At 61.8% G+C, this 44405-nt stretch carries 35 protein-coding genes and 1 pseudogene; 22 read left to right on the forward strand and 14 right to left on the reverse strand.

The window, feature by feature from the left end:
- Positions 1 to 310: 310 nt before the first annotated feature.
- The 7 genes from GO707_RS09695 to GO707_RS12630 form a co-directional block, all read right to left on the reverse strand.
- The gene (locus GO707_RS09695; protein ID WP_157012911.1) at positions 311 to 991 is read right to left on the reverse strand and encodes a TorD/DmsD family molecular chaperone; all 681 of its coding nucleotides are present in this window, start codon (positions 989 to 991) and stop codon (positions 311 to 313) included.
- Positions 992 to 1105: 114 nt separating this feature from the next.
- Positions 1106 to 1975 (reverse strand): DmsC/YnfH family molybdoenzyme membrane anchor subunit, encoded by an 870-nt coding sequence (locus tag GO707_RS09700; RefSeq protein WP_157012912.1) that lies wholly within the window; start codon positions 1973 to 1975, stop codon positions 1106 to 1108.
- A gap of 2 nt (positions 1976 to 1977) precedes the next feature.
- The gene (locus GO707_RS09705) at positions 1978 to 2565 is read right to left on the reverse strand and encodes a 4Fe-4S dicluster domain-containing protein (protein WP_157012913.1); all 588 of its coding nucleotides are present in this window, start codon (positions 2563 to 2565) and stop codon (positions 1978 to 1980) included.
- The gene (locus GO707_RS09710) at positions 2566 to 5454 is read right to left on the reverse strand and encodes a molybdopterin-containing oxidoreductase family protein (RefSeq protein ID WP_157012914.1); all 2889 of its coding nucleotides are present in this window, start codon (positions 5452 to 5454) and stop codon (positions 2566 to 2568) included.
- Between the two features lie 40 nt (positions 5455 to 5494).
- The gene (locus tag GO707_RS09715) at positions 5495 to 6232 is read right to left on the reverse strand and encodes a hypothetical protein (RefSeq protein ID WP_157012915.1); all 738 of its coding nucleotides are present in this window, start codon (positions 6230 to 6232) and stop codon (positions 5495 to 5497) included.
- The gene (locus tag GO707_RS09720; RefSeq protein WP_198161073.1) at positions 6219 to 7211 is read right to left on the reverse strand and encodes a 4Fe-4S binding protein; all 993 of its coding nucleotides are present in this window, start codon (positions 7209 to 7211) and stop codon (positions 6219 to 6221) included. Before GO707_RS09720 ends, GO707_RS09715 begins: the two co-directional genes overlap by 14 nt.
- Entirely contained in the window at positions 7204 to 7869 is a 666-nt protein-coding gene (locus tag GO707_RS12630; RefSeq protein WP_157012917.1) for a 4Fe-4S dicluster domain-containing protein, read from the reverse strand. Before GO707_RS12630 ends, GO707_RS09720 begins: the two co-directional genes overlap by 8 nt.
- 220 nt (positions 7870 to 8089) lie before the next feature.
- On the opposite strand from GO707_RS12630, the gene GO707_RS09730 reads away from it, so the two are divergent.
- A complete protein-coding gene (locus GO707_RS09730) occupies positions 8090 to 9652 on the forward strand; it encodes a helix-turn-helix transcriptional regulator (protein WP_157012918.1) in 1563 nt (520 codons plus the stop codon).
- Positions 9653 to 9664: 12 nt separating this feature from the next.
- Here the strand turns inward: GO707_RS09730 and GO707_RS09735 are convergent, their stop codons facing one another.
- Positions 9665 to 11104: a helix-turn-helix transcriptional regulator gene (locus tag GO707_RS09735; RefSeq protein WP_157012919.1), complete on the reverse strand. Its 1440-nt coding sequence runs from the start codon at positions 11102 to 11104 to the stop codon at positions 9665 to 9667.
- Between the two features lie 234 nt (positions 11105 to 11338).
- Between GO707_RS09735 and GO707_RS09740 the strand changes: the two genes are divergently transcribed.
- The 8 genes from GO707_RS09740 (at position 11339) to GO707_RS09775 (ending at position 21457) form a co-directional block, all read left to right on the forward strand.
- The gene (locus GO707_RS09740) at positions 11339 to 12019 is read left to right on the forward strand and encodes a hypothetical protein (protein WP_157012920.1); all 681 of its coding nucleotides are present in this window, start codon (positions 11339 to 11341) and stop codon (positions 12017 to 12019) included.
- Complete coding sequence (locus GO707_RS09745; RefSeq protein ID WP_157012921.1) at positions 12019 to 14877, forward strand: molybdopterin-containing oxidoreductase family protein; 2859 nt, start codon at positions 12019 to 12021, stop codon at positions 14875 to 14877. The genes GO707_RS09740 and GO707_RS09745 overlap by 1 nt, the downstream gene beginning before the upstream one ends.
- Positions 14870 to 15460: a 4Fe-4S dicluster domain-containing protein gene (locus GO707_RS09750; protein WP_157012922.1), complete on the forward strand. Its 591-nt coding sequence runs from the start codon at positions 14870 to 14872 to the stop codon at positions 15458 to 15460. The genes GO707_RS09745 and GO707_RS09750 overlap by 8 nt, the downstream gene beginning before the upstream one ends.
- A complete protein-coding gene (locus GO707_RS09755; protein ID WP_157012923.1) occupies positions 15461 to 16321 on the forward strand; it encodes a dimethyl sulfoxide reductase anchor subunit family protein in 861 nt (286 codons plus the stop codon).
- A gap of 63 nt (positions 16322 to 16384) precedes the next feature.
- Positions 16385 to 17308 carry a molecular chaperone TorD family protein gene (locus GO707_RS09760; RefSeq protein WP_157012924.1) on the forward strand — a complete coding sequence of 308 codons (924 nt, stop codon included), beginning with the start codon at positions 16385 to 16387 and terminating at the stop codon, positions 17306 to 17308.
- Between the two features lie 128 nt (positions 17309 to 17436).
- Complete coding sequence (locus GO707_RS09765) at positions 17437 to 18768, forward strand: uracil-xanthine permease family protein (protein WP_157012925.1); 1332 nt, start codon at positions 17437 to 17439, stop codon at positions 18766 to 18768.
- Positions 18769 to 18864: 96 nt separating this feature from the next.
- Positions 18865 to 20211 carry a uracil-xanthine permease family protein gene (locus GO707_RS09770; RefSeq protein ID WP_157012926.1) on the forward strand — a complete coding sequence of 449 codons (1347 nt, stop codon included), beginning with the start codon at positions 18865 to 18867 and terminating at the stop codon, positions 20209 to 20211.
- 16 nt (positions 20212 to 20227) lie between these two features.
- Complete coding sequence (locus tag GO707_RS09775; RefSeq protein ID WP_198161074.1) at positions 20228 to 21457, forward strand: MFS transporter; 1230 nt, start codon at positions 20228 to 20230, stop codon at positions 21455 to 21457.
- Between the two features lie 52 nt (positions 21458 to 21509).
- On the opposite strand, the gene GO707_RS09780 is transcribed toward GO707_RS09775, so the two are convergent.
- Both GO707_RS09780 and GO707_RS09785 read right to left on the reverse strand, forming a co-directional pair.
- Positions 21510 to 21932, reverse strand: a complete 423-nt coding sequence (locus GO707_RS09780; RefSeq protein WP_157012928.1) for a hypothetical protein — start codon at positions 21930 to 21932, stop codon at positions 21510 to 21512.
- Complete coding sequence (locus GO707_RS09785; protein WP_114540341.1) at positions 21925 to 22557, reverse strand: DUF3990 domain-containing protein; 633 nt, start codon at positions 22555 to 22557, stop codon at positions 21925 to 21927. The genes GO707_RS09780 and GO707_RS09785 overlap by 8 nt, the downstream gene beginning before the upstream one ends.
- 213 nt (positions 22558 to 22770) lie before the next feature.
- Between GO707_RS09785 and GO707_RS09790 the strand changes: the two genes are divergently transcribed.
- The 3 genes from GO707_RS09790 (at position 22771) to GO707_RS09800 (ending at position 26400) form a co-directional block, all read left to right on the forward strand.
- Entirely contained in the window at positions 22771 to 24255 is a 1485-nt protein-coding gene (locus tag GO707_RS09790; protein ID WP_157012929.1) for an ATP-binding protein, read from the forward strand.
- Complete coding sequence (locus GO707_RS09795; protein ID WP_157012930.1) at positions 24252 to 24959, forward strand: response regulator transcription factor; 708 nt, start codon at positions 24252 to 24254, stop codon at positions 24957 to 24959. Before GO707_RS09790 ends, GO707_RS09795 begins: the two co-directional genes overlap by 4 nt.
- 133 nt (positions 24960 to 25092) lie before the next feature.
- On the forward strand, positions 25093 to 26400 hold the full coding sequence (locus tag GO707_RS09800; protein ID WP_198161075.1) for an ammonia-forming cytochrome c nitrite reductase subunit c552: 1308 nt from the start codon (positions 25093 to 25095) through the stop codon (positions 26398 to 26400).
- A 103-nt stretch (positions 26401 to 26503) separates the two neighbouring features.
- On the opposite strand, the gene GO707_RS09805 is transcribed toward GO707_RS09800, so the two are convergent.
- Entirely contained in the window at positions 26504 to 27829 is a 1326-nt protein-coding gene (locus GO707_RS09805; protein ID WP_335878782.1) for an ATP-binding protein, read from the reverse strand.
- Between the two features lie 332 nt (positions 27830 to 28161).
- On the opposite strand from GO707_RS09805, the gene GO707_RS09810 reads away from it, so the two are divergent.
- The 3 genes from GO707_RS09810 (at position 28162) to GO707_RS09820 (ending at position 31141) form a co-directional block, all read left to right on the forward strand.
- The gene (locus tag GO707_RS09810) at positions 28162 to 29094 is read left to right on the forward strand and encodes a branched-chain amino acid transaminase (protein WP_227070785.1); all 933 of its coding nucleotides are present in this window, start codon (positions 28162 to 28164) and stop codon (positions 29092 to 29094) included.
- Positions 29094 to 29384 (forward strand): YerC/YecD family TrpR-related protein, encoded by a 291-nt coding sequence (locus tag GO707_RS09815; RefSeq protein WP_157012933.1) that lies wholly within the window; start codon positions 29094 to 29096, stop codon positions 29382 to 29384. The genes GO707_RS09810 and GO707_RS09815 overlap by 1 nt, the downstream gene beginning before the upstream one ends.
- A 917-nt stretch (positions 29385 to 30301) precedes the next feature.
- A complete protein-coding gene (locus GO707_RS09820; protein WP_157012934.1) occupies positions 30302 to 31141 on the forward strand; it encodes a hypothetical protein in 840 nt (279 codons plus the stop codon).
- 264 nt (positions 31142 to 31405) lie between these two features.
- Here GO707_RS09820 and GO707_RS09825 read toward each other — a convergent pair whose 3' ends face one another.
- Together GO707_RS09825 and GO707_RS09830 are read right to left on the reverse strand one after the other, a co-directional pair.
- Entirely contained in the window at positions 31406 to 32806 is a 1401-nt protein-coding gene (locus tag GO707_RS09825) for an ATP-binding protein (protein WP_198161076.1), read from the reverse strand.
- A 335-nt stretch (positions 32807 to 33141) separates the two neighbouring features.
- The gene (locus GO707_RS09830; RefSeq protein ID WP_157012936.1) at positions 33142 to 34947 is read right to left on the reverse strand and encodes an amidohydrolase; all 1806 of its coding nucleotides are present in this window, start codon (positions 34945 to 34947) and stop codon (positions 33142 to 33144) included.
- Between the two features lie 241 nt (positions 34948 to 35188).
- Between GO707_RS09830 and GO707_RS12780 the strand changes: the two genes are divergently transcribed.
- On the forward strand, positions 35189 to 36100 hold the full coding sequence (locus GO707_RS12780) for a helix-turn-helix transcriptional regulator (protein WP_288219429.1): 912 nt from the start codon (positions 35189 to 35191) through the stop codon (positions 36098 to 36100).
- A gap of 88 nt (positions 36101 to 36188) precedes the next feature.
- Here GO707_RS12780 and GO707_RS09840 read toward each other — a convergent pair whose 3' ends face one another.
- Entirely contained in the window at positions 36189 to 37157 is a 969-nt protein-coding gene (locus GO707_RS09840) for a helix-turn-helix transcriptional regulator (RefSeq protein WP_157012937.1), read from the reverse strand.
- Positions 37158 to 37569: 412 nt separating this feature from the next.
- On the opposite strand from GO707_RS09840, the gene ptcA reads away from it, so the two are divergent.
- The 6 genes and pseudogenes from ptcA to GO707_RS09870 form a co-directional block, all read left to right on the forward strand.
- Positions 37570 to 38640: a putrescine carbamoyltransferase gene (ptcA, locus tag GO707_RS09845; protein WP_157012938.1), complete on the forward strand. Its 1071-nt coding sequence runs from the start codon at positions 37570 to 37572 to the stop codon at positions 38638 to 38640.
- A gap of 63 nt (positions 38641 to 38703) precedes the next feature.
- Positions 38704 to 40221: an APC family permease gene (locus GO707_RS09850; protein ID WP_157012939.1), complete on the forward strand. Its 1518-nt coding sequence runs from the start codon at positions 38704 to 38706 to the stop codon at positions 40219 to 40221.
- 43 nt (positions 40222 to 40264) lie between these two features.
- A complete protein-coding gene (locus GO707_RS09855) occupies positions 40265 to 41470 on the forward strand; it encodes an agmatine deiminase family protein (protein ID WP_114540327.1) in 1206 nt (401 codons plus the stop codon).
- Between the two features lie 125 nt (positions 41471 to 41595).
- The gene (locus tag GO707_RS09860) at positions 41596 to 43266 is read left to right on the forward strand and encodes a C45 family autoproteolytic acyltransferase/hydolase (RefSeq protein WP_157012940.1); all 1671 of its coding nucleotides are present in this window, start codon (positions 41596 to 41598) and stop codon (positions 43264 to 43266) included.
- Positions 43267 to 43444: 178 nt separating this feature from the next.
- Positions 43445 to 44005, forward strand: a complete 561-nt coding sequence (locus GO707_RS09865; RefSeq protein WP_157012941.1) for an arginine deiminase family protein — start codon at positions 43445 to 43447, stop codon at positions 44003 to 44005.
- A gap of 264 nt (positions 44006 to 44269) precedes the next feature.
- Positions 44270 to 44405, forward strand: a pseudogene (locus GO707_RS09870) (carbamate kinase); the annotation flags it as partial.

The raw sequence follows: 44405 nt of genomic DNA on the forward strand, positions 1-44405 counted from the left end.
ACTCGACCGTCCGTCTAAAGGCCTTCCGGGAGGGCGGCAGGACCGTCTACGATACGATAGACAACCGCAGGAGGCGGTTGGGGCTGGCGGCGTAGGCCGCTGTCCAAGTAACTGTCCGCACCCCCCAAAATGCCGCCTCGGCACTTTTCGAGGGCAGTCTGGGCGGCGTTTTCCCAGGTCGAGCATTTTGCAGATGGCGAGTTTGCCGCCCGCTGGTCACAAAACCGTGATTTCCAAGCCAAAAACGCGCCCATGCGCTACGCTCTTCCCAGCAGAACGCGACGGGCGCCCCGATTCGGGGCGCCCGTATCTATGCGGCCGCTGATGCCGCCTCTTCGAAGGAGCGTTCCTCTTCGGCGACGAAGGCTTCCGTCAGCGCGAGGACGCCCCGGTAGAATCGGGTTTCCACCATCAGCCGCGCCTGGGCCAGAAAATCCCGTACCCACGAGGCCACATGGGCCCGGAAGAAGGATCGCTGGCGCTCGAGAAGCTCTGCGGCCTGGCCTTCGTTTCCCGCGCGCAGGGCCGCGGCGGCATCGTCGCAAAGACGGCCCAAGTAGGCGCAGATGAACGACAGGTGGTCCTCGGGCAGATCGACGCCCTCGGGAACGCGCAGTTGGTGCGCGCGCAGCTCCCGGTATACCTCGCTGCGAGCCTCGCCCATGAGCTGACCTGGCCCCTGGGTGCGAAACAGCGATTCGAAGGGCTGGGCCGTGCGGCCCTCGCGGGTGCGGATGCCGTAGAAGGCGCTGGTGAAGTCGGCGGCTAGCTCCTCTTTGGTGCCCGTGTGCCGCAGGCGCAGCGCTCCGTGCAAGTCGCGATAGGCCGGCGCGAAGGGCGATTCGCTGTCGCTGGCCAACTTGGCGAGGTCGCTGGCGGCCAGGGCATCGATCTGCTCCTCGGACAGCGGCTGATAGTACAGCGAGGCGAGCAGGCGGTACAGGGAGGCGCGATCTTCGAGAAGGTCGATGGCGCAGGCGAGGTCGGTCATGGCGGTCTCCTTAGGTGACGAGTGGGCGGGCTGGGACGATTCGCTTGACGGACCGTCCCGCAGGGGCCGGGGGAAAGTACCGGGAAGGGGCTTTCCCCCGGCCGGGGAACAGCGCTACAGGTTCAGCATCACGCTGGGGATGCCGTGGGAGAACAGGTTGAGGTAACCGGTGGCGCAGGCCCACATGAGCATGCGCAGGGCCACGCCCCCGATGGCGGCGCAGGCCACGCCGGCCACGGCCAGGGCGGCGGGCGCCTTCGCGGCCAGCGCGGTCATGCCGGCAATGGCGCAGGCTAGCACGCCGACGACGCCGCACGCCACGGCCCCGCCCCAGAACAGGACCCCTTGGGCCGCGACCGCGTCAAGGCCGAGGAACAGCCCGTAGGCGAGAATGCCCACGGCGTCCACGACGGCGCAGACGAGCACGGCCGGCCACAGCTTGCCTCCCAGCTCCTCGGCGCTGGCCGCTTTGCCGGCCGGCGTCTTGGTCGCGGCCGCCACCAGGGCGTAGGCGAAGGCGCCGAGGGCCAAAGACGTGCCCAGGTAGGCCAGGGGCAGCGTTTCGGTGCTCCAGGTGGGTTGGGCGTCGATCACGTAGCCGTGGCCGCAGAAGAATCCGATGGCCACGCCGAAGATCACCGCCAGCACCGCCACAACTCGCACGGCGCCGTCGCGGCCCTCCTCGCGGGTGAGCACCAGGTAGGCGGCGCCTGCGATGAAGCTCGCGCCCAGAAGCATCAGCTCGATGGAGATGCCCGAGAACGACAGCAGGTTCGTCACGGCGCTGATGGCGTTCAGCGGAGAGGCCAGGTGGGCCACCGAACACAAACCGCCGATCACGAACAGGGCCAGTGCGCACCAGGCGGCGCGGCGGCGCACCGTGCGCGAGCCGCCGAGCAGCTGGGAGAGCCCGGCGAAGGCGAGCATGGCGCCGCCGGCTCCGGCCAGCAGGGAGAACAGGACAAGGGGCCATTGAATCGCCATGGTTACACCAGCTCCTTCCAGGAAGCGAACTTGGGGGACAGAATGTAGCGCGTGAGCGGCTTGGCGTCATTGGGATCGGGCAGCGTGTGGATGGCCTCCTCCGGGTACTTCGCCAGCTCGCGGCACACATCGGATTCCGGGTCGTCGTAATCGCCGAAGAAGCGCGCGCCGCAGTTGCAGTTGTGGACGCAGGCCGGCACGCCGTCGCCGTCAGCAGTGATCTGGGCGCACAGCGTGCACTTCTGCACCACGCCGGCGTCCTCGTTGAACTGGCGCACGCCGTAGGGGCAGGCGTAGATGCAGTACTGGCAGCCGATGCACTTCTCCTTGTCGATGAGCACCATGCCGGTTTCGGGGTCGCGGTAGCTGGCGGCCGTGGGGCATACGTGCACGCAGGCCGGGTTCTCGCACTGCTGGCACTGGGAGGGCAGCCAGTACTTCTCCACGTTGGGGAAGGTGCCCGTGGGGCCCACGGCGATCACCTTGTTGTAGAAATGGCCCAGGGGCAGGTCGTTTTCCAGCTTGCACGCCACGATGCAGCTGTCGCAGCCGGAGCAGCGATCCAGGTTGATCAGCAGACCCTTGCGCATTTAGAACACCTCCTCGGTGACAGGTTCGCCCGAAAGCGTGGGCATGAACGGTTGGAACTGCTCGCTCTCGATCCAGATGCGCTCGGGGCGCTCGGTCTTCTCGATCTTCACCGTGAAGGCGCGGTAGCTGTTCGTGGCGAAGCAGGGGTTTTGGAACTCGTCGGCGGACATGATGTTGTAGCCGCACTCCTCGATGCCGGGGGTGATGGTCTCCTGGGTCTCATCAAAGCACTCGGGGTTCCAGAAGCGCTCGGTGATGAGCACACCGGGGGCAATGCCCTGGGTGAGGTAGGCCCGCGCGTTGGACGATCCGCGGCGCGAGGTAATCTTCACCCAGTCCAGATGCTCGATGCCGTATTCCGCCGCCGTCTCGGGGTTGATCTTCAGCTCGGGGGCGGGCATGACCTCGCGGATGAAGGGCGCGTGGCGCATGGTGCCGTGATGGAAGTGGGGCAAGCGTCCCGTGGTGATGACGAGCGGGTACTCCGGATCGTAGCCCGGCTGGCCCTCGACGGGGCTTTCCGTCGGTTCCTTGAAGGTGCAGATGGGGTCGTAGTCGTCGCAGGCCGGCTGGTCGAAGGGATACATGTAGGGGAAGCCGGTGCGGGCCAGGCGCAGCATGGCCTCGGAGTACACGTCCACCTTGCGCGACATCGTGGCGAACCCGCGGGGCAGCCCGTCGCTCACCGGCTCCTTGTACTGGTAGTAGGCCATGTAGTCGTCTATGGGCTCCTCGGTGAAGCGGTGGTCGATGTCGTCGAGCATCTCCTGCCAGCTTCCCTTGCCCATCTGCTCGGCCCAGGCAGCCCGGGCCGCCTCCAGGCTCTCGAAGAACGGTACCTTGTAGGCGTCGGGGTCGAACACGTTCTCGGCGCCGAGCTTCTCCACGGCGGACGCGGCCACCTGGTAGGGCGATACGAAGGGGTTCACGGTCTCGCCGAGGTGCGTCACCTGGCAGCGGGCGTAGTGGCGGTTGAAGTGGGTGCCCGGCGCCTCGTAGGAGTCGTATTCCAGCCACTCGGTGGTGGGCAGGAACAAGTCGACGGTCTGCACAGTGAACGAGGTCATGTTGGGGTACTGCTGGATGACGAAGTCCTGCTCGTCGTAGGCCTTCTTCCACTCGAGGGAGGGCCCCATAACGGCGTACTTGTTGCCCGACATCTCGTACATCACGCGCGGACGGTAGGGCTCGCCGGTGGTGATGGCCTGCCGCAGCTCCTTCGGCGCGCAGGTCTGCCACTGGTGGATGCCCTTGTGCTCGTTGGCGCCCATGGTGTCGCAGCGGGACTGGAAGAAGTAGCGCTGCATCTCCTTGCCGTCGCGGCCCTTGGCGTCCCAGTCGGCCACGATGGCATCCAGCAGGCGGTCGTTCTCGGCCTTGGTGAGACCGGTGGTCCAGCCCAGGCCGTAGCGCTCGAAGGTGGAGGAGAACACGCCCAGGCGCTGAGTCGGGCGATCGGCGGTGCGGCTGGCGGCGCCGTGATTCTGGAAGGCGGAGCAGGGGGACTCCACGTGGCCGAGCAGCGCGTCGATGGCGAGCGCCCCCAAAGGCGCGGTGGAGGAGTTCTCCTGGTGGTCGGAGAACACGCCGTTGGACAAGCCGCCGAAGTCGGCGTTCGCGTACAGCTCGATGGCCTCGCGGATGCGTTCCGGATCGAGCCAGCAGGTCTCGCCGGCCGCCTCCAAGGTCCAGGGCTCGGCCTCTTCCTTGTAAATCTGGCCCGCCGTCTTGGCCTCCTTGCCGTTCACGGTGGCGGTGGCGAAGATAACGGGGTCGACCGCGCAGTTCTCGGGGGCGGTGAAGGGGAAGGGCTGGACGGAGTTGGTTTTCGCATCGAAGCACACGTAGGCCGGGGTATCGTAGACGCCGGCGGGGTCGGCGGCCGGGTTCACGTAGTCGGGCCACACCTCTTCGGCGCGATAGGCCAGGCGCGTGTCGGGGTTGATGAGGAAGGGCAGGTTCGTCCAGTGCTTCACGAACTGCTCGTCGTACAGGTCGTTCTCGATGATGTGGTGAATCCACGACAGCATGAGCGCGCAGTCGGAGCCGGGGCGCACGGGAAGCCACACGTCGGCCTTGGTGGCCTCGGCGGTCATGTAGGGATCCACGACGATGGTCTTCACGCCGAGGTTCGACCGGGCGTCGGTCAGCCCGTGGCCGCCGTGGGCCGCCTTGGAGGAGTGCGGCTGGCTGCCCCACAGCACGAAGACGCGCTCCGTGTCGTCGCGGCGGGTGCCGTCCAGCTCGGCGTTGTCGGTGATGCCCACCCAGCGATCCACGTTGTCCATGTCAACGCAGCAGTTGAAGCCCACCGAGGTGGTGGAGACGAAGTCGCGCGGCATGGCGCACTGGCAGGCGCCGGAGGCCAGGGAGTTGCAGCCGCCGAAGGTGTAGTCGAGGCCGGAGGTCTCCCACTCGATGTAGGCGCCGCCGCCTCCGCGGGCGCTCCAGTAGGCGTAGGGGCCGTACTTCTTCACGGCCGTGGCGATCTGCTCGCCGGCCAAGTCCACAGCCTCCTCCCAGCTGATCGCCTCCCACCGGTTCTCGCCGCGCTCGCCGACGCGCTTCATGGGGTGCAGCACGTGGCGGGGGCTGTAGACGGTCTGAATCTGGGACAGGCACTTCAGGCACACGCCGCCCTTGTTCAGGGGGCCGTCCGGGTCTCCTTCGATCTTCACGACGCGGCCGTCCTCGGTGTACACGCGCACCGGGCAGCAGTTGGTGCAGCCATGGCAGGCGGTCTTGTGCATCACGCGCTCCACGGATCCGGCGGCGAAGGCCTGATCGGTCGTTTCGAGCAGCGGGATCGAGCCGGCGGCCGTAAGGGCCGCGCCCGTGGCCGCTGCGGCCTTCATGAAGCCGCGTCGGCTGATGGTTCCCTTGGTCATGGGGGTCCTCTCTTTCCTCTCTACGGTCAAAATGGCGTTCCTAGCGAAGTTGCTGCAATACCTTCATTCCCCTCTCTGTGATCTTCCATCCATCGTTCCAGGCAAGGCCGCCCGAGCGTTCCAGTGCGTCCACGAAGAAGCTCGGCTGCAGGGGTTGGCTTGAGGTGGTGCTCGCGAAGGCAGCGGCGGGTCGGGTGCGCAACAGCGCCTCGATCTCCTTGAAGGTGCGCTGCTCGCGGCAGAAGTCCATAAGGTCCAGGTAGGTGGTAAGCCGCTGGGGCACGAGATCGAAGAGGCGTTGCAGCCGCTTCTCGGGCGCGAGGTCCTCGGCCACCTGCTCGCCGACCGGCGTGGTTACCACAGCGTAGGCGAAGGTGGCGTCCTCGATCTCGTCGGGAGTGAGCCCCGCCTTGGCCTGGGGCGTCAGGGGCCGGCCCGTCTCGTCCAGCTCCAGCCAGTACAGGCCGCCGGCGTGCACGAGGGTGCGGATGAGCCGGTAGGGGCTTTGGGCCACCGAGGAGAACTCGGGGCAGGCCCGAGCCGCCTCCTCGGCTTCGGCGAGCGTGCGCTGGGTGGTGCAGAAGGCGAGCAGCTTGAGGAAGATCTCGCGGTGCAGGGGCGCCCGGTTCACCGTCTCGGTAAGGGCGGCCACGGCTTCCTCGAAGGTGGCCTCGGCGCTGGCGTCGGCTTCGGGTGTCGATGCGGGCTCGGCGGCCTTGGGCGCGAGGTCGCCGTCGGCAGCGGCGACGTAGGGCGCGGGTGTGCTAGCGGTTTCCACGGGTCAGTCCTTTCTTCGTGAAGCGGATGGCGTCTGCGGGGCAGGCGGCGGCGCACTGGCCGCAGCGGGTGCACTCGGCCAGGGCCCGGTCGCCCAGATCTCCCGCCGGATCGATGAACTCGGGGCAGGCAGCGGCGCATACGGTGCAGGGCGTGCCGTCCTTGCGCAGGCAGAGGTCGGGGTCGATCTTGGGACGCGTGGCCTTGTTGAAGTTGGCCACGAGCCCCATAAGGGCGCTGATGGGGCAGAAGCGGTGGCACCATTTCCGCAGCAGGGTGAGCTCGGCTACGATGATGAGGGGGAACACGATGAGGTCCAAGGTGGGCTCGTTGAACCCGACGAGGCGGTAGAGGGCGATGGCCGTGGCGAAGGTGAGGCCCACCGGGCAGATGAGGCAGAACACGGGGAATCCGCAGATTGCCGCCGACACAAGCGAGCCGCCGAGCACCACGTGGCGCCCGTCCACCTTCGCGAACCGTCGCTTGTCGGTGCCATCGGCGGGGGCAAGGGGCGTCTCGCCGGGTTTCTTCTCGCCGCAGCCCGCACAACCGGCGCACGCGGCCAGGCGCCCGCTCACGTGATGGGCCGCCTCGATGCGCGCCGCCTTGTCGGCCTCGCGGCGCTTCTTGCCCGACAGGAACCGGTCAAGCGGCGGAATGGGGCACACCCAGCTGCAGAAGGCCTTGCCCACGAGCAGCACTGCCGCGGCGGCCACGGCCAGGATGATTACGGCCCGCGCCACGAAGGCCCCGGCGCCGAAGAGCGATTCCAGCGCGCCCAGGGGACATACTGCCGCAATGGACTCGTAGCCCACCGAACACAGGGTGCCCGAGCCGATGCCGGCTACCAGGCCGATGATGAGAAGGGCGAACACGATGCCCGGGACGTACCGACGCACGCGGCTCACCTTCGAGCGGCTGCCCTCCTCCGGCTGCGCGGAAACCTCGGCGCCGTTTTCGGGGGTTGTCGACTTAGCCATGCCACACCTCCACATTGATGCCGCGCTTGTTGCTGGCGTCGTAATTGCGATAGGCGCTCGTGGGGCAAACGTACTCGCAGGCGCCGCAGCCGTTGCAGCGCTTTTCGTCCACCACCAGGCGCCCGTTCTCGTCCAGGGACAGGGCGTCCCACTCGCAGGCATCGATGCAGGGCGCGTTGCACGTGCCCGAGATGCCGTACAGCTGGCACTCGGCCTCGTCTACCACGGCCATGCCGATCTTGTCCACGTAGGGGTCGAAGGCCGTAAGCGCCCCGGTGGGGCAGGCGGCGATGCAGCGGAAGGCGCCGTCGCACATGTCGCAGTAGCCCTCGCGAAAATCCATGATCGGCAGCCGCGCCCCGATAATGCCGGGGGTGAGCCCCTCCACGCCGATGGCGGCAAGCGGGCAGGCCGCCCGGCAACGGTCGCAGCGGATGCACGCGCCCCAGAACCGGTCGGCGTCCTGGCCTCCCGGCGGTCGCAGGCGATCGGTCTCGCCGCCGAAGGCCGCCGTGGCGCCCCCGAAGGCCAGAAGCCCTGCGGCCATCGCGGCGCCGCCGATGAGCGACCGGCGGCTGAGGCCCGGCCTTCGGGGCTCAGCCGCCCCGCCGTCCTCTTGGAGGCTCGCGGCGGAATTCGTTTTCTCCCTCGTCTTCACGCTCTCCCCTCTCCTCGTCTCTTCCCGCGCCCTTATCGGCGCGGGGAATCTGCTACACTTCCGGGAGGCTCATCCACTCGTCAAAGCCGAGCCTCCCGTTGGCATCTAGGTTAGGGGCTGGCATCTGCGCTGAACATTCTCCGAAGCGCTGTAAATTGCCATAAGCGGGCCTCCACCAAAACGCTTAGGGGTTGTGTTTCCGCAGGTGAAAAGAGGGATAATGGTTGGAGAGGGAAAAGATGCATCAAATGAGGGGCGCGTGGGCGGCCCAGCGGGCCAGGCGGCGGAGAGCCTCTTTCCCGTGCGCTTTTTGGGGTTCGGGTTCTATTGGGCGTGGCTCTTTCTGGCGGGGGTGACCCCCTCTCCGCTTATCGGGGCGCCGCTCTGCTTTGCGAATGCCCCCTTCGAGATGGTCGAACTGTCGGTGCGAGCGCTGGTGCTTGTGGTCGTGCTCATCGCCTCGCGGCAGCTGGCTTCCGTCGCCGGGCAGCGCGGGCTGCTCGTGCTCGGGGTTGCGGCAAGTGCGGCGGCGGCTCCGCTTGCCCTCGGCCTCGGAGGCGCCGAGGCGGCTTCGGCCTCGGCGGTGGCGGCCGCCATCGGCGAGGTGTGCATGTTCCTGCTGTGGCTCTGCTTTTTCGGGTACATGAAGGTGGGCGAGACCTTCGTTCTGCTCGTGGGGTCCTACGCTATCGGCTCGGTGCTCTTCCTTCTAACGGCGGCATTGGGCTTCAACGCCATGGCGGCCGCCTCGGTGCTGTTCCCCGCGCTATCGGGAACGGCCTTCGTGCTCTCCCAGCGTCTTATGAAAGCGCGGACGGGAGAGGAGCTATTTGTCGAGGAGCCGGTTTCGGGTGACGGTGCTCGAGAGACGGGCGGGGGCGTGCTGCCGGCCGCTGCCGTTGCGGCCTCTCGCCATGGGGCAGCGGGCGGCGCGGAGAGTCCCGTGCGCCAGAAAGTGCGCATAGGCGTGGCCCTTGCCCTGTACTCGTTCTCCTTCTCCCTCTCGTGCGGCATCGCCCTGTTCAGTGGGGAGGGAGTGATCGGGGCCTTCACGGTGGAGCCGGCGGCCATGATTGTGCTGGGGGTTATCTGCGCGGCCTTCTTCAAGTTCGACCGTCAGCCCGATCGACCCTACAAGCTCTATCGGGCCGTTGCCCCGCTTATCGGGGCTGGGTTCTTGCTGATGGCCGTCTCGCCCCTTCCCGACGAGGTGGGCGGTTTCTGCGTTGCCTTGGGCTACGTGCTCTTCGAGCTGCTGGTCCTCAACGACTGCTGCAATATCGTGAAGGCCAACGACGCGTCGCTCCTGCGCGTGATGGCGGCGGCCCGGCTGGCCATTACGCTGGGAATGTTCTTGGGCTGGCTGGCGGCGTTTGCCGCGGCCTCCTTGGCGGGTGCGGCGGAAAGCGTGTCGAGCTTGGTGGCCCTCGGGCTGTTCGCGGCTCTGGTTTCCGTCTCGCTGGTGTTCACCGAGCGTGATATGATCTCCTTCGCCGCCGTTGCCGACGATCGGGCCCTATCCGAGGGCGCTTTGGAGGGTCCCACCCGCGAGGAGGCCTTCGCCGCCTTCGCCGAGCAGCAGGGGCTTTCCCGGCGCGAAGCCGAGGTGGCGTCCTATCTGCTCGCGGGGCGCACGACGAGCTTCGCCGCAGAGAAGCTGTTCATCGCCGAGTCCACGGTGCGGGCCCATGTGCACAGCATCTACCGGAAGTGCGGCGTGCACTCCCGCATGGAACTGATGGATGCCTTCGACGAATGCTGGATGGAAGGTGTCGATACGTAGTCCCTCGCCCGGTTAAGCTTTCGGATGTTCGGAGCAGAACTGCTCGAAGCGGTCGATAAGCTCCATGCGACCCCGGGTCTCGGTTTTCTGGTATATCTTGTGAACGTGGGAGCGGGCGGTGGACTCGGCGATGAACAGTTTCTCGGCAGTGTACTGCATGGTGCGGCCTTGCAGCAGGTACTCTAGCACCTCGGCTTCGCGTTTCGAGAGGTCGTGCTCGGTGGCGAACAGCGGAATAAGCCACGTCTTGTCGAGACGCGCCTCGGCGGCCTCCTGACGGGCTCGCATGCCGGCGATGGTGCCGAGCTTCCCCATGGCCTTATCCGTGAAGACGAGCGACGCGGCAACGATGACGACAACAAAGCACAGAGCGATTATCAGACGGCTCGATTGATCGGGATCCAGCGCGGCGCTGAGAGGAGCGCCCAGCACCCAGCCGAGGAAAATGCCGAGGGAGCCGGCGATGCGCACGATGAGCATCGAGCGCAAGAGCGAGCCGTCGTTGGTTTTGGTGGCATTGCAGAAATCGTTGAAGGAAAGCGCCTCGAAGAGAAGATAGCCGAACATGACGAAGAAGCCCGCGCACAGGGAGAGTCCGGCGGGCAATACGAGGAAGAGGGCGGCGCCCCCGCCGAATACCAACGGCACGCTGCGGTAGAGCGCGTAAAGGCCGATGCTCACATCGCTGAGGCGTATGGCCGCGATGACGACAGCGGCAAGCACGATGCTGGCGAGGGCTTGTACGAGCGGTCCGCTGGAGAACGTATATTCGGAGACGGCGGTACGGCTCGAGAAGAGGGCGAACACGAAGGCGTACAGGGTAAGACCGATGGCCAGCCGCCTGAGGGCCGCCGGTAGCTTCGGGCGGCGGTCTGCGGCGGGGGAGGCTTGAAACAGCCCTTCGGAAGCGAGGGACGGAGGGTTCTTCACGAAATAGGCGAACAGCGCTCCCGACAAGATAGGACTTGTGATGGCGGCGACGAGCATCGCCGTCTCGCCCGCAGCAACGACGGCCAGGTACAGTATCGAGCCTAAGGCGTAGGAGCAGGCAAGCATGAAGGCGATATCGCCGATTTTCGCATAGCCGAAATAGCAGAGCCACATAATGAGCATGGCCACATCGACGACGGCCGTGATGAAGGCCGCCAAGGTCACGGCCTCAGGGGTGGCGGCAAAGGAAAGGGTGAGGGCGGCGACGGGGCCGCCGACAAGGCAGCAGACGGGGTAGACCCAGCGTCCTCGGCTGGTGGTGAGTAGGCGGGTGGCCGCAAGGGAGAGCGAGAGAAGTAAGAGGCGTGCACCCACTTCCCATACCTCGAAGGGGAGGCTCCCCAATCCTTTAAGCGCTCCGAACAGCGGAGAGGGCGATACGGCCACCAAAAAGAGCCATATCCAGAAAAGGGCGAAGCCGAATGTTCGCATGAAGAACAGTGATCTCGATTCATCCGACATGATTCCCCTTTCGCTTCGCTCGTCCCATTATAGAAAGCGCTATTTTGGGCCGCAACAATTTAGCTTTCGAATTACAAAGCCTTGAACTGGCATTTCTTAAAAATCAACGTTTTGATGGATGGGCCGTTGCGCTCAAAATCAACCACTTCAACGATGGTTCCCCCCTTGGCCGCGCTGGTAGGCTCGGGCCATCAATTATATGCGGGAAACTCAACAAGGAAGGAGAGACGCATCATGGCAGACTCGATTTGCCCGAGCACCGCCGCCCCTGGGGACCAGCCCGACGGGGCCGCCGTGGCGCGCGTCGAGAAGGCGTTGCATCGCCGCGGCGCCTTCACGGAGATTATGGGCAAAGTCCTGGACTTCTGCCGCCAGCGCCGGCTTCTGGCAGAGGTGGAGGACGAAATCGCAAGTTACCCGGAATTCAAGTATGTCGATCAGAGCCAAGCCGCTATCGCCTTCATGCTCGTCGAGGCCGGCGGCCTTGCGCGCATCGATTTGGATCGGGATGGCAACCCCGTGGATCCGGCTCGTCTGGCATCTCTGGATGAGGACGCAGCAGACGAACTCGTGCAGTTCTGCGCTCTGGAGACGACACCGGCCGGGGTCCAGGTTGCCCAAGCCCATCGTCCTGAGGTGCGCTTGGAAGAGCTGTTCGCCCGCACGCCGGAGCGCAACGACGCCTACCGTGCCATTCTGCGCGCGGCCAGCGAGCCCAAAACCTTTGCGGAAATAGAGGCGCTGCTCGGCAAGCAGCTCTCCCTGCCCTCGTTTAACGGGAAGTCCGGGCTGCCTCTGTACCCCAGCGCGTTGGTGGCGCACCTGGAGAAGGCCGGCGGCTTGGTGTGGGACGAGGCCTGGAGTACCACCCCGGCCGGAGCGAGCTTCGCGACCTCAAACGAAAGGAGCAAGTAATGGCGGCACGGAAGTCGAGCTACGGAAAGCTCGCCCACATGGCGCAGAAGGTGCAGGGCATCGACTGGGCCTCGGACGCCTCTCTCGTGGAGGCTGACGAGCAGTTTGCCCGCTCGGCCCCGCTGCGCGAGCGCCATCACAGCTGCTGCCATGGCTGCTACAACTGCTGTCCTTTGTGGGTGTACACCGAAGACGGCGTGGTGGTGAAGATCGAGGGCGACTACGACGGCACCCTGACCCAGGGCTGCCTGTGCACCAAGGCCCTCAACCAGCAGCATCTGGTGTACAGCCCGCGCCATGTACTGCATCCCATGAGGCGCGTAGGATCCCGCGGCGGCAACGACTGGGAAATCGTGTCGTGGGATGAGGCCTACGATATCGTGGGCGAGCAGATGGCCTTGGCTACGAGGAAGTACGGCCCCTATTCCATCATGGTGGGCGCTGGCGGTGGCGGCACCTACGGTAACGTGTTCCAGCGCGTCACCCAAGATGCCATTGGCGCTCCGGTGTGCATTTCCGGCGGTGGCTGCCAGTGCTATCTGCCCGCCGACTGCGCGGGCCAGTGGATGCGTGGTGGCTCCAACAACCGCCACGAGGGCAACAACGCCCGCGAGATGTGGAACGCCTGGCAGCCGGCCATGGAGTGCGTGGTGCTGTGGGGCGCCCAAACGAGCGCTTCCGGCGCAGCCTATGCCGCTCGCGCCAACGCCGAAATGCGAGAGCGCGGCATAAAGACCATTGTCATCGACCCCTACTATACCGAAGAAGCGGCCAAGGCCGACATCTGGCTGCCCATTCGTCCCATGGGCGACATCGCCATGCTTTTAGGCTGGTTCAACTACATTATCGCGAACAAGCTCTACGACGAGCAGTTCTGCAAGTACTGGACCAACTACCCCTTCCTCGTGGATCCCGACACGCGCCTGCCCTTGAAGGCGGAAGAGGTGTGGCCCGACTACGTGAACCCCTCGGCCGACCCCAACGATGTGTACGACACGCCGGCCTACGTGTGCTTCGATGCTCGCACCAACAGCGTGCAGCCCTTCCCCTACACCGCCCCGGAGGACTCTCCGGTCGACCCGGTGGTATTCTGCGAAGCCGAGGTGAACGGGCGTCTGTGCAAGAGCGCCGGTCAAATCCAGTGGGAGGCCTGCGAGGACTTCACCTTGGAGAAAACCGCTGAGCTCACCTGGGTCGATGCCGACACTATCGAGCGTGCGATCAAGCTGTACGCCACCACGCTCTCGGGTATCGGCACTGGCCAGTTCGCCGATATGAGCGAGCTGTCCTCGAACTTCATCTTCGGTACTATGGCCCTGGACATGCTGTGCGGCAAGGTGAACAAGCCGGGCGTGGTGCTCACCGAGCAGAAGCCCGAATCGCGCCACACCGCGCGTCCCACCCACTTCTGGTGCAACCGTCCCTATCAGGAGACCTTCGGCATCGGTTGGACGGTGGGCCTGACCGAGGGCGAGAACCTTCGCCGTTCCCAAGCAGCTGTGGAGCGCTGGAATGCGAAGGGTGTCGATGGCAAGGCCAAGCAGCAGGCTTTTGTGGACTACCAGCTGGCTCGCTTGGGATCGCTGGAGCACAAGGCCGTGCACCAGTGGCAGCTGAACGCCTTGGCGCCGGTGCGCGAGGCGTTGCTGACCGGCGAGCCCTACAAGATCTCGGTGCGCTGGGAGCAGTCCGGCAACAAGTACTGCGTCATGAGCAACGGCGAGCAGTGGAACGAGGCTTACGCCAACATCGACTTCTGCGTGCACCAGCAGCCCCACATGACTTCCACTACCATTGAGGACGCCGACCTGTTCCTGCCCATGCAGGAGTGGTTGGAATTCGAGCACGCCACCGAGACGACCACCCAGTTCAACCAGACTTTCATGCGCAAGCAAATCGTGCATATGGGCGAAACGGAGGATCCGTTCATCTGCGTGACGCGTATCGTCGACAGCTTGTGCGAGAAACTGGGCGGCGATGACGCGGTGCTCTGCCGCGACTTCCAATTCAACGGTACCTATCGCACCAAGGAGGACATCTATCCGGCTTGGGCCGAGATGTTCGGCGTGAAAAGCTGGCCCGAGGCCGTGAAGCACTCCGAGGATCACACGCTCACGGTGCCTATTGACGAGCTGTACCAGTTCTATCAGCACTTGGATATCGTGGACGATGGGCTGCCTGCCGGATTCGCCACGCTGTCTCGCAAATGCGAGCCCTATGTGACCATGGCGGTGCTGAACGGCCGCACCGGTTTTCCCTATCACTTCCCCTACACCCAGGTGGCCGCCGACGGCACGTGGCCGGAGTACGATGCCGTGTGCACCTACAAGGAGCAGAGCGAGAACATGCTCCAGGACGATCCGGATTTCCCCTTCTACCTCACGACGGGGCGCGTGGCCCACTACCACCACACGACGCTGCGCACCGCTCCCTACAGCCGCGAGCTCATTCCCGTCCCCGATATGCGCATCAACCCCCGCGATGCCGCGGACCTCGGTGTGGCCCACGGCGATTGGGTGGAGCTGTCGAGCCGTCGCGGTGCCACGCGCGGCCGCGCCTACCTCACCGAGGGCGTGCGTCCCGGCGTGGTGATGATGGAGCGTTTCTACTTCCCCGAAAGCTACGACCATTCCACCAAGACCATGAGCGGCGGCTGGCGCCAGTGCAACGTGAACCTCATGGCCCGCGATGATGTGGTCAACGACAACTTCGCCTCCGCTTCCTGGCGCGGTTACCGCGTCAACGTGAGGAAAGCCGAGGCTCCCGAGGGCCTGTGGACCGAGCCGGAGCAGTTCCAGCCCCTCATGCCCAGCCGCACCTTCGAGTCCCGTACCGAGGAAGGGGCCTGCCATGCCTAGGAAGTGCCTTGTCATCAACATCGACCGGTGCACCGGTTGCGACAGCTGCATCGTGAGCTGCAAATTCGAGAATCACCTGCCCTTGGGCACCTTCTACAACCGTGTCATGCAGGTAGGACCTACGGGCACCTACCCGAACATCGAACGTTACAACCTGCCCGTGCAGTGCCAGCAGTGCACCCATGCGCGCTGCGTGGAGGTGTGCCCCACGGGCGCTTCTTATCGCGACAGCGAATCGGGCATTGTGCTGGTGAACGAGGCGAAGTGCATCGGCTGCCAGTACTGTCTGTACGCTTGTCCCTACGGTGTGCGCAGCTTCAGCGAGGAGGACGGCGTGGCCCGCAAGTGCACGCTGTGCCAGCATCTGACCGCCGATGGCAAGGCCGATCCGGCCTGCGTGCACAATTGCCCCGGCGGCGCCCGGTTCTACGGCGATCTGGACGACCCGGATTCGGCTGTTTCCCGGGAACTGGCCAAGTACGACGATGAGTGCATTCACACGCTGGGCGCTCCCGAAGGCGAAGAGCCCCTGACCCGCTATATCCTCTCGCCTTCGACGGCTCATTGGAAGGAGCTGGTGTAAATGGCACCGAAAATTCAGTGGCCCCTCGTTCTGTTCTCAATGCTCGCGGGGTGCGGCGGATGCTGCTTCGCTTTCGCGGGTGTGGCCGGCGCTCTCGGCGAGTCGACGACGGTCACGCTCTGGGCGACGGGCATCTCGTTGGTGCTCGTTGTGGTGGGCGCCGTCTGCTCCATGATGCATCTGGCCACGCCGCGTCACGCTTTTGCGGCTGTGACCCATCTGCTGTCCTTCTCGGGCATTTCCGTGGAGCTGATCATGCTCGGTGTGGTATCGGCGCTCATGGCGGCCTATGGCGCTGCGTGCCTGTGGTTCGACAACGAGCTGGTGCGCCTCGTGCTCGGCATGGCTGGCGCGCTGGCCGGCGTCGTGCTGGCCTTTGTAACGGGCCATGGCTACCTCATCTCATCAAAGCCCACCTGGAATACGAAGAAGCTGCCTTTGGCCTATACGGGCACGGCGCTTGTGGCCGGCGGGTTTCTCTACGCGGCGGTGTCGGTGGCGACAGGGGGCGTCTGGGCTATGGAGTTGCCCGTGAAGCTGCTGCTGGCCGCCTGCGCTGTCTTCTCGGCAGTGACGGTGGCCGCGTACCTGGGGCATTTGGGGATGCAGACGGCGAAGAAGAACCCGACGCTGTTCTGGGTCGGCATCGTGGTCTGCGGCCTGGTGGTGCCTCTGGCCTGCGCGGCGATCCTGCTCGCTCCTCTGCCTTCGATGGCTTTCGTCGCGGTGGCGGCCGTCGGTTTCGCTGCCGCCATGGCGGGGGGTCTCAGCCTGCGCATGCTCATGTGGATCGTCGGTGCGGGATTCCTCTTCTTTTTCGAGGACGCCCAAGCAAATCGCAGCGCCATTCTCAACTGCTAGCTATTTTCGGCGGGCCTGTCCGCGAGGACCGTGCCCGCCCTGTCAAAGAAAGGTGGGGAAACCATGATGACCCCCGACGAGTTCTCCCTGGTGCAGGCGAACCGTGCGAAGTTGTACCGCCTTTTCGGCCGTCTTTTCAGGGCGCCGCTCTCCCAAGATGACATTGAGGCGCTTGCAGCGGCCCAGATCGGCTCCCTGAAGAGCGAGGACGCCGCGTTCGATCACGGCATGCACGTCATGGAGCGTTATCTGGAGAAGCGCCACACGGGCACGCGCGCCTTCTTGGGACGCGATTTCACGGCGGCGTTTCTGGGTATGCGCGATGAAGCCGGCCGTTACGCCCTGCCCTACGAGAGCGCCTTTGTGGACGCAACGCAGCATTACATGGGCACAGCGCGGGGCAAGGTGTACAACATCTACAAGAAGCAGGCGCTCAAGCTGGCGGAAGGCATCGATCTTCCCGAGGATCACCTGGCCTTTATGTGCGAGTTCATGGCGACGTTGGCCGATCGTGCCGTTGAGGCGCGCGCCGCGTCCGATATGACGGCCCTGCGTGAGAATCTCCTGCTTTCCCAGGCGTTCCTCAAGCACCATATCCTGAATTGGTACCCGGAGTTCTCCGCTCTGGCGGCGCGCTTGGTGGACGAGCGGTTCTACCGCGGGCTTCTGGAGGCGGCCGGTGCCTTCTTCGCCCTGGATGCCAAGGTGCTTCGCGATCTGGTGAAAGATGAGAAGGCAAAGGACCGCTCGTTCGATCTTGCCCGCTGGGAACTGGCCAATGCCGTCCCTGTCGACAAAGAGGGCGTCTATCCGCAGCTTAATCGTCATCGTTGCCTGCGCGTGAAGGGCATGACCTGCGACCGGTGCACGGCTGTGTGCCCCGAAGCGGTAGATCCGGTGGCGAATAGGAAGCATGAGCCCCAGAACGCTTGCACCGCCTGCGGTGCCTGCGTGGCGGTGTGCCCCGAGAAGGCGCTGTCTCTTTAGGATCCTGGTGTCTTTGCCGGGGCGTCCGTGAATCGATCCGCGCCGGCACCATCGTTGGCATTCGGGTTCGTCAAATGGTTGAAGCGCCGTGCAGGAAAGCACGGCGGGAAAGAAAAGGAGGTTTCGTTATGAGACAAGACGGAGGTTACGCCATTGGGGATAAGGTCCCCATGGGGAAGGCCATTGTGTACTCGTTGCAGCACCTGATGGCCTTCGTGGGCGGTGGCGCTATTGTGCCCGCCATGATCATGGGACTCAATCCGGCGCTGGCGGTGTTCTGCACCGGCCTTGGCACCATCATCTATCTTATTTGCACGCGCAACAAGGTGCCGAGCTACTTCGGCGTGTCGTTCAGCTTCATCACGCCCATGGCCGTGGTGACGGCCGTCGATGGCATTTCGGGCGCGCTCTGCGGTATTGTGGCCGTCGGTGTGGCGCTCTGCGTGGTGGCGGGCATTGTGAAGCTTACCGGCACCGGCTGGATTGACAAGGTGCTGCCGCCGGTAGTGACCGGCTGCATCATCGTGGTCATCGGCGTGGGCCTGTCGGCCACGGCGGTCAACTCCGTGATGTTCGACGGCGGTGCGTCGGAGACCTTCGACACGATGGGCTGCATTGTCGGATTCATCACGTTCCTCGCGGCCGTGGCGGCATCTTCCTGGGGTCGCGGCTTCCTTAAGATGGTGCCCGTGCTCATCGGCATCGTGGTAGGTTATATCGTGGCCATTCCCCTGGGTATGGTGGACTTTACCGCTATCAACGAGGCGGCTTGGATCGGCCTTCCCGAAGTGACGCTGCCCACGTTTAGCGTGAATGCCCTGCTCGTTATCGCTCCCATTGCGTTGGTGCTCGTAGTCGAGCATATCGGCCACCTGATGACGGTGACCAATCTTTCCGGCGAGGACTGCAACAAGTACCTCTCCTCTTCGCTGCTCGGCAACGGCCTTGGCACGGTGGCTTCCGGCTTCCTGGGCGGCCCGGCTTTGACCTCCATCGCCGAGAACATCGGCGTTATGGGTCTGTCGAAGTGCTATTCCACCCGTATCTTCTGGTGGACGGCCGCTTTCGCCATGATCATCGGCGGTTTTTGCCCGAAGCTGGCCATGCTGTTCTACTCCATTCCCAACTGCGTGCTGGGCGGCGTGTCGTTCCTGCTGTTCGGACTCATCTCCGGCAACGGTCTGTCGCTGCTTGTGGATGCCAAAGTGGATTTCAATGAGAATCGCAATCTCATGATCGCTGCCGCCTCGCTCATCGTGGGCATCGGCATGATGACCACCGGCGTGTCCATCCCCCTGGGTTCCTTCAATGTTCCCGGCCTGCTGCTGGCTGCGGTGCTGGCTGTGATCCTGAACCTCGTCTTGCCCAAGGAGTCTCAGGGCGAGAAGCCGGTGACGGCGACGACGGCGGCCGAGGGCGCCGGTAAGGTCCAGGTCTACGACGAGTTGGTCGAGCCCTAAGGCGCTGTGGTTTCCCATCCGTTCAAGCAAGGGGTCGCGGTGCCGAGAGAGTTGTGCGCTCGCTCGGCACCGCGCCGTTGACAAGGGGTGTCCATCATGGGCAAGAGAGTGGTAGATGTCGAGGAAAGGCTTCCCTGGTACCAGGCGCTGCCTCTGGGCCTACAGCATTTCCTCTCAATGTTCGGAGCAACGGTGCTCGTGCCCATGCTCATGGGATTTTCGCCGTCGGTATCTGTGATGTGCTCGGGTATCGGAACGGCGTTGTACCTCGTGGCAACGAAGGGGAAAATTCCGAGCTACCTGGGACCTTCCTTCAGTTTCGTGGGGCCAGTGGTTATTGCGAGCGCTACGGCGGGAGTGGCCGGGGTCGGCTCGGCCATTGTGGGGGCCGGCCTGGTGTTCGTCGTGTGCGCTCTGGTGGTGCGCAAGACGGGAACGCGCTGGATCGATCGGCTCATTCCCACGGTGGTCATGGCCGAGATCATCTTCGTTATTGGCTGCGGCCTGGCTACTACGGCGGTTTCGGAGGCGCTCACCGTGCCCGAGGGCGAGACGCTGTGGCAGACGCTCGTTGTGGCGGGGGTGGCCTTCTTCGTGGTCGTGCTGTGCACGTGCTTCGGGAAGCGGGTGCTGAATACCATCCCCGTGTTGGTCGGGGCCGCAGTGGCCTATGGCCTTTCATGTGCTTTCGGTATGGTGGACTTCACCCCTGTGGCTGAGGCGGCTTGGATCGGCTTGCCCGAGTTCACGTTGCCCGTCGTCGATGTGACGGCCATTGTGCTGGTGAGCCCTATCGCGATTATCGTGGTGATCGAGCATATCGGGCATCTGTTTGTCATCGGCGAGATGACCCACAGGAATTACAATCCCATTCTGTGGCGCTCGCTTTTGGGGGACGGCCTGGCCACCACTGTCGCCGGCCTTCTGGGGGCACCCCCGGCGACGACCTTCGCTGAGAACATCGGCGTGCTCAACGTGACGCGCGTCTATTCGACCCAAGTGTTCTGGTATGCTGCTGTCGCAGCGTTCATCGTCGGCGGATTCTGCCCCAAGTTGGGAGCGTTGGTGGGCACTATTCCCGATCCGGTTATCGGCGGGGTGTCCATCGTGATATTCGGGCTGATTGCCTGCAATGCCCTGAAGATGCTTGTAGAGCACGCCGTCGACATGACCGACTCCCGCAATCTCATCATTTTCGGCGGTCCGGCTATCGCGGCTATCGGCATGCAGTCGATGGGCGTGAGCATTCCCGTCGGTGAGTACTCCGTGCCGGGGCTGGCCGTGGCGGCGCTGCTGGGCATTGTGCTGAACCTCGTGCTACCGGGCCGTTCCGCCGATGCGGGGGCCGAAAAGGTTCCCCCTGTACCGCGGGAAAGCTATGATGATCTGGCCCGCGATTTCGAGCGGGCCGAGAACGGATCGAACGAGAAGGGGCAGGCGTGAGGCGGTTGGTTCTTTCATGAGCGCGCGAAATGCCGCGGGTCGTCTCATAGGTTTTTTTGCGGGCGGTTTTATCGCCGGCTTTAACGAGAACCTGGTGAACATGGCGCTTGTTGCCATCATGGGCGAGTTTTCCGTGGATGCCATGACGGCGCAGTGGCTTGTGACGGGGTTCATGGTAGTCACGGTGTTCGTTGTGGCGGCCATGGCGGCCCTGTATCGACGGCTCGGCCCGCGGACGTTACTGTTCGTCGCTCTGGCGTGCAACGCGCTCGGATCGATGGGCGGTCTGGTGGCCCCTACCTTTGCGGTGCTGTTTGCGTCGCGGCTCGTGCAGGCCGTGGGCACGGGCATTTTCATCCCCCTTATGATGAACGCCATATTGGAAACGGTGGCATCGGAGAAATTGGGCACCTATCTCGCCGTGGGCAACGGCATGATCGCCTTGGGCCCCGCCGTGGCGCCTGTGGCCACTGGTGCCCTCGTCGGTGCCTTTGGCTGGCATAGCGTGTTCGTGGTTCCCCTGGTGGCTTCGGCGCTTATAGGCCTGTGGGGCCTTGTCGCCGTCAGGCCCTCGAGACGCGGCGACGTCCAAGGGAACTTCGTCTCTCTTCGCGGGGTGCTGCTCAACCGCGGTTTTGTCGCCGCGGCCCTGCTCGTGGTGCTCACCATGAGCATTTACTTTTCCCTTAACGTCATGGGCCCGCTGTATCTGGAAGAATGCGCCCACCTCGGCCCGGCCCTCTCGGGGCTGTGCCTGGGCCCGCTCGTGGTGGCCTATGCTGTCGCGTCGCTTGCCGGCGGTCGCCGTCTCGACCGCCGAGGTCCCGCCCCCTTGCTTTCTCGAGGCTTGGCCGTGGCGGCTGCTGGATCGGTGCTGATGGCCGTAGCCGCCTGGATGGCAAGCGAGATCACACTGCTGGCGGGGATGTTGGTGGTGTTTGTCGGCTGCGGCACGGTGTGCGCCAATTTCCAGACTACAGGGCTGCGGTGCCTGGCGCTGAACCAGCACTCCCTGGGCGTCACCATAATGACGATGGCCGTCCAAATTGCTGCTTCTATCGGACCGTTTGTCTCGGTGGGCACAATGTCGGGCATCCAAGGTGCGGTGGGGGAGGCTCAAAGCGCCCTTGGCTATGGAGGCGCCTGGCTGCTCGCCGCTCTCGTCTGCGTCCTGGGCTCGCTTCTCGCCTGCTGGGCCTGTCGACAGCTGTGGAAGTGGAGGCGCAACAATGCTGATGCGGGGTAAGGCTAACGTCGGCGTTCGTCGGAAGCCGGCATGACGGACTCTCTCAAAGCCGTTACGGGCGCTGCGCCGCCAGCTCTTTCAGGTTCTCGATGGCCAGTTCGGGATCGAGCACGTGCATGCCGAGGTAGGCGCCGCCCATGGTGTCGGCATCGGCGGCGGCGTAGATGGCGCGACTCGTCTCGCCGGTGAGATAGTGCCACAAACGGTACAGGTAGCCGGTCCAGTACATGGGTTCCCGGCCCCAGGAAGCTCCGGCACGGGGCAGGCCGCCCACTTCGTCGTCAAGCTCTTCCAACAGGTATTCCTCCCCGGCCCACTGCAGGAAGTCGAAGACCCCATCCATACGTCGCGCCACGTCGCTGTTCATGAAGGCCTCGATGAAGGTGGGGCAATCGTAGCCGCGCGCGCGGGCCAGTTCGAAGAGACGTCCCTGGATGTCGCACAGTTGTCGTTGGTCTAATCGCAGGTCAGCCAAGGGGAACACCGGCTTCCAGTATCTCGTCGAAGAAGTGTCCCTCGCGGCGGTGCTCGCGACAGATGCGCTCAGCCAAAGCCACTCCCTCGGCCCGGTTCGCCTCGCTCGTGGCAATCAGCTCGGTCCGCTCGTCCTCGCTGAGGCTACGCTCATCCACGATGCGAACGGCATCGCATGCGGCTTGGGTGAGCGCCACTACTTGGTTGCCCAGCTGCAGCGCGGAAAGACTTTTTATAAGGGCGACATCAGTGATGTCCCCGTTGAAGAAGCGGTCGAGGACGACGAACATGCGGTCGTTGGCAATGGGCCCAATGGCAACATCTGCACCCTCAAGCACGGCGGCTGTCTCTGCATAGAGGGCGGTGCCGCGGGCCTGCTCCATCTTGCCGCGATGATAGGCGACGACGAGGGCCCAGGTTGCGTCAGCGGAAAGCTCGCGCACATCGAGGCCGTCGAGATCAAGTTCCACGGTGTAAAAGCGCGCATCGGGGAAGTCGCAGATAAGGGTGAGCGGCTGCAGGGGTTCGGTGCCCAGGTAGAAACCCCGTCCGAAATCACATCGATCCCGGCTAAGAGGCGCAATGGGGCCGTCAATACCGTGGCGTGAGCCATGATAGAGAAGCATGGGGCCTCCTTTGTGACGAATGACCGTGCAGCTCGTACCGATAGTATAGCGGAACAGAGGGCGGGCGGGTTGCCCACAGCTGCCGCGTTGCACCCTCCCGCAATAAAAGGACAATATTTCCCCCACCCGTTTTTGCGGTATCCTGAAAGCTGAACATGACGTGGGCGCATAAGGCCCGCGGCAGCGAGGGCGGCGAAGGCGAAGGAGGCGGTTGTGGTGAAGCGACCTCGGTATTCCTGGTGGCTCACGGCTGCCCTGGTGGCAGTGCTGTTCGCCGTCGTGGGCGTGTGGTCGCTGTGGAGTGCCGCCGACCAGCGGGAGGCCAGCGAGGCGAAGGTGCTCGGCGAGGCGCGGCTGCTCGCCCAACAGATGAGTGCCGCCTGGGACTACATCGACTCGTCCCAGGACGCCATCAACTACAACGCCGACGGCCGCTATGACTTCAAGGGCGTCTACTGCTCCGTGGCGGGCAAATCCATCGCCCGCAACTTCACCCAGAGCACCGACTGCGTGGTGCGCTACACTCGCGAGAACCCGCGCACCGGCCCCGACGCTCCCGATGAGTTCGAGGCGGCGGCGCTTGCGGCCTTTCGCGACGGGGCCGAGGAGTACTACGCCGTCACCACCATGGATGGCGCCTCCACCTTCCGCTACTGCAAGGCCATCCCCGTCAAGCACGGCTGCCTCACCTGCCATGGCGAGCCTGCCGGCGAGTTGGACGAGACCGGCTTTCCCCGCGAGGGCTACCAGCTGGGCGATTTGGCCGGCGCTGTGAGCCTGGCCATTCCCATGGAGCTCTACGAGACCGAGGCGGCCGAGCGCACGGCCGCCAACGTGGGCCTGTTCGTGGTGCTCGCCGCGGTCATTGTGCTGTGCGCTGTCACTGTGAACGTGGTGCTTTCGCGCCAGGGCCGCCAAATTCAGGCCATGAACGGGAAGTTGGAAGAGACCAACGAGTACCTGGCCCGCGTGAACGAGGCGCTGCGCCGCGAAAGCGAGTACAAGTCCACCTTCCTCGCCACCATGAGCCACGAGCTGCGCACGCCTCTGGCCTCCACCATCGCGCTCGTTGACGTATGGGAGCGCGATGCCGCCGACGCGAGCGAGGCCGACCGAGCGCTCATGGGGGAGATTCGCCGCCACAGCGCCTCGCTGCTCGGCACCATCAACAACACCCTGGATGCCGCGAGCCTAGAGGCCGGACGCTACCGGGTGGACATCGCGCCGCTCGATGTGCTCGACGTGGTGAACGCCGTGGAGGCGACGGTGGCGCCCTTGGCCGCCGAGAAGGGCGTGGCCTTCACCGCGGACATCGACCCGCGCTTCCCCTTGGTGCTCACCGACCCGTCCATCCTACACAAGATACTGATGAACCTGCTGTCCAACGCCGTGAAGTTCACGGGCGAAGGCGGCTCGGTGCGCCTGACCGTGGCGCTCACGGCCGCCCGCGATGGCCTGCTCATCGAGGTGGCCGACACCGGTATTGGCATTCCCGAGGACGAGCTCGCCACCATTTTCGAACGCTTCCGCCAGGCGGACTCGTCCATCTCGCGGCGCTACGGCGGCAGCGGCTTGGGACTTGCGCTCGTGAAGGAGATGGCCGAACTGCTCGGCGGCCGCGCCACCGTGCAGAGCGAAGTGGGCGTCGGCAGCGTGTTCCGCGCGAGCATTCCTTGCCAGGTAATGGAGGAGTTATGACCGTGAAAGTGCTGATGGTGGATGACGACGCCAGCATGCGGCGTCTCGTGCAGACGGTCTGCGAAGAGGCCGGCTGGGATTGCCGCACCGCTGCGGGCGGCGAGGAGGCCTGCGCGTTGTTCCAGCGGGAATGGCCTGACGTGGTGGTGCTCGACGTGATGATGCCGAAAGTGGACGGCTTCGAGGTGTGCCGCCGCATCCGGGAAGTGGACGAGAACGTGCCCGTGCTATTCCTGTCGGCCCGCGATGGCATTATCGACAAGCGCATCGGGTTCTCCTTCGGGGGTGACGACTACCTGGTAAAGCCCTTCAACGAGGAGGAGCTGGTCATGCGCATCGAGGCCCTGGTGCGCCGCAGCCGCCGCAGCCGGCGGGATGGAGAAGCCGCCGCGCCGGAGCGCCCGGAACGGTTCGCCCTCGGCCCCTTCACCTTCGACGAGGTGCGCCACGAGGTACTGAAGGGCGGCGAGCCGGTGGTGCTCACACCCAAGGAGTTCCAGCTGCTGCACCATCTGGCGAGCCATCCCGGCGCCGTCATGGGCAAAGACGAGCTCATCGAGGAGCTATGGGGCGAGGAGTACCTGGACGGCGCCATCTCCATCGCCGTCTACGTGCGGAAAATTCGCGAGAAGATCGAGGAGAACCCCGCCAAGCCCGCCTACCTGAAGACCGTCTGGGGCGTGGGATACTCCTTCGAGGCGTGAGGGCACCCCGCAATACTTTCGCAATAAAACGGCAAAGCGCTCTTTATGGCATCGCCGGCGCCCTCTTTCTATGATTCAGGGTAAGAAGGCGAGGCCTGCGAGGAGGGCCCGCACCTATGGAAGGAGAGGAATCATGGAGAAGAGAAGGATTGCGGCCGGCTTCGGCGTCGCAGCCGCCATGACGCTCATCGCTGGCGTCATGTTCGCCTGTGCCCCGCAGGGCACAACTTCTGTCCCTGCGGCCGATACGGGCTCGAGTGCGCCCGAGGGCCTTACCGTTGATGAGAAAGACGGAATCAGGCACGTGGTCAACAACGACATCGCGGCGCAATACCCGGAGATTTGGGCGTCCATCGACCACACGGAGCAGGGCCGCAGCCATGCCTATATCGAAGAGTACATGTCGTGGGAAAACGACGGTACGGGAGATCACAACGTGCTGTGCATCGCGTGCAAATCCAACCTCTTCAACGATGCGTACGATGAACTTGGCGATGATTTGTTCAAGACCGATGCAGAGGGCAACCATCCTCGCATGAGCGATTTGAGTCCCGAATTGCAGGAGAAGGCTCAGGACATGTGGACGTGCGAGACGTGCCATGAAGGCGGTTCGGACGGCCCCGTTTCTTCGCAGATCGTCTATTTCAACGAGTTGGGCGCGGACTTGAAGGCGAAGGTCTCCGACAATGTTGCGGCGTGCGGGCAGTGCCACAACGTGCTCGCGGCAATCAAAGATGTGGAAGGCTTGGATATAAAGAACACGAATCCATATAAGTACGGCATTACGCCCGACGGATTCCTCCAGTTCACTTCTGAGATCGGCGGAACCAAACTCGAGGACGAAGCGACCGGTATCGTCCTCTACCGCGCCAACCATCCGACCGTTGAGATGTACAGCGGCAGCCAGCATGAGGCCATGGGGCTCGACTGCTCAGATTGCCATATGGTCTCCATGACTTCTGAGGACGGGAAGCCATACACGAGTCACAATGCGTCGGGAGTGATCTCGGAGAATAATCTTGCCCTTGAGAAATGTCTCGATTGCCATGAGACTCAAAACGGGGTAAAGACGCCCAAGGACATGCTTTACTTCCTGCGTGCGAAGCAAACCGAACTGGCGAACAAGCAGGGCGTGGTGCAGACCAAGCTGAACAATCTTTACGATCAGATTCTCTCAGCAGTGAATTCGGGCTCTGCAAACAAAGACGTGCTCGATGGGGCGCGAGAGGCCTACAGTCGCGCCACCACCTATATCGAGTGGGGCGCGCAATCGTTCATCACTACGTTTGCCAATAAGAACCTTACCACGAATCCGCTTGCGGGCTCTGATGGACAAGGACGTACAGCGGCTCACAATTTCGATGGATCGATGGATTATCTGGCCCGAGCCGAGGCCATGATCGATGACGCGTTGGAATCGCTCAGCGCACAGCAAGCCTAAGCAAGTTTCTCACTTTGTGAAAGTACTGACGTTGGGAAGGCGGACTCGATTGGGGCCCGCCTTCCCCTTATTGCGAGAGCCTGTATAGGTGTGCGGATTGATTCTAGATCGCACCCTTCCGCATCTGTGCGAACCACTCGGGCAGCAGCCCTGCTGCGTATAGGGGCAGGTTCACTACCCAGTCCTGCTCTTTGAAGGGCGACAGCGACAGGCGCAGGCCCCGGCCGAGGTGGTTACGCTCCACGAACAAGCGAAGGCTCTTCGCCTTCAGGTTCGTGGTGGCCTTCGCCTCGACGGCCACGATGGAGCGGCCGTAATCGTACACGAAATCGACCTCGCCGGAGGAGTTCTCGGCCGACCAGTAGTAAGGAACCACCTTGCCTGTGGCAACGAGCTCCTGGCACACGTAGTTTTCCGTGAGGGCCCCCTTGAACTCGGAAAACAGCTCATGGCCGTCAACGAGAACCGAGGCATCGAGACGGCTTGCCGCGCCGAGGAGTCCCACGTCGAGCAGGTATATCTTGAAAGCGTCTCGATCCTCGTAGGCGGAGAGGGGCAGTCCCGGCTTCGTGATGCGGTTGACGCGCAGAAGCAGTCCTGCGTCCACGAGCCACTGGATGGCCTCTTCGTAGCCGCGTGCGCGGGCGCCCGTGCGCACAGCTGAGTAGACGAACTTCTTGTTCTCGCGGGCGAGCTGTCCGGGAGCCGAGTTCCACACGAGCCGTATTTTCTCGGCGAGGGCAGCGTCGGCGTATTTGGAAAAGTCGTGCTCGTAGTCGAAGAGCAGCCGATTCTGCTGCTTTCGCGTTTCGCTGAAGCTGCCCGTATCCAAAAACGTTTGAACCACTTCTGGCATGCCGCCGACGAAGTAGTAATTGCGCAGCTGCTCTATGTAACGCTCCGAAAGGGAATCGGCCAACGCGAGATCTCCTCGTCGCAGGGTATCCAGCATGAGATTGTTGCCGGTTGCGAGGAGAAATTCGCCAAAGGACAAGGGGTAGATGAGCAGGTGGTCGACTTTCCCGACAGGGAAGGAGACGCCCCGGTGAAGGGCGACGCCCAAAAGCGACCCGGCAGCGACGAGGGCGGTTTCAGGGCTGCGCTCGGCGAACGATTTGAGGGAGGTAAGGGCCCGAGGGCATTCTTGAATCTCGTCGAACACTACGAGAGTGTTCGGGTCTTTGGCGTTAACGCCGGTGTACAAGGTGACGGCGTCGAGCAGCCTCGCCGGAGCTAACTCACCTTCGAACTGACGCGCCATGGCCTCATCTTCGAGGAAGTTCACGTAAGCCACTGCGGCGAAGTGGGTCTGCCCGAACTCCCTGATGAGCCACGTCTTGCCCACCTGTCGTGCTCCCTGCACGAGCAGCGGTCGTCGGCGAGGGGAGTTCTTCCAGGCAATGAGGTCTTTTATGGCGAATCGCTCCACGGCAAGCTCCTTTCTGCCAACGCCAGTCATCGGTTCGAATGCCATGATAATATGTTTCAGAGCAATATTCCATCTGAAAAGTGGCACGGATACCAATTATTCCGACGTAAAAGTGGCACGGATACCAATTATTCCGACGTAAAAGTGGCACGGATGCCAATTATTCCGACGTAAAAGTGGCATGCTGCGGCTTCGAACTCGCTTTGGCCCTGAGGGGACGACTCTGGTTTTGCCGCCTTCGTGGAACTGCTCTTTCGCTTTAGCGTGTTGGAGTACAATGGCCCTTGCTCGCGTTGCGCACGCGACGAGGGCTTTTCTAGTCTGAGAAAGGGATGGTTCCATTGTCCGACATCACCGAGGTCGATTACATCTGGAAGAACGGCGAGCTGGTGCCGTGGGCGGAGGCGACGACCCATGTGCTGTCGCATTCGCTGCACTACGGCTCCGGCGTGTTCGAGGGCATTCGCTGCTACAAGGTGCCCGACGAGGACAAATCCTACGTGTTCCGCCTGCGCGACCATATGGAACGGCTGCATCGCAGCTGCAAGATTGCCCAGATCGAGTTGCCCTACAGCGTCGACGAGCTGATGGACGCCACGTTGGAGGTCATCCGTGCCAACAGGCTTCCGGCCTGCTATATCCGCCCATTGGTATACCGCGGCTACGGCGTCATGGGGGTAGACCCGACCGGGGCGCCCGTGGACGTCGTCATCGCCGTGTGGCCCTGGGACGCCTACCTGGGCGCCGACGCGCTGGAAAACGGCGTGGCCGTGGGCATCTCCTCGTGGCGTCAGCGCTCGAACAACGCCATTCCGCCGGCGGTGAAGGCCACGGCCTCCTATATGAATTCCATCCTCGCGAAGATGGAGGCAAAGGCCCACGGCTATGCCGAGGCCATCATGCTGAACGAGGCCGGGCTCGTCTGCGAGGGCACGGGCGAGAACTTGTTCATCGTGCGCAACGGCGTGCTTTCCACGCCGCCGCTTTCCGACGGACTTCTCGAGGGCATCACCCGCGACACGGTGCTGTGCCTGGCTGACGATTTGGAGATCCCCGCCGTTGAGGAAAGCCTCACCCGCAGCGATCTCTACATTGCCGACGAGGTGTTCATGACCGGCTCGGCTGCCGAGCTCACGCCCGTGGGATCCGTGGACGGCCGCGTCATCGGCAAGCCCGGCGAAATCACGCGCGCGCTGCAGGACCGTTTCTTCGACCTGGTCTACGGGCGTATCGACGAATACGCTGACTGGCTCACGGAGGTCTAATGGCTGAGATTCGCACCTCCGACGTCGACGATCTGCTGAGCGTGCTGGCCGCCCTCGACGATCCCGACGCTATATTCGCCCTTCTGGAAGACTTGTTCACGGTGCGCGAGATTCGCGAGACGTCCCAACGGTTAGGCGTGGCGCGACTTCTGGCGGCGGGGAAGTCCTATGCGGCCATCGAGGCGGAGACCGGCGCCTCGGCCACGACTATCGCCCGGGTTTCCAAGTGCCTCAGCTACGGCGCCGGCGGCTACGAGCAAGCGCTCAAAATTCTGGATGCGCGCCCGTAGCGGCTGTGCGGAGACGGGCGCTCGGTAAGGGTGATCCGACGCGCGCCGTTCGGCGACGATAGCGAAAGGGGTGTCATCTGGGCACCCCTTTTCTCACGCGCATGAATTCGGGAGAGGCTTTGCGTGCCAAAAAGAAGAGGCGGCTTGGGGAGCCGCCTCATTGCAGGGGTTCGAGAACGGATCGGGGAAATCTCGTTCTCGGGAAGCAGGCTTGTTGAGGGGTGCCCGCTTCCAAAAGAGAGAAGAAGGAAAGGAAAGGGGAAAGGAGAAGATTTATCAGCTCTTTTCCGTTTCGCTGGTCTGCAGTATAGGGGAAGGACGGCTTTTGGGGGAGCCCTTTGGTGCTGCAGTTACCATCGCGTAAATAAGCGTGCACGGTTCCGTTAAACAAAGAAGGTGCGGTCGGGGTGCCCAGTGAATCTGGGTGCTGCCCGCGGATCCGGCCGCGGATCTGGACCGACGAGTTATGGAGAAAGTGTAAACCTAGGTTAACTCACTTGTGCTAACGGATCAGTTAACCTATTATAACTTTTGTCCGCAGGGCCGAGGGAACGAAGCCCTGCAACACCTCCTCTCTTCTTGTTTTACTGGGTGGCGAAGCTTCTCCTCGTCTCGCTGTCGCCACAACACGAAGCCCGCGGATCCCCCCTCCCGCGGGCCTTCGTGTTTTCTGGGCCGCAACCCCCTGTTTTGCCATGGATCTGAAGCGAAGCGTTCAAGGGGCGGTCACTTCGGTTGATGCTCTGTGAACTATGACCTTCCGCATCTTGATTTCCTGGCGTTGACGTGGGAATTTCAGCTGAAACAAAGCAGTGGCGCAGAGACTACGAAAGGGCGCTGCGCTCTAAATTAGTACACGAGCGGGGTAATCATTTACTTGCATGGTTTGCGTAAAAAGAACCTTCAAGGGAATGGTGATGACGATGAAACTGAAGTACATGGGCTGGGTGGCGCTCTCCGGTCTGTTCGCGGTAAGCCTTGTGGGGTGCGCGGCCCAAACTAGTCAGACGGCACCGGCCGGATCGGAGCAGGCGGTGGTGCAGACTGAAGAGACCCAGGGCCCGGCTGCGGGGCAGGCCGCCGTCGATGAGCAAGCCGACGCCGAGGCCGATGCCGCCACGGCCGAGCAGGAGGCCGCGAACCCCGCCGAGTTGCAAATCGTCGATTCCGGCTGGTTCGCTGCCGACAACGGCATGGTCGATTTTGCCGTGAAGGTGCAGAACCCCAACAAAACCGTAGAGGCTATCGATCCGGTCATCGAGGTCGTGGGCAAGGACGATAGCGGCAACGTCATCTTCGACGAGACGATTGAAACTCCGGGTGTGTTGCCCGATTCCACTTACTATTATTCCTACGTGGCGGGGTCGACCGCTGATTCCTCGGCAAACTCGACCGAGGTGGTGAAGCCGGCGACCGTTGAGTTCTCCATCACGACGCCCGAGGGTTCGTGGGAGGCCACGGACCAGAAGCTGGCTGATGTGTACGCTGTGCAGGACGGGGGCGCGACCGATACTCAGTTCGGCGCCAAGGAGTTCACAGGCACGGTGACGGCGTCCGAGTCGCTGGATGGCGCCACGCAGTCGCGCGTCGACGTGGTGCTGCTTGATCAAGACGGGAAGATTGAGGGCGGTTACTTCAAGATTGTCGACACCGAGCCTGGTCAGGCGGCCGACTACGACATCTACGCCGTGGGTGCTCCTCAGTACGCGAGCTATGCCGTGTACGCCAGCCCGTGGCCCGAGGAGGACGCGGCATAGAAGCTGAGTGGTTTGCTTTGGATTAGACAGAGGGCAGAAAGAAAATAAACCGAGTTCTGACTTTTCAATTTCTCGAGTCACATTAGAGTGAGCGCCAAGGACGGCCCATTGTGCCAGGCTGTCCTTGGCGTTTCAGGTTGAATTCCCAAAAAAGGAGCCCTCCCGCTCTCGGCCCACGCGTCCGCAGGGCGGCTGAAGCCGCCCCCCTACGACGGGCCCTCACAATGGCCCCTCCGTGTGGCCCTGTCGAGCGGGCCGTTCGGTTCAAGCGCTGACCATGTCGCTGAAGGAGACGAGCCGCACATTCCCCGATCTATTCGCCTCTGCTCGGCATGCTTGCGAGAATCCGGTTTTCGAAAACGCGTAAAGCTGCGCCTCGTCCGCATTGCCAATAAGGTTCGTGCGATGGCGAAGCTTCTCCAGGGCCGAGGCGGGAAAGTCCTCGTTTCGCCACTTGCATTCTCCGGCGAGCACCACGTGTGTGCCCTCTATGCCGACGATGTCAATTTCGGCTTCCTGCTTACGTTGCGGATCATTGCCCCACCAGCGTCCAAGGTCATCGAATTCTATGGCCGACTCGTCTCTTGCCATCTGGCGCCAAAGCCACTGGTTGCAGATATCTTCGAAAACCGGTCCCATGTATTCGGAAAGTGCCTTTTCGATAGAGCGCCAAGCACGTCCTGGCATCCCGCGTTGGATCGAGGAAGTATGCGGTGCGATGAATCGAAACCAGAAACGGAAGAGATTGTTGCTGAGTCTGTAGATCGGCCTCTTGCCCTTTCCCCCAAGGGGCTGCTCGCGGGTAATCAGGCCAATGCGCTCAAGCTCTTTGAGGTAGTACGAGGTTTCCGCTGTGGTGGAGCCAATTGCGGTTGCTATCTCCCCGCTCTGGGTTCGTCCATTTGCGATGGCGTCGATGACCGCGTTGTATCGCGATGCCTTCGACACCTCTTGCATGAGCAAGATGCTCGGTTCCTCGTAGAGGATTGAGTTCGGGTCGAGCAGCGCTGCCTCGGTGAGCTCGCGTAATGTTCCACCATTCTGAAATTGCATAAGATAAAGGGGTACGCCGCCCACCATGCCGTATATTTCGGCTGTCTCGATGGGGTTGCGTTGGGGGAAGAGCTCCATGGCTGTGAAAAAATCAAAGGGCTTAAGCTCTATCTGGGCTGTTCTCCGCCCGTACAAAGGGCTCTTCTCTCCAAGTACCTGCTCTTTCATGAACGACAACGAAGACCCGCACAGCAAGAGAAGCAGCTTCGAATCTGCAGAGGCGCGATCGATGAGAGCTTGCAGGATTGAAGAGACGCTCGGGTCGGCCTTTGCCAAATAGGGGAATTCGTCAATGACGAAGATGACTCGCTGGCTACGAGCGCGTTCGAATATGGCCTCGAAGGCTTGCTGGAGGCTGGCATAGAGCGGCGCAAGCGAAGGGTCGCGGTCGGGGTGCTCGAACAGGGCGACTGCGCGGCTCAGGTTCTCAAGATTTATCCGGGCGTTGTTCTCGACGGCTGTAAAGAAAACGACTGGTTTCTTGCCGACGAACTCGTTGATGAGAGTTGTCTTTCCGACGCGGCGACGTCCGTAAATCACGGGGAATTGAAATGTCCCTGTTTCGTACAGGCGATTGAGCGTCGCCAACTCACGACTGCGTCCTACGAACACGGGCACCTCCTTCATTGAAGCCTCGTTGTTGGAAGATGCTATTACTAAAATCAATTTTAGTAAAGTAGATTTTAGTAAAATGTGCTTAAGCAAATTGGAAAGCGAGGTGCTCTTCGGGCTTCTCATCCATCCTGGGGTAGGAAGGGTGAGTCCAGGAGGCTGAAACGCCTTTTCGGGATACAGCGTGTTTGCGTGTTGCCGCAGTGCCGGCAAGGGCTGCATGGGCGCATAGGTTGGGCCCCGCGGCTCTGCGGGACTAATGACCGCAGAGCCGCGGGGCCTGTGTTCAAGGGTTTGCGCGCCGTTCCGTATAGCTGGCGTCTTCTAGCTCGGTCCTACCCCTCGTAGACGATGCGGCCGTCGGAGATGGTGTAGATCACGCGCGCGTCGGAGATGGCCTTGGCATCGGCTTCGAGAATGTTGGTGTCCAGCACGACGAGATCGGCGAACTTGCCCACTTCAACGGTGCCGATAATATCGTCCATGAAGTTCTGGTAGGCGTCGTTCTTGGTGTAGGCCTCGAGCAGCTGGTAGGCTGTGAGCCCCTGTTCGGGCCAGCGGGTCATGTCGGTGTCCTCTTCTTCGGGATAGGGCGAGTTACGGGTAACGCCGGCCTCGATCGCATCGAGCGGGACAAATGGAATGACGGGGGCGTCTGAGGAGCCGCTGATGCAGATGCCTGCCTCGGCCATGTGCTTTGTTCGGTACATCGCCATGGCGCGCTCGTCGCCGACATAGGCGCGCTCCAGGTCCATGAGATCATCGTGGTACATCATCAGGAATTGGAGATTCGCCACTACATCCAAATCGGCCATGCGCTGGATATCCTCATCGGTAATGGCGCATACGTGGGTGATCGTGTGCCGCGCGTCGCGCTCCCCATTGGTCGCCCGAGCCTCCTCGAAGGCATCAAGGGTGCCGTGAACGGCGCCGTCGCCCATGGCGTGCACGTGCACCTGAACGCCTTCTGCATCAAAGTCGTGTACAAGACGGGTAAAGTCTTCCTGAGACCAGATGGGTTCGCCGCACCAATGATCACCGAGTCCCGTTGATTCCAGGTAGGGTTCCAGGAAGACGGCGGTGCCTCTTTCGGTCACTCCGTCGTAGAAAATCTTCACGGTATTCGAAGAAATCATGTCTGTGGCGGAGTCGTTGTAGGACTTGATGGTGGAAAGCACTTCGTCATAGGTGCGACCTTCTTTCATAGTGGGGACGACGCGCATGCGCAGGGTCAAATTGCCCTCGCGCTCCACCTTGTGGTACATATCGATAATATCAAGACCGCCTTGGGTGATATTTGTAATGCCGGTTATGCCATAGGAGTTTGCTTCCTCCATGAATTTGTACATGGCCTGTTCCAGATTATCGTTGGTCATGGTGTCGGGCATGATGGCGAATACTATTCCCTTGGCGGCATCGCTGACGCATCCCGAAGGCTCGCCCTTTTCGTTGCGATAGAACAGGCCGCCTTCTGGGTCGGGGGTGTCGGCGGTTACGCCAGCCATTTCGAAGGCCTTGGAATTGACCCAAGCGGCGTGGTAGGAGACGTCATGGATGAGAATGGGCTTATCGGGGCAGATGGCATCTAGATCCTCTTTCGAGGGCCCGGGATTCGAGCCGTCGGGAAGCTGGTAGGCATTGAGCATGAAGGGCGATCCGATGTAGCCTTCTTCGTCGGGATGGGCTTCCACGAAGGAGCGGATTGCCTCGAGGTATTCCTCATTGGTGCTAAGTCCCGTTAGATCGATTTGGTAGAGTTTGGTGAACCAGTTGCCAGGGGCGTGGATGTGGCCGTCAATGAAGCCGGGGGAGACGAACTTGCCATCGAGGTCGATGACTTGGGTGGTGTCTCCTACGAAAGCGTCGATGCCTGAATCATCGCCCACATAGACGATTTTGTTGCCCGCGATGGCTATGGCCGAGGCAACCTCGCTTTCCGATACCATCGTCTGCACATGGCCGTTGTACAGCACGAGATCGGCGGCGTTCTCTTCGGGGGAATCAGATGGGCCGGTTGATCCGAGCGGCTCATCTGATGCGCATCCCCAAAGACCGCCCGAAAGCGTGGCGGCCGCAAGCGCACTTGATCCAATGACGAAATGGCGGCGGCTGAGAAGCTGATCGAGACGGGACATGCTCATAAAACCCTCCTTAGTTCGGTCGCAGCGCTCTCTTCTCGGTGCTGCGATGACCTAACTTTAAGAGCGGGGAAATCTCTTGTTAAGGAAATCAGGGAGGGCTTTTAGATTATTTAGGGGATGATTTTTTGTCCTCCCCTCTTCTGAACTGGGATAACGAAGAAGCTGAATCGAGTGTCAGGCAAGTCGGTAGCCTTGGCAGCCAAACCGTCTATAATGTTTGCTATCCGATGAAGGAGGAGTCGTGTCCCTCGCCTTTCTCTACAATGTGGCAAGCTGCATCGCCTATGCGTTGGCCATAGCCGCCTATGGGAGCCTGTACTACGTCGAGCGCAAACCGGGATACATCTTCACAGCGCTCATCTTCTTTGCGTACGCGATAGATATCGTTTTATTGTTCATGTACGAGTTTGTTCCAGAATTCGCGTTGCAATTCGAAGATGCGCGAAACGCCTACCCCATGCTCTACACCACATTCAACATGGCTATAATCCTCTTGTACCGGCTCGTGCTGGGCAGTTTGCTCTCGCGCAGATTTTCTCCTGTCGAAGGATTTTTTTGGGCGGTTTGCATAATGATGGCCTGGGCGAGCGGCGCTCCATCGGTCGAATCGGTTGCGTTGTGGCGCGAGTTCCTCTTTGCCAGGCTGCTGTCATTGTGGGTGATAGGGTACGGTGCCTGCTGCTTGGTGGCGGAATTTCGATGTATGAACCGTTGGCGATGGGTTTTCTCGCTTTTGCTCGTGCTCGTATATGCCCTGGGAGAAGCGGCAACGTATGTGAGCTTTGGGCAGGAGAGCAGCGGGGACTTTGCTTCTCCTCGCGAGGTGCCCGTCGAGGTTATGGCGCTCTGCTTCACCGTGGCCGCCTACGTCTTCCTCGCCCATCATCGGCGGATGCGCAACGAGCAGCTGGCAGAATCCCTTGTGCCCTGGATCGCCCGCGAATACGGGCTGACCAAGCGTGAAGAGGTGCTGCTGTCGCTGCTCGAGAAGGGTGCATCGAACAAGGAGATCGCCGAGCAGGAGTACATTTCCGTCAACACGGTGAAAACCCATATATCGAATGTTTACTCCAAGCTTGGCGTGAGCGGCCGGGACGGACTTGCGCAAATGCTCAAAGAAGAGTTAGGGCGCCGCAAAAGGGCTCGATTCTAGGGCGCTGCGGGAATAAGGGCGGCTGCGGTCTTCCGACACCTGCACCTCCCACGGCGCCAGCCGCTGTTTCGCGTCCGCCTACTATCCTCTATCCCTTCCAGAACAGCTGGGCGAGCTCTTGGCGGGTAGTGGTGCCGGTTTTCTTCAGGATGTTGTGCACGTGGGCCTTCACGGTGCCGAGGGCCAGCTGCAGCGAGCTAGCGATGTTCTGATTGTCCTTGCCTTGCAGCACTTCTTCCAAGATGACGCGCTCGCGCGCGGTCAGGTGATAGCGCTCGCAGAAGGCGGGAAGCAGCTCGTCGACGTATTCCTGGGTGTCGGGCGCATCGGCACTCGGCGGCTCCTTGAAGCGCAGGCGCAGGGTGTCGGCAGCGGCGCGCAGGGTGAAAAAGGACAGGGCCAGAAGCAGGATGTTCTCAGAGAAGTTCCGCTCGCTGATATATAGGGGCAGCATATCGGCGTTCGCGAAGAAGCTGGAATCGAAGACGAGGATCATGACGACATCCTCGATGAGAATGCACAGGCACAGAACTAAAGTGACGAGGAACAGCGGCTCCTGACGGCGCAAGCGGGCCTTCTCCACTTCGTTGCGGGCCGTGCAGTAGCGATAGACCCCGAAAGCCAAGCACCACAGGAGAAACGTCTGGCGCAGCGTGTAGAAGAGCCATTGGCGAAACTCGTCCACGGGCAGGCACAGCACGACGATTTCGCTTGCCGCTATGAAGGCCAAGGCTGGGGCGAGGCGCAAAACGCGGCGGCGCTCGTTCACGAAATCGCACAGTATGAGCCACATGGGCTCGAGAGTGCCCAAGGCGAGCAGTATCTTCAGCTGCGGATGGTCGATGGTATAGAACTGGTTGATGGAATACTCGACGTTCTGGCCCAGGTACTCGTATTGAAAGATAAGCGCGAGGTCGAGGAAGTAGAACAGCAGCATGGCCGCAGCGTAGAGAAACGAGTGGCGCCGGGAAACGAAATAGGCCGAGAGCGATACGGAACCCGACGCCACGCACACGAGCATCACGACGATGGTGTAGAAGTAGAACGCTGTCTCCAAAGCGAGCCTCCTCGGTGACGCATAGGGCCCGATGATGAGCCGCGACGGCCTAGAGCGGTTTAGGTCGTGCCTCAACTTGAAAGATCAGCAAAAGAGGCGATGGATCTTTTCTAGCATAGAAGCCAGTTCAATAGGTCTAAGTAGCGGGATTATTTGGGATTAGACGCACGGTGAGCTTTTACCATCTGGAAATAATCTTGATTATTTCTTCTCAAAACTTCTAGCGCGTTCCATGCTGAGCCTCGAGAGATGCGGAAGACGCTCAACAATTCCGGAGACGGCCTCGAGTCGAGAAAAGGCCGCGAACGGGAATCCGGCCCGAATAGCGCCGACATGAAGGGTCCTCCGCATGAAACAGCATCGCGATCATCTTGCGCAGAGGTCGCGAACGAGATCCTAAAGGAGGATTTCCATGGTCAAGGACTACATCGACACCAACGACTTCACCAAGGAGGAGCTGCTCGGCATGGTGGACCTCGCCATCGCCATGAAGGGGCTCATCAAGGAGGGCGGCGAGTACCCGCTCTTGCTGAAGCACAAGACGCTGGGCATGATCTTCCAGCAGGTGTCCACCCGCACGCGCATCTCCTTCGAGACGGCCATGACCGACCTGGGCGGCCACGCGCAGTTCTTCGGCCCCGGCTCCATCCAGCTGGGCGGCCACGAGTCCATCGAGGACTCCGGCCGCGTCATGGGAAGCCTCGTCGACATCCTCATGGCCCGCGTCGACCGCCACAAGGACGTGGTGGCCCTGGCGAAGTACTCCGCGGCCCCCGTGATCAACGGCATGAGCGAGTACAACCACCCCACCCAGGAGCTCGGAGACCTCATGACCATGATCGAGAACCTGCCCGCCGGCAAGAAGATCGAGGACTGCAAGTTCGCCTTCATCGGCGATGCCACCCAGACCTGCGTATCGCTCATGTTCATCTGCTCGAAGATGGGCATGGACTTCGTGCAGTTCGGACCCAAGGGCCATCAGATTCCCGACGGCGCCCTGCTCATAGGCACCGATGAGGAGCGCGCTGTGTTCGGTAAGGAGCTCATGGCCATCGGCGAGGAGAACTGCAAGATCTCCGGCGGCACCATTACCGTCTCCGACGACATCTCCTGCATCGAGGGCGCCGACTTCGTGTACACCGACGTGTGGTACGGCCTCTACGACGAGGAAGTCTCCAGCACCAGCTACATGGACGTGTTCTATCCCAAGTACCAGGTGACCTGGGACCTGATGAACGCGGCCGGCCCCGACTCCAAGTTCATGCACTGCCTGCCGGCCAACCGCGGCGAGGAGGTCGTGGACGAGGTGATGGACGACCCGGAGCGCTCCCTGTGCTGGGACGAGGCCGAGAACCGCAAGCACTCCATCCGCGCCATCCTCGCCACTCTGTGCCCCCAGAGCGAGTCGAACCCGGAGAAGGCGACCAACTACCGCGCCACCATCGACGAGTGCATGGCGAAGCTCGGCAAGCAGGGTCTGTAAACCATTTGCGATCGGGGAAGGCGCAACTTCCCCGATCGCTCTTTCCCATTAAGGAGTTACCCTATGAGCGGTAAGAAGAAATTCTCCTTCGTATCCGTTATTCTGTCGGTGATCTGCGTGGTGTTCGTGTGTGAGGCGGCGGCACCGGCTGCTGCCATCGGCAACCAGCAGTTCTTCTGGTGGATCTTCCTTATCATCACCTTCCTTTTGCCCTACGGCATGGTAGCGGCCGAGCTCGGCACCGCCTACGACTCCGAGGGCGGTATCTACGACTGGGTGCGCGACGCCCTCGGCGACAAGTGGGGCGCCCGCATTAGCTGGTACTATTGGATCAACTTCCCGTTGTGGATCGCCAGCTTGGCCACGCTGTTCCCGCCCATCTTAGGTATGGTGTTCGGGGCCGACATCGAGGCGAACCTGCCGCTGACCCTGGCCATCGAGATTGCCTTCGTGTGGATCGTCGTGTTCATGAGCTTCTCGAAGGTGTCCGATTCCGAGTGGATTTTGAACGGCGGCGCCGTTTTGAAGGTGCTCGTGGCCGTGTCCGTGGGCGTGCTCGGCATTTGGTACGCCTGCGCCAACGGATTCGCCGGATCCATGGCCCCCGAGACGTTCCTGCCCGACTTGACCAACACCGCTGCGCTCGGCTACCTGTCCATCATCATCTTCAACTTCACGGGCTTCGAGGTGATCTGCACCTTCGCCAAGGACATGCAGAACCCGGCCCGCGACATTCCCAAGGCCATCATCCTGGGCGGCCTGGCCATTGGCGCCATCTACCTGTTCTGCGGCTTCGGCATCGGCGCCGCCATCCCGGCCGACCAGATCGACCCCGACTTCGGCATGCTCGTGGCCGTGATGACCATGGTGGGCGAGGCTTCCCCCATCTTCATCATCATCGCCGTGGCGTTCCTCATCACCCTGTTCGCGAATATGGCCAGCTGGTCCTTCGGCGTGAACTTCGTGGCCGACTATGCGGCGAAGAACCAGAACATGCCGAAGGTCTTCGCCCATGAGAACCCGAAGACCGCCATGCCCACCGGCGCCGCCGTCGTGAACGGCATTGTGGCCACCGCCGTACTGCTCATCCAGCTCATCCCCAACGAGGCCATCTCCAACGGGCTGTTCTGGACGCTGTTCGCCACCTCTGTGGTGTTCCTGCTGCTCACCTACATTCCCATGTTCCCGGCCTTCATCAAACTGCGCAAGGTCGATGCGAACCGTCCCCGCGTGTACCGCTTCCCCTTCCAGGGCACAGCCATGAAGGTTATTCTGGCCATCCCGGTCATCGAGCTGGTACTGGCCATCGTGGCCACGCTCGTGCCGTTCTCGGCCGAGGAAGTGGCGGACAAGGTGCCGATGATCGCCATCTTCATCGTATTCCTCCTTTTGGGCGAGGTGGTGCGCATTGTGAGCGCCCGCGGCCGCAAGGAGGAGTTCAAGGGCCTCACTCCCGCGATGGCCGCCGAGCGTTTGGCTGAAGAGGCCGCGGGCGAGCCCGATTCGCTCGAGCCCGTTGATCCGGCCCAAGTCGAGCAGATTCTTGCCGCCGACGACGGCAAGAGCGAGAAGATTTTGTAGATTGCTGTACTCGTACCCCCCCCCTCTTGAAAGGAATTCCCTCATGAAAACCATCTACGAGTCTGATTCCACCCCCGCCGCCGACGGCTTCTTCATGCCCGCCGAGTTCGCTCCGCAGGATCGCGTGTGGATAGGCTGGCCCCACCGCACCGACACCTGGGCCCACGGCGCCAAGCCGGCCCAGAAGCAGTACGCCGCCATCGCCCGAGCCATCGCCGAGTTCACGCCTGTCGTCATGTGCGCCAACGAGGACGACTACGCCAACTGCAAGGCCGTTTTCGAGGACGACGAGAACGTGACCGTCATCGAAATGACCACCGATGACGCCTGGTTCCGCGACACCGGCGCCACCTACGTCATCGACGGCAAGGGCGACAAGCGCGCCTGCGACTGGCACTTCAACGCCTACGGCGGCTTCATCGACGGCCTGTACTTCCCGTGGAAGGCCGACGACCAGATCGCCTGCAAGATGGCCGAGCTGTCGCACTGCCGCCGCTATCGTCCCGATGACATGATCCTGGAGGGCGGCTCCATCACCGTGGACGGCGAGGGCACCCTCGTGGTCACCGAGCAGTGCCTGCTCTCCCCGGGCCGCACCGCCTCGGCCGTGCTCGCCGAGGAGGTCGAGGAGGACACCATCTGGCCCGTCTACGCCAAGCGCTTCGAGCCCTGGAGCGAGGAGCTGCGCGCCTACATGGACGAGCACCTGAAGGCGTACCTGGGCGTGGAGAAGGTCATCTGGGTCAAGGAGGGCATCGACCCCGAGGAGACCAACGGCCATATCGACGACGTGGCCACCTTCATCGCCCCGGGCGTGATGGTCTGCATCTGGACCGACGATGAGGACTACCCCTTCTACCGCCAGTGCCATGAGGCCTACGAGACCTTGAGCAACGCCACCGACGCGAAGGGCCGTGCGCTGAAGGTGTACAAGCTGCCCATGCCGGCGAAGCCCCTGTACATGGACCAGGCCTCCTGCGACACCATCGACATGGACGAGAACGCCGAGCCGCGCGTGGCTGACGAGCCGCTCATCGCCTCCTACATGAACTACCTGGTGACCAACGGCGGCGTCATCGTGCCCCAGTACGGCGACGAGAACGATCCGCTGGCCGTGGACACTCTGCAGCAGATCTACGACGAGGTGTGGGGCGAGGGCGTCTACAAGTGCGTGGGCGTCCAGTCCGACCAGGTGGTCTTCGGCGGCGGCAACATCCACTGCATCACCCAACAGGAGCCCAAGGCCTAAGCGCGTCGCCCATATGAGGCTTCAAAGTCCTCCGACGCCCCAGGGTCGGCAAAGTAGGGCATTTTGCGCCAGCCATCAAGTTGCCGGCAATGTAGGGCTCTTGGAAGAAAAGAAAGGGCTAGATTATGAGAAGAAAAGTAGCTCGTGTATTGTTTTGCGCCAGCTTATGTTTAAGTCTGCTGGCATTTGCGGGCTGTTCCGCAGAGAGCACGACGGGCGGAGCATCGGACAATGCGCCTAGCGGAACGCCGGACAATGCATCGACGGATGTAGCGGTAGCTTCTGGCGCCGAAGAGTTCGATGGGGTGTTCGATGCAACCGTCAACGCAGGGAACACGCAGGAAGTTGTCTATGTAAACGGCTCCTGGTTTGATATGGGAAGGCAGTACGGATTACAGCAGAAAGTGCAGTTAGAGAATAACTGGGCATCTGTAATGGCCATGATTTATACGGAGGCAGACGATGCCGCATATAACGAAGCCATGGGTAAGATCCTGAAGCACTACGAAGCGGATGAGCCATCTGTGTTTGACTTCTTGTCAGGGGTGGCTGATGGGGCAGGAATCTCAAAGGAAGATGCGATTGTTGCAATTATGGGTTCCTCTGTCCTTAACTACGATTTGATGATGCATTATGATCCGGAGCGCTCAAAAACGTGCATGACCGTATCGGCTTGGGGAAACATGACCCTGGACGGCCGTCATCTTGGAGGCGCCAATCTTGATGCAATCAGCGCAACGCCTGCTGCAATGTTCTCGGATATGATTTCTTATCCGGATGATGGCTATGCGGTTATGGCATCTGGCGGAATGCAGGGCAATGCATTCATGAACTCTGAGGGCCTCATTATTACCTATGCCGGAGGGCCCCACGCGGCACCGAGCGAGGGTGCCGAGGTGATTGATAGGGAAGGCACGTTCCTCGATACCCTGTTCGCTTACTGGTATACAGCTACAAAGTGCGCTACAGCAGATGAAGCGGTCAAAATGCTTACGGAAACTGAGTGGATCCATACCGGCAACATTAACATTTCTGATAATAACGGGAATGCTTATGTTGTAGAGCAAAAAGACACTGCCTATGTAGTCCGTAAGGCCGGCGATCATGGCGAGGAGGATTACCTTATTACGGCAAATCATTTCCTGGACGAGTCGTGGATGAACGATTCGTACGAGGCGTATCCGGACAGCGTGCCCAGGGCTAGCACGGTAGAGAGGATCCTGCTGGACAACAAGGGCTCTGTTACCCCGCGCACCATCGCGGATGCACTCGGAAGCATTCGCTACTACGACGAGGGCAAATGGAGCGAGGAGAATTGGGATTTCGGCGGCTTCTATCAGTTCCATTCCCCAGAAGGAGATGATCTGGAGTTCAAGACCATCTTCAGGACGATTTTCGACGCGACCGATCTTGAGATGTTCGTCTTGAGGGGCCATGATGAGAAATTCCGCTCCGATGTCCCGTTCGGTACGGCCAACTACTACAAGCTCACTCTTGGAGAGGGCATGCAGGCCACCAATAAGAGCGCGGAAACCGATGCCCGTATTGCAGTGAGAAACGCTGGCGCCGAATTGTACAAGAGCGATACCGAAGATGCCGACGCGTTGGAGTGCTACAACAAGGCCGCCGAGGCAGTGCACACGGGATGCAATTACACAACCATGGCCGATTGCGCCGGAGCGAAGGGCGATAAGGAGCAGGCTGCGATCTTGTATGGCCTTGCGACTTCGCAGTTCGCCAATGCCCAGCGGTATGCGCAGGCATCTTATACTACCGAAAACGTGATTGTTGACTAAAGCTATGCAGCACTTGATCCCTCAGCACTTCATATAATTCCTAAAGTTTGCAGTCACAAGAGTCTTTCAAAAAGCGGAGATGATTCTGAGGTTCTCCTTTGATCATCTCCGCTTGCTACGTTTCCTATGGAGCGTCCGCAAATTCCGATAGCAGATCAGGGCCGAGGAAGGCGGAGATGTGCTCATCCTCTCCGATAAGGTTGTCTGCATCGGCTGCACAGAGCGCACCCAGCCCGGCGCCATCGAGTTCGTTGCCGCAAATCTGTTCAAGAAAGGTTTCGAGGCCGTCTATGCCTTCGAGATGGAGCGCGGCCGCAATGCCATGCATCTCGATGGAATGTTGACCATGGTCGATCGGGACGCGTTCCTGTTCAACCCCTTCCTGAGCGGCAATGTGAACGTGTACAAGCTGACCCCCGCTTCCGATGGCGTCAGGACGCAGCCCGTCGGCTCCGACTGGAGCAAGGTGCTCGCCGATGCGCTTGGTGAGTCCTCGGTACGGCTTATTCCCGTAGGCAACGGAGATGAGATCCAGGGCTTTTGGGAGATGTGGAATCTCGGCGGGAACGTGCTCACGTTGGCTCCAGGATTGGTGGTCTGCTACGATCGCAACAAAATAACCCTCGATTTGCTCGATAAGGCAGGTATCGAAGTGCGCACCTTCGAGGGAGCGGAGCTGTCGCGCGGCCGTGGAGGCGCCCGCTGTATGTCGATGCCCATCATCCGAGAGGCCCTCTAATCTTACTGAGCCGATGCCGGCGTGGTTGCTTTGACTAGAAGGGCGACTGAAACCGCCTCCCTCCAAGTGAGGTTAACCCGCGATTGGAGAATGACTTCCAGGGCCGCTGGTTTAGGGCGGATTAGGGGTAGTTGCGGTAAAAATAAACCCAATCTTATCTTTTGCGCCTACGTGGCGCTCAATAAAGTAAGTACGCAGGATGGCTTTTGTGCCGAACCATCCTGCGTACTTCTCATGATGAGGCCAACAGGTAAGGAGAATTCTATGCCATATGAAAAGGGCAACGGCAAGACCGCTGTCATCGCCCTGGGCGGCAACGCCCTCGGCAACACCCCGCAGGAGCAGCTCGAGCTCGTGCAGAACACCGCCAAGCACATCGTGGACATGATCCAGGACGGCA

The sequence above is a fragment of the Adlercreutzia rubneri genome (assembly GCF_009755265.1).
Taxonomy (GTDB): Bacteria; Actinomycetota; Coriobacteriia; order Coriobacteriales; family Eggerthellaceae; genus Adlercreutzia; species Adlercreutzia rubneri.

Bases quoted from the DNA above. Each gene is read 5' to 3' on its own strand.
- GO707_RS09800 (WP_198161075.1), top strand. From the start codon at position 25,093: ATGGAGAAGAGAAGGATTGCGGCCGGCTTCGGCGTCGCAGCCGCCATG.
- GO707_RS09735 (WP_157012919.1), bottom strand. From the start codon at position 11,104: ATGTCGGATGAATCGAGATCACTGTTCTTCATGCGAACATTCGGCTTC.
- GO707_RS09850 (WP_157012939.1), top strand. From the start codon at position 38,704: ATGAGCGGTAAGAAGAAATTCTCCTTCGTATCCGTTATTCTGTCGGTG.
- GO707_RS09775 (WP_198161074.1), top strand. From the start codon at position 20,228: ATGAGCGCGCGAAATGCCGCGGGTCGTCTCATAGGTTTTTTTGCGGGC.
- GO707_RS09820 (WP_157012934.1), top strand. From the start codon at position 30,302: ATGACGATGAAACTGAAGTACATGGGCTGGGTGGCGCTCTCCGGTCTG.
- GO707_RS09720 (WP_198161073.1), bottom strand. From the start codon at position 7,211: ATGGCTAAGTCGACAACCCCCGAAAACGGCGCCGAGGTTTCCGCGCAG.
- GO707_RS09855 (WP_114540327.1), top strand. From the start codon at position 40,265: ATGAAAACCATCTACGAGTCTGATTCCACCCCCGCCGCCGACGGCTTC.
- GO707_RS09795 (WP_157012930.1), top strand. From the start codon at position 24,252: ATGACCGTGAAAGTGCTGATGGTGGATGACGACGCCAGCATGCGGCGT.
- GO707_RS09750 (WP_157012922.1), top strand. From the start codon at position 14,870: ATGCCTAGGAAGTGCCTTGTCATCAACATCGACCGGTGCACCGGTTGC.
- GO707_RS09740 (WP_157012920.1), top strand. From the start codon at position 11,339: ATGGCAGACTCGATTTGCCCGAGCACCGCCGCCCCTGGGGACCAGCCC.
- GO707_RS09745 (WP_157012921.1), top strand. From the start codon at position 12,019: ATGGCGGCACGGAAGTCGAGCTACGGAAAGCTCGCCCACATGGCGCAG.
- GO707_RS09710 (WP_157012914.1), bottom strand. From the start codon at position 5,454: ATGACCAAGGGAACCATCAGCCGACGCGGCTTCATGAAGGCCGCAGCG.
- GO707_RS09815 (WP_157012933.1), top strand. From the start codon at position 29,094: ATGGCTGAGATTCGCACCTCCGACGTCGACGATCTGCTGAGCGTGCTG.
- GO707_RS09830 (WP_157012936.1), bottom strand. From the start codon at position 34,947: ATGAGCATGTCCCGTCTCGATCAGCTTCTCAGCCGCCGCCATTTCGTC.
- GO707_RS09860 (WP_157012940.1), top strand. From the start codon at position 41,596: ATGAGAAGAAAAGTAGCTCGTGTATTGTTTTGCGCCAGCTTATGTTTA.
- GO707_RS09755 (WP_157012923.1), top strand. From the start codon at position 15,461: ATGGCACCGAAAATTCAGTGGCCCCTCGTTCTGTTCTCAATGCTCGCG.
- GO707_RS09700 (WP_157012912.1), bottom strand. From the start codon at position 1,975: ATGGCGATTCAATGGCCCCTTGTCCTGTTCTCCCTGCTGGCCGGAGCC.
- GO707_RS09730 (WP_157012918.1), top strand. From the start codon at position 8,090: ATGGTTGGAGAGGGAAAAGATGCATCAAATGAGGGGCGCGTGGGCGGC.
- GO707_RS09695 (WP_157012911.1), bottom strand. From the start codon at position 991: ATGACCGACCTCGCCTGCGCCATCGACCTTCTCGAAGATCGCGCCTCC.
- GO707_RS09810 (WP_227070785.1), top strand. From the start codon at position 28,162: ATGGTTCCATTGTCCGACATCACCGAGGTCGATTACATCTGGAAGAAC.
- GO707_RS09770 (WP_157012926.1), top strand. From the start codon at position 18,865: ATGGGCAAGAGAGTGGTAGATGTCGAGGAAAGGCTTCCCTGGTACCAG.
- GO707_RS09760 (WP_157012924.1), top strand. From the start codon at position 16,385: ATGATGACCCCCGACGAGTTCTCCCTGGTGCAGGCGAACCGTGCGAAG.
- GO707_RS09785 (WP_114540341.1), bottom strand. From the start codon at position 22,557: ATGCTTCTCTATCATGGCTCACGCCACGGTATTGACGGCCCCATTGCG.
- ptcA (WP_157012938.1), top strand. From the start codon at position 37,570: ATGGTCAAGGACTACATCGACACCAACGACTTCACCAAGGAGGAGCTG.
- GO707_RS09765 (WP_157012925.1), top strand. From the start codon at position 17,437: ATGAGACAAGACGGAGGTTACGCCATTGGGGATAAGGTCCCCATGGGG.
- GO707_RS09705 (WP_157012913.1), bottom strand. From the start codon at position 2,565: ATGCGCAAGGGTCTGCTGATCAACCTGGATCGCTGCTCCGGCTGCGAC.